This window comes from Mesorhizobium sp. L-8-10 (assembly GCF_016756635.1).
Classification (GTDB): Bacteria; Pseudomonadota; Alphaproteobacteria; order Rhizobiales; family Rhizobiaceae.
In genome coordinates this window covers 8298667-8353735 of sequence record NZ_AP023263.1, presented here as the reverse complement: position 1 = coordinate 8353735, position 55069 = coordinate 8298667, and the positions used below count along the sequence as shown (strand labels likewise).

Sequence of the window (55069 nt, the reverse complement as noted above, 5' to 3'; positions counted from 1 at the left end):
CCCGGCGCCAGGATCATCGACATACGCATTCCCGACGCGCCCGGGGCCGTGGACGAGGACGCGCCGCCACCGCCCGAGCAGGACCTCGACGACGACGACGAACTGCTCTAAGCATGTCTCCCGAAAGTGTACCGCGGTTTCGGGACAAAGACATGCGCAAAATCAAGTGCCTACAGCATGTCGCGTCCTTTTCACGCGACATGCTGTAGGCCGTATAGGATGCTGCGATGCGGCGCGGCCGGCGTCGCCTGAACGCGAGATGGAGACGGACATGAAGGATCTTCTCGGCCTGATGGGCAAGGCCAAGGAAATGCAAGCCAAGTTCCAGGCCCTGCAGGAAGAGATCGCCACTATGGAGGCCACGGGCCAGTCGGGCGGTGGTCTCGTCAAGGTCACGCTTACGGGCAAGTTCGAGATGAAGAAGCTCGAAGTCGACCGCTCGCTGCTGAAGGAAGACGAGGCCGAAATCCTCGAAGACCTAATCCTCGCCGCCCACAACGATGCCAAGGTCAAGGTCGAGACGGCCATGCAGGAGAAGACCAGGGAACTGACGGCCGGACTGCCGATCCCGCCCGGCATGAAGCTGCCGTTTTAGGGGTGAATGGTAAAATGGTGAATGGTGAATGGTGAATGGTAGAACGGGTGGTTGACCGACCGAGGCACGCTGCGTCAGTTCTTCACCATTCACCATTCACCATTCACCATTCACCATTCACCATTCACCATTCACCATTCACCAATTGGTCATCATTTTGCCGGAAACAAACTCATTCTGGCCGTCATCAGGGGCGTGGCGGCGGTTAGACTGAGGGGACACAATTGTTCGCCGTCCGATGGACGACGGCTGCGATCTTCAGCGCCGTCACCGCTCCTTTCCTGCTGGCCGGTTGCAGCCAGACTTCCCAACTCGCCGAAGGCGTGAAGCCGAAGACCGCGAGCACGCGCGCCTATGGCTACACCGCCAAGGACCGCGAATGTCTCGCGCGGGCCATGTTCTTCGAGTCCAGGCGTTCCAGCCGTGAAGGCCTGGTTGCGGTTGGAAGCGTGGTCATGAACCGGCTCGATTCGGGAAAGCACGGCGACACCGTCTGCGACGTCGTCGGGGAAAAGGGGCAATTCGCCCGCGGCGTGCTGAGCCGCCCGATGAACTCGAAGGCGTTGCCCGACGTCCAGGAGGCGGCCGATGCCGTTCTGAAGGGCGAGCGCCATCCGAAGGTGAAGAACGCCATGTTCTTCCACACGGCCGGCCTGAAGTTCCCCTACAAGAACATGCACTACGTGCTGGTGGCAGGCGGCAATGCCTTCTACGAGAAGCGCAGCCGCCGGAAGGCACCCGCGCCGGCCGAGCCGGAGACGGCGATCGCTTCGGCCGCGCCTGAGGTCGAGACAATCAAGACCGCCTCGATCCCGGCCACGGACGCCCGGCCGGTGCCCGTCACGACCGTTGCCCGGGCCGAACCCGAGGCCGATCAGCCTGTCATGTCGTTCAATGTGAGCCCGTCGGAAGCCGACGCGATCGGCATGCTGATCGCAAGCCAGGACCGGCCGTAGGGCCTGCGCGCCGGCGCCGGAATCGACTGGTTTCGTCGGCCGCGGCGACGCCCGTTTGGCAGCATGCCCCCGTGCCAGGCGGGTCACATGTTCCAAAGCGGCGGGAAAAACCCTAAATCAGCCGCATGTCGAAACGAATCGCCGGCCCCGAGATCGAACGCCTGATCCAGCTCCTCGCCAAGGTGCCGGGCCTGGGACCAAGATCGGCGCGTCGCGCCGCCCTTCACCTCATCAAGAAGAAGGAGCAACTCCTCGCTCCGCTCGCCGCAGCCATGGGTGAGGCGGTGGAGAAGGTGCGGATCTGCTCCCGTTGCGGCAATGTCGACACGATCGATCCCTGCACCTTATGTTCCGATCCGCGCCGCGATCCCGCCACCATCATCGTGGTGGAGGATGTCGCCGACCTCTGGGCGCTGGAGCGGGCAGGGGCGATGAATGTGCGATATCACGTCCTTGGCGGAACCTTGTCGCCCCTGGACGGCGTCGGGCCCGACGACCTGAACATCAAGGGGCTCGTGGCGCGTCTCGCCGAGGGCGAGGTGCGCGAGGTGATCCTGGCCGTCAACGCCACGGTCGAAGGGCAGACGACGGCGCACTATCTCACCGACCAGCTTTCCGCCTTCGACATCAAGGTGACGCGCTTGGCGCATGGCGTGCCGGTGGGCGGCGAGCTCGATTATCTCGACGAGGGCACGCTTGCCGCGGCACTCAAATCGCGGACCGCATTTTGACGCATTCGACAGGCACGGGGGGATGATGGTTATTGCAAAGAAACCTCTTCCTGCCGGCATGTCGAATTGGCCGGTCTTCCTGCGTCGGCATTCGGCCTGGCTTGCCCGCCTGCGCCTGATCGTCGTGTCGTTGAGCGTCGCCATCCTTTGCCCGCTCCCCGCATCGGCGGCCGACGTGAACGCCCTGTTCCGGGCCTGGCTGGCAAATGACCTCTGGCCGGAGGCGAAGTCGCGCGGCATCTCCAAGACCACTTTCGACGCCGCCTTCGCCGGCGTGAGGCCCAATCTCGATCTGCCCGATCTGGTGATGCCGGGCGAGAAGCCGAAGACGCCGAAGAAGCAGCACCAGGCCGAATTCGGCTCGCCCGGCAACTATTTCGCCGAGAAGACCGTGGGTGCCGTGACGTCGGGCGGCCGCGCGCGGGCGGGCAAATATGCGCAGACCCTTGCCGCGGTCGAGAAGCGCTACGGCGTCCCGCGCGGCGTGGTGCTGGCGATCTGGGGGCGCGAATCCGGGTTCGGCACGGCCAGGATTCCCTACGACGCCTTCCAGGTCCTCGGCACCAAGGCGTTCCTGGCGACCCGCAAGGACATGTTCCGCAAGGAGGTGCTGGCGGCGCTCGAGATCGTCGAACGCGGACTGGCGAGCAAGGACATGATGAAGTCCTCCTGGGCGGGCGCGCTCGGCCAGCCGCAGTTCCTGCCGACGTCATTCCTCGAGCATGCCGTCGATTTCGATCGCGACGGCGTACGCGACATCTGGAACTCGGTGCCGGACACGCTGGCTTCGATCGCCAATTACCTCGTGCACTACGGCTGGGTGAAAGGACGAGACTGGGGCTTCGAGGTCACCGTTCCCGATAATGTCTCCTGCGCGCTCGAAGGGCCCGACAAAGGCAAGAAAATCTCGCAATGGGCGGCCGTGGGCATCACCCGCGTGAACGGCAAGCAGTTCCCGTCAAACGAGGCGCGCGCGGAAGGCTATCTTTTGATGCCGGCAGGGCGAAACGGCCCGGCCTTCATCGTCACGCCCAACTTCTACGTGCTCAAGGAATACAATGAGAGCGATCTCTATGCGCTCTTCATCGGCCACGGCGCCGACCGCATCGCACACGGCGACAAGAGTTTCGCGGGGCGCTGGGGCAAGGTCGGCGGCCTCTATCGCTCCGACATAGCCGGGCTGCAGCAGGCGTTGGAGGCCAAGGGCTATGACGTCGGCGGCGCCGACGGTCTGCCCGGCTTCAAGACCCGCCGCTCGATCGGCGACTGGCAGGCCAGCAACGGCCGTGCGCCCACCTGTTTTCCCGACAAGGAGATCGTCGGCGCGCTGCGATGATCATTTCGGCGCGCCGGCGACCGAGGTCGCGTGAATGCGTCGGCATCCACGCGCATCAAGCTGCGTTTGACAGGTCCTTGTGGACCTGCATGAGGATCTCGAAGGAGCGCTTGCGCGCCTCATGGTCGAAGATCTGCGCGGTGACCATCAACTCGTCGGCGCCGGTGCGTTGCACGAAATCCTGAATTCCGCGCGCGACCGTCCCGGGCGCACCGACCACCGCGCATGAGAGCGCCTGGCCGAGCATGGCGCGTGCCATCGGATCGAGCCCGCTCTCATAGTCCTCGACCGGGGGCGGCAGCTTGCCGGGCCGGCCGGTGCGCAGATTGACGAAGGCCTGCTGAAGCGAGGAGAACAGCAGCCGCGCCTCGGTGTCGGTGTCGGCGGCGAAGACGTTGAGCCCGAGCATGACATAGGGCTTGGACAATTGCTCGGACGGCTGGAACCGTGAGCGATAGATGTCCAGTGCGTTGTGAAGCTCGGCCGGCGCGAAATGCGAGGCGAAGGCGTAGGGCAGCCCGAGGATCGCGGCGAGCTGCGCGCCGTAGGTGCTGGAGCCGAGGATCCAGATCGGCACGTCCTGACCTTCGCCGGGCACGGCGCGGATGCGCTGGTCGGGGCCGGCAGGCGCGAACCAGGCCATCAGTTCGGTCACGTCCTGCGGAAAGCTGTCGACGCCGGCATCCAGATTGCGCCTGAGCGCGCGGGCGGTCGCCATGTCCGTGCCCGGCGCCCGTCCCAGGCCGAGATCGATGCGGCCGGGATGGAGCGCGGCCAGCGTGCCGAATTGCTCGGCGATGACGAGCGGGGCGTGGTTGGGCAGCATGATGCCGCCCGCTCCGACGCGGATGGAGGAGGTGCCGGCCGCGACGTGTCCGATCACCACGGCGGTCGCGGCGCTGGCGATCCCGGGCATGTTGTGGTGTTCGGCAAGCCAGTAGCGCTTGTAGCCCAGCCGCTCCACATGGCGGGCGAGATCCAGCGTGTTCCCCAGCGACCGCGAAACGTCGCTGCCTTCGGCGACGGGCGCAAGATCGAGCACTGACAGTTCGGCCATGCCTTGGGCTCCAGGATTTGTTGTCGTGGACGCCGCCTCTCGGGCAAGCCGGTGCCGGCATCCTGTTCCTCGGAGCCATATAGGAGGCGGATCATCCGGCCGCAAACGCTGGACCTATGAAGCGGTGCCGCTTGGCTGGCCGCTCCTCGTCGTGCGCGGCAGATCGGCCGCGGTGGTGAAAACGGCTTGTTGGCCGGATGTCCGCTCTCAGGCGGTTTGCTTCCTGGTCGCCGCCTTGCGCACCAGCGGAGCGACCTTCGTGCCGTAGAGCTCGATGCCCTTCATGATCTTGTCGTGCGGCATGGTGCCGATCGCCATTTGCAGCAGGAACCGGTCGTTCTTGAAGATCTCGTGATGGGCGACGATCTTTTCCGCAACCGTCTCCGGATCGCCCACGAACAGGGCCCCGCGAGGCCCCCGGGACTGGTCGAAATGCTCCCGGCTCGTCGGTCCCCAGCCCCTCTCGCGTCCGATCCGGTTCATCACCTCGGCCTGCGGCCCATAGAAGCCGTCGGCCGCCTGTTCGGTCGTCTCGGCGATGAAGCCATGGACATTGATGCTGGTGGCGAGCTTCGCGGGATCGTTGCCGGCGCGGCGCGCGGCTTCCCGATAGAGCTCGAAGAAGGGCGCGAAGCGGACGGGCTCGCCGCCGATGATGGCGAGCGCCAGCGGCAGGGAGAGCTGCGCGGCGCGCACCACCGATTGCGGCGTGCCGCCCACGGCGACCCAGATCGGCAGCTTCTCCTGACAAGGACGCGGATAGACGCCTCGCCCGTTGATCGGCGCGCGCAGCGTGCCCGACCAGGTCACTTTCTCCGCGTCGCGGATTTTCAGCAGCAGGTCGAGCTTCTCTGCGAACAGCGTGTCGTAGTCGTTGAGATCATAGCCGAAGAGCGGGAAGGACTCGATGAAGGAGCCGCGTCCGGCCATGATCTCGGCGCGGCCGCCGGACAACAGGTCGAGGGTCGCGAACTGCTGGAACACGCGGACCGGATCGTCGGAGGAAAGGACCGAGACCGCGCTGGTGAGCCTGATGTTCCTGGTGTGCTCGGCCGCCGCCGCCAGGGCCACCGCCGGCGCCGAGGCGACATAGTCGGGACGGTGATGCTCGCCGAGACCGAAGACGTCGAGGCCGACCTCGTCGGCAAGCCTGATCTCCTCCACGAGGTTGCGCAGCCGCTGATGCGGACTCACGCCCTGTCCCGGAACCGGGCTGACATCCGCGAATGTGTAGAGACCGAGTTGCATGATGCCGTCCCGAATTTCTGTCGTGTGCGGTACAGTTAGCCGCACCGCCGGAGCGCTTCCAGAGGCTGTCGAGTGAACAGTGCATATCGGTTTGCTTGCCGATCCGGCCCGGGGCTGCGCGTTTCCGTCGCGCCACAGCCGCATTTTTCATGACAGATTTGCCGTTTTGGCGCTTGAACTCCGTGGCTCCGTAAGTATGTAAACGGCGCAGAACGACCACAGGGCATAAAATTGGCAGTGTACAGGGAAAAGGACTTTCACGAGCGCCGCAACGCGGCAAACGACGCCAAGAAGGCGCTTCTCGATAAATTCAAGGCCAGGCCGGCGGCGGACGATCCGCAGGTGCTGGCAAGGCAGGCGGAACGCAAGGCGATTCTGGAAGCTCGAGCCCTCCGCGAAGCCGAGAAGGAACGGCTGAAGCAGGAAAGGCTGGCGCGCGAGGCCAAGGAGCGTGCGGAGCGCGAGGCCATAGAGGCCGAGGCGCGCCGCATCGCCGAGGAGGCTGCGCGCGACGAAGCGAGGCTGCGCGAGGCCGAAGAGAACGAGCGTATCGCGCGCGTTCTCGCCGACGAGGCCGAGCGGAAGGCCAAGCGCGACGCGCGCTATGCCGCGCGCAAGGCGCGGGTCGGCCGACAGCCGCCGAAGCCCTTCGTCTGACATTCCGGTCCATGATGGCCGGCAGGGGCGTGGCTCGAGCCGCGCCCCTGCCGTTCTGCGTGCCGGCTTCGGGACAGCGACTGATTGGACCGTGCCGTGAGGCACGATCATGGCCCATGCGGCCGCAATCAGCGGGATGCTGCCGCTACGCGACGAGTTTCAGGCCGACGATCCCCGCAACGATCAGCGCGATGCAGGCCAGCCTTACCGCCGTCGCGGGCTCGCCGAGCAGGAAGATGCCGAGCAGGGCCGTGCCGACCGTGCCGATGCCGGTCCAGATGGCATAGGCGGTTCCGACCGGCAGGGTCTTCAGGGCCAGGCCGAGCAAGCCGAGGCTGATGATCATGGAAACCACGGTCAGAACCGTCGGCATCGGCCTCGTGAAACCATCGGTGTATTTGAGGCCGATCGCCCAGCCGATCTCGAAAAGTCCCGCAAAGAAAAGGTAGGTCCACGCCATGGAACGCTCCGTTGGTGGCGGGTCGTCCCTGCCGGTTATTTGGGGGAATGCAAGGTCGTCCTTGCGAGGTCTTACTTAGACTGTCAGTCGGGAAAGTCAATCTTCCGCATCGGCCCGAAATCCTGCGCGATCGTCGAGAAGTTACACAACGCATATGTCCGGCCGCGGACGGCCGGACGAGCCGCGGCTCGGACGATCTCGAAGGGCGCTGCTACTTTTCCTTGATCCTCATCGCCTTCACGGGCGCCGCCTTGATGGCGGGGGCCGCGGGCTTCTTTGCGTCCTTCTTGGGCTTGCGTGCTTCCTTGGGCGCCTTCATCTGACCTTTTGCCATGGTTCGCTCCTCCGGATGGTGGCCATGAAATGAAACGCGAAGTCCCGGGATGTTCAAGAGGCGGTTTGCATCGGCATCGCCGGTCCATGCCGAAAACTGCTTGAGGACCTACGGCGGCCGCCGCAGTCGCGGCGAAGAGGTCAAGATGGCGGCGCATTCCGGTTCGACAAAGGTCATCTGCATGGCGCTGGCGGCTGCATCGCCGCACGAGAACTGATCCTTTTCAGGCCTCGTCGCCGTCCACGACGCGCAGCCGCAACTGCCCGGTTCGCGACTCCGCGGCTCGTGCCGTCACGCCGTTCTCGCCGTCAGCCGCAGCATCTGCCGGATCGGCGCGATCGCCGCCCAGTTCGAGCGCCTCGATCTTCCGGCTCCGTCTGGTGACCTTGCCTGTCGAAACGAGGATATCGTCGATGTCCTTGCCCGCCTGGCCGAAATGGACCTGCAGCTTGCGCACCCTTTCGTCGAGCCGGGCGACGTCCTCCATCAGGCGGGCCACTTCGCCCTGGATCAGATGCGCCTGCTCGCGCATGCGCGCGTCTTTCAGGATCGTCTGGATGACCTGGATCGACAGCATCAACAGCGACGGCGAGACGATGACGATCCGCGACCGGTGGGCGCGCTGGACGATCGCCTCGAAGTTCTCGTGGATCTCGGCGAACACGGATTCGGAAGGCACGAACATGAAGGCCGTGTCCTGCGTTTCGCCCGGGATCAGATATTTGTCGGCGATATCGCGGATATGGACCTCGATGTCCCGCCGGAACGCCTGGCCGGCCACCCGCCGTGCGTCGGCGCTCTCGGCCGCGCGGATCGCATTCCACGCTTCGAGCGGGAACTTCGCATCGATCGCCAGCGACGGCGTTTCGTTGGGCATTCTGATGAGGCAGTCGGGCCGGCTGCCGTTGGACAGGGTCGGCTGGAACTCATAGGCGCCATGCGCCAGCCCGTCGGCAACGATGGCCTCCATGCGCGCCTGGCCGAAGGCACCGCGCGCCTGTTTGTTGGACAGGATAGCCTGGAGTTGCACGACCTGTCCGGCGAGCGACTGGATGTTGCCCTGGGCCGTGTCGATCACCGCCAGCCGCTCCTGCAGCTTCGCGAGACTCTCGTGGGTCGAGCGCGTCTGGTCGGCCATGGTCTGGCCGATGCGGCCGGTCATCGCATCGAGCCGCTGGCCGATCGCCTGGGTGAGCTCGGCCTGACGTGCGCCGAACACATCCGCGATCGCGCCCATGCGTCCCTGCATTTCCGACTGGGCCTGCAGGATGGCGGTCATGCGGGCTTCAGTGTCGCGCGCATGCTCGGCCGCCTCCTCCGCCACGGCTGCGCGGCCGCGGGACGACCGCCATAACGCGATGATCAGGACGAGGAAGAACAGAATGAAGAGTCCGGCTCCAAGCCCCAACGCCTGGCCAAGCGTGACCGTCGTCGCGCCGAGGCGGGCGACGGGTTCGGCCAGGAGGCTCGTCAGTTCGTTCATGTCGTGAACATAACCGATTCGGCCTGCTGAAACAGATCAGAACATGAACATGCGGCGGCACGGCCGGTTGACGCCTCCAGTGCGACATCATAGGTGAGGCGCATGACGATCAAGCCTCTTATTCTTCTGCCCGATCCGTTGCTCCGCCAGGTTTCCAGGCCGGTGGAGCGCGTCGACGATACGCTGCGCAAATTCGCCGGCGACATGCTGGAGACCATGTATGATGCGCCGGGCATAGGGCTTGCAGCGATACAGGTGGGCGAGCCGATCCGGATGCTGGTCATCGACCTTGCCAAGGAGGGCGAGGAGAAGGCTCCGCATATCTTCGTCAATCCTGAGATCGTCGAGCGCTCCGACGAGCGCTCGGTCTATGAAGAGGGATGCCTGTCCATTCCGGATTACTATGCCGAAGTCGAGCGGCCTGCCGTGGTCAAGGTCAGATATGTCGACGGCGACGGCAAGGAGCAGGAGATCACGGCTGACGGACTGATGGCGACCTGCCTGCAGCATGAGATCGACCATCTGAACGGCGTGCTGTTCATAGACCATATCTCGAAGCTGAAGCGCGACATGGTCGTCAAGAAATTCAAGAAGCTCGCCAGGGACAAGGCGCCGAAGCGGATGGTTGGATAGGCCATCGGCCTGCCGCCGGAACCTGCAACACGACAAGATCGACCTTTGGAGCACGCGACCGCGAGGCCCGTGCCCGTCGGCGCGAAAGCCAGGCGGCCCGGAGGGGCAGCGCCGGCAGTCGAGGGTCCCGTGGATGCCGCAGCATCCACGACGGGTGGATGCTTCGGCGCCCACTGGAAACCGACATCCACTGCCTTTTGATGTCAGGCTGCGCGGTCCCGGACGGGCCAGCCGAGCCCGTCGGCCATTCCGAGATGCACGCCGATCATGGGATCGATGATGTGCGGATCGGTCAGCGGCGCCATGTGGCCCGCCTCCGAAATCATCATCAGGCGCGCTCCATTGATCGTTTCCGCTACCATCTCGGTGACGCGAAGGCTGGCGACGGGGCTTTCCAGTCCCATGACGACAAGCGTCGGACAGCGGATGTCGCTCCAGTGCGCGGCCGACCGGTTCAATGCAAGCGATCCCAGGAGATCCCGCGCGACATGCTCTGCCTGTCGCGCAAGGACTTTCCTGAGGCCGGCGCCGGTTCTGCTCCAGGCGCCGTCGCCATACCAGAAATCGACATAGGCCTGCATCCCCGCCTCGGGACATCCCGCAGCGGTCAAGGCAGCCATCCGCCCGGCAAGGTCGGAAAGCTCGCTGAACAGTTCCAGATCGGAACCGTCGCCGTCCCGCAGGAGATGGAAGGCCATCGGTTCGATCAATGTCAGGCTGCGCACGAGACCCGGTCGCACCGCCGCGATTTCCAGGGCGACGGCCGCGCCGAGCCCATGCCCGACCACATGCATCGACACGCTGGTTCCCAGCATCGCTCCGACCACGCGGTCGGCGATATCAGCGAGGTTGCGCGACCCATGCAGGCACGCCATGCCATAGCCCGGCAGATCCGGCGCGATCACCCGGTAGCGACCGCGAAGGTAGTCGGCGAGCCCCTTCCATTGCGCACCCGAACTCGCCGACGCGTGCAATGCCAGGACAGGCGGATGCGGGTCGGCGACGACCGGATGGAGGGCGATCGGTTCAAAAGCAGATGCTGTCATGGCTGCGCCTCCGCTGACCCGGCGACCCGTAGGCGATCGAAACGATCTCGGATCGGGTTATGCCGATGTCCTTCAATTCATGGTCATTGAGTTCCGAGAGCTTCAACATGGTGAGGCGGCGTGCCCTGTACGAGCGAAACGCGCGCCAGGCGGCGACCACTGATGCGGCCAGAATTTTGCCGATGCCGCCGTTGATCGGTTCGGATGCCAAAGTAGACATGTCAGTGCTCCGTTGGTTGATGTCGCCCAATCGACGACACTGTGAGGTTTAGCTCACGCATGTTTCGTGAGTTTTTCTGTTCTGGTGCGTTATTGCTTCGTTTGTTTCAGTCCTGGTATCAATGACAGCTGAACCTTCGTGGCGGTCGACTGGGTCTTGGGCCAGGCATTCGGCGGCAGGAGGGTCGGTATTGTGCAGGGATGCCGGAACCGGCGGCGGGGCGAGCGAGCCGCTGAGGCTGTCCTGTCAGTCTCATCGTCTCGACGGATGGTGAAACGGCTGAAACAAAACAGCGAGTGCCCGAAACGCTCTCGATACAAGCGAGACCTAATTTAGCGGTTGCAACTATATCGCGGTGGCCACCATGCACACGGGATATGCTCTTTTCGACAGCGACGGCCTGTTGGTCGACGCCGATCCGGAGACAGCCGGCACGATCAGAAAGTCTGGTCGCGGCAAGTCACCGAGAAACGTCGCGTCGGTCGTCGGTGGGCTCCTTGCCCGCTTCAAGAGTTTCGACGGGCTCGCTGTCGAGCCGACCGAGGACTTCATCGAGCGAGCGGCGGCGCGCTGGCGGCTGGACCAGCCGCCCATCGAGGCGGAGACCCTCGACGGGCACTGGAAACTACTGACGAGACACCCACGGCCGCATGGTGGGTCGGCCCTGGTGACCGTCGACATCACCGAAATGAAGCGCGCCCAGATTGCTCATGCGGAAAATGCCGAGATCTTCCGCTGCATAACGGATAGCCACCCTCTGCCTGTGTGGGTCGTCGATGAAGAAAGCAGCGAAATCCTCTATGAAAGCCTGGACGCTTCGAACCTGCTTGGCCGCGCCTGGCGGCCGCGTGAACGCCAGTATCTGACCGACTACTGCATCGATCAGGGCGAGTTCGACGCCGTTCGGTCGCGGGCGGGCGACAAGGACATCGTCCGCGACCAGGAAATCCAGTTCCGCCGCACCAACGGCTCGACCGCGTGGTGTTCAGCCAATTGCAGGCGCGGCATCTACCGTGCGCGCCCGGCGCTGATCATCGGGGTTCTGGACATCACGGAACGCAAGCGGCGCGAGGATCTGTTCGGTTTCCTGATCAAGAACCATCCGTTGCCGGTCTGGATGATCGATGCCGTCACGGGTGAAGTCATCTATCAAAGCAACATGGCCGAGCGGCTGTTGGGGCGCGAAGGCAAGGCCGGCGACAAGCCGCACCGTTTCGCCGATTATTTTGTCGATCGTGGCCAATATGTCGAGATTGCCCGCGAACTGCTGCGGGAGGGCGCGGTCGAGAATTGCGAAGCGCTGCTGAGGCCGCCGGACGGAGAAGAGTTCTGGGCAGTCGGCAACCTGAAGATCGTCGAAGTCCAGGGCCGGCACGTGGTTCTGGCCGGCATTGCCGACGTGACGCGGCAGAAGAAGCGCGCCGGTGAGGTCGCGCTCGCCCGCGAAATGCTTGCCGATGCCATCGCGTCGCTTTCCGAAGGATTTGCGCTCTATGACGACGACGATCGTCTGGTCATCTGCAACAGCCTCTATCGTCAGATGAACCATCCGCTGGAAGCCATGCTCGAGCCGGGCATGAAATGGACCGACCTTCTCCGGGAGACAGCGCGCCGCGGCCTCTATCCTGACGCGATGGGCCGTGAGGACGAATGGCTCGAAGAACGCATGCGCAACCGCAGGGAACTCCCGGGCCGCTTCGAGGTGGATCTCGGCAACGGCCGGTGGCATGCGATCTCCATCCATCACACCGATCTCGGCGGCTTCGTGGTGACGCGGGCCGACATCAGCGAAAGCAAGAGAGCCGAGGCTGCCGAGCGCGAGGCGACCGCGCTTATGCAGAAAGTGCTCGATGCCTGTCCGTCGCCGACGCGGATGTCGACGGTCGAAGGGGAGACCCTCTACCGCAATCCGGCCAGCAGGGAGCTCTACGGCGATCGTCCGCAGCTCAGCGACTATTATGTCGACCCGGACGACCGCAAGACACTGATCCGCGTGCTGCTCGACAAGGGCAGAATCGACGACTTCCGGGCGCGGCAATACGATGCCGACGACAATATCTTCTGGGGGTCGATCTCGGCGCGGCTGATCGATTTCCAGGGCCGGCGGGTGATCGTCTCCAACACGACCGACATCGACGACATGATCGGCGCGAGGGAGCAGACCCGGCAGGCGAATGAGCGTTTGACCGATGCGATCGAGTCGCTGGCCGAGGGCTTTGCGCTTTACGACAAGGACGATCGCCTCGTCCTTGCGAACAGTCAGTACCGGAAGATGCACGCCATGAGTGCCGACGTTCTCGTCCCTGGCGTGAACTGGTTTGATTTCCTGCGGGTCACGGCGGAGCGCAACCAGTTCCCGGTTCCATCAGACAAGATCGACGAATGGCTGGCCGAAAGGGCGAAGGACCGTCGTGAATTCCGCCAGCAGGAATTCCAGCATACCGACGGCGGCTGGTTCTTCGTTTCGAACTGTCCGACGCGTGACGGCGGCTTCGTCGTGACGCGGGTCGACATCACCCAACGCAAGAAGGCGGAACTGGCAGCCAAGGAGGCCGACGAACTGGTCCGCAAGGTGCTGGAGGCTTGCCCGGTCAACATCCAGATGACGCGCGCCCATGACGGAAAGCTGCTCTATCGCAGCCCCGCGGCCGAGGAACTGCACGGCGATGCAGCCAGCGCGCTTGAATATTACGTCGATCCGCTCGCCCGGCAGCACTATGTGGAGCGGCTGCTGAAGGAAGGGGCCGTCGACGAATTCGAAACCCAGTTGCGGCGCAGGAATGGTGAGGCGTGCTGGTGCTCGATTTCGTCCCGCCTCATCGACTTCAAGGGCGAGAAGGTCATCGTCTCGCATACCTACGACCTGACCGACCGTATCGAGATGCAGCAGGAACTGGAACGCCAGCGCGAGACGCTTCACCAGAACGAGAAGATGTCGGCGCTGGGGGGGCTGCTGGCGGGAGTGGCGCACGAGCTCAACAACCCGTTGTCGATCGTGCTCGGCATGTCGCTGATGCTGAAGGAGACTGCGACGGACGCGAAGACGGCCGAGAGGGCCGACAAGATCTGCAGGGCCGCGGAGCGTTGCGCCCGCATCGTCAGGACCTTTCTGGCGATGGCCAGGCAGCAGCCCGCCCAGACCTCGAATGTGGCGATCGCCGATGTCGTCGCCGCAGCCATCGAGGTGGCGGGATATGCGATCAGGTCTTCCGACATCGAGCTGTCGGTCCGCCACCAGCCGGGACTTCCGCCGATCTGGGCCGATCCCGACCAGTTGAGCCAGGTCCTGATCAATCTGCTCGTCAATGCCGAACAGGCCCTGCACGACTGGGAGGGCCGCAGGAGGATATCGGTCTCGACGAAGCTTCGGCCAAGGAGCGGTTGCGTCGTCGTCAAGATCGCCGACACGGGGCCTGGGATCCCGAAGGACATACTGCCGCGCATCTTCGAGCCCTTCTTCACGACGAAGGATGTCGGGGCGGGCACGGGGATCGGGCTGTCGTTCTGTCACCGTATCGTCCAGTCCCACGGGGGAACCATAAAGGTGGAGACGTCAGAAGGCGGCGGATCGGCCTTCGTTGTTTCGTTGCCCGCCTCGGATAGGGGCGAGGCGGCAAGCGAGGTCGCGCGAACGGAGCTGGCGGCTCCCACCGGTCTCGCCTGCCTGGTGGTGGATGACGAGAAGGAGGTCGGCGACCTCATTGCCGAGGTCCTGTCGAATGACGGCTTCCGTGTGACGGTAGCCCGTTCAGGCGAGGAGGCCCTGGCGCAATTGGGTCGACGATCGTTTGCCCTGATACTGAGCGACCTGAAGATGCCGAACATGGATGGCCGTCGCCTGTTCCGGCACATTTCCGATTACCATCCCGCCGAACTCGACAGGCTCGCCTTCCTGACCGGCGACACGATCAGCCCGGACGCGCAGGGTTTCCTGCGCGCAACCAGATGTCCCTATTTGGAGAAGCCCGTGAAACCCGCAGAACTCCGTCTCTTCGTTTCCAAAATCGTCAATATGCATGTCGCAGGAGAGGAGTGTTGACTCATCGCCCCGCTTCACGGAAGCTCGCTGCCAGCCTGAGACAAGAGTTTGGCCTCAATCCGCCGGGCGGTCCTCGGAGCGCGCCGGCAGGCGCCAGCGCCGGGGAAAGTCCCTCGTCCAGGCTTCGTGCAAGCCGGTACAGGCTTCAGGATCGCTCGTTGGACAGAGCTTTGACCGCCAAGGCCCACATCGTCGTCTGCGATGACGAGCCGGATCTTCGCGCCACCGTGGCGGAGTATCTGGAGCGCAACGGCTATGCCGTCACGCCGGCGGACGGCGGTCCGGCCCTGCGCGCGATCGTCGGCGCCCAACAGGTCGATGTGGTGGTCCTGGATATCCGGATGCCCGGAGAGGATGGCCTCTCCCTCGCTCGCTACCTGCGCGAGCATTCCGACCTGGCCATCATCATGCTGACCGGTTCCGCAGGGGTGATCGACCGGGTGGTCGGTCTGGAGATCGGCGCCGACGACTACATCGCCAAGCCGGTGGACCTGCGCGAACTGCTGGCCCGCATCAAGGCAGTGCTGCGGCGGACCTCGGGGCGGGAACGAGCCGCTCAGGTGACGGAAAGCCAGCCGCGCCATCAGGCCCAGTTCGGCACATGCCGTTTCGATCCCGAGGCGCATAAGCTCTTCGACGCCGAGGGACGCGAGATCGCGATTACGCCGATGGAGTTTCAGCTTCTCAAGGTGTTCGCCGAGCATCGCGGACGGATACTGAACCGCGATCAGCTTCTCGAACTCGCGCATGATCGCGGCTGGGACCCCTTCGACCGCAGCATAGACATACGGATTTCCCGCCTGCGCAAGAAGATCGAGGCGGATCCGTCCAAGCCGGAAGTGATCAGGACGATCCGCGGCGTGGGGTATCTCTACAGTTGAAGGCTCGAACCGGCGGACCGGAGTGGGGTTCCCTGAATCTCGCCCAAGACCAGCATGGCTGGACGGGGTTGACCTGGGGCGCGTAAAGCCGTTTGAAGCGCGCAGCGCGTGCCGATGGTGCGGCCGGCGCCAAGCAGGACCTGAGGCCGGACCCGACGATGCCCCTTCGTGTTATCTTCATGGGAACCCCCGATTTCTCGGTTGCGACGCTGCGTGCCGTGGCCGAAGCGGGCCATGAGGTCGTGGCCGTCTACACGCAGCCGCCGCGACCGGCTGGACGGCGAGGGCTCGAACTGACTTCGTCGCCGGTGCAGCGCGAGGCGGAGCGGCTGGGTATCGTGGTGCGCGTTCCGGTCTCGCTGAAGGGCGAGGTCGAGCAATCTGCCTTCCGCGCGCTCGATGCCGACGTGGCGGTGGTCGTTGCCTATGGGCTGCTTCTGCCGCTGCCCATCCTCGAGGGAACGCGGCTCGGCGCCTATAACGGCCATGCCTCGCTGCTGCCGCGCTGGCGCGGCGCGGCACCTATCCAGCGGGCGATCATGGCGGGCGATCGCGAGACCGGCATGATGGTGATGAAGATGGAAGCCGGCCTCGACACCGGGCCGGTGGCGATGACCGAGAAGGTGACGATCGGCGCAGACATGACATCAGGCGAACTGCACGACGTGTTGAGGGACGTGGGCGCGAAGCTCATGGTGAGGGCGCTGGCGGATCTGGAGGCGGGCACGCTCCCGCTGGTGCCGCAATCCGGCGAGGGCGTGACCTATGCCCGCAAGATCGACAAGGCCGAGACACGGATAGACTGGAACTTGCCGGCCGAACTGGTGCATGATCGCATCCGCGGCCTCGCCCCCGCGCCGGGGGCGTGGTGCGAAGTGGAGATCGGCGGACGGACGGAGCGGCTGAAACTGCTCGGCTCGACGCGAGCGGAAGGAAAGGGCGCCCCCGGCGAGATCCTCGACGAGCGCCTGACCATCGGCTGTGCGACCGGCGCCGTGCGGCTGACGTCGGTGCAGCGGGCCGGAGGCAAGGCGATCGGCGCGGAGGAGTTCCTGCGTGGAGCCAAGCTCGGCAAAGGAGCGAGGTTGACATGAAGGGTCTGACGATACGCTTGGCGGAAGAACGGGATCGCGACGTGATCCGTGACGTGGAAGCGAGTGCTTTCGGCGGGATGGGCGAGGCCATCCTCGTAGACAGCCTCGTCGCGGCCAACGACGCGGTGCTGGAACTGGTCGCCGAGCGCGAAGGTGAGATCATCGGCCATATCTTGTTCTCGCGCGTCTTCGTCGAAGCCGGCAAAGATCGTTTTCCGGGGGTTGCCCTTGCGCCGGCGGCCGTCGTGCCCGACTGGCAGGGCAAGGGCGTCGGCCGCGCGCTGATCGACCATGCGCACAAGCGGCTTCGGGCGTCTGGCGAAAAGCTCTCGATCGTGCTCGGCGATCCCGCCTATTATGGTCGCTTCGGATACGAGCATGGGCGTGCGGCCGGCTTCGCCAGCACCTATCAATGCGAGGCGCTGCAGGCGATCGCCTGGGGCGAAGCGCCTGAAACCGGTAAGCTCGTCTACGCCACGCCCTTTGGCGCGCTCTGAAACCACTCAAGCACAGCCTTTTCCCGCCGATGCCGCGTTACCGCCTCGACATCGAATATGACGGCACTGCCTATGCCGGCTGGCAGAGGCAGGCCGGACAGCACTCCGTGCAGGCCGCGATCGAGCAGGCGATCCGGGGTTTCTCGCGGGACGAGGTGTCGCTGCGCGGCGCCGGCCGCACCGATGCCGGGGTCCATGCAACTGGGCAGGTGGCCCATGTCGACCTCTTGAAGGAGTGGCCGGCCGAGACGGTCCGCGATGCGTTGAACGCGCATCTGGGCATGGCCGGCGAGCGCGTGGCGATCCTCGCCGCGGCGCGCGTCGGCGACGACTTCGATGCGCGTTTCTCGGCCGTGGGGCGGCATTACCTCTACCGCATTGCCAACCGGCGCGCCCCGCTGGCGCTCGATAGGAACAAGGCGTGGTGGGTGCCCAAGCCGCTCGATGCCGAGGCAATGCACCAGGCGGCGCAGGTCCTCGTCGGCCGTCACGACTTCACAACTTTCCGCTCGGCGCATTGCCAGGCCAAGAGCCCGGTGAGGACCCTCGACCGCCTCGACGTGACGCGTTCGGGCGTGATGATCGAGATCCGCGCCTCGGCCAGGTCCTTCCTCCACAACCAGGTGCGCTCGATGGTCGGGACGCTGAAGCGGGCCGGCGAGGGCGCCTGGACGGTGGCGGACGTCCAGGCGGCGCTCGAGGCATGCGACCGGGCCGCCTGTGCCGGCCTTGCGCCGCCGGAGGGCCTCTATCTCGTCCAGGTGGACTATACCGGCGCCTCGAGTGGCGGCGTGACACCGAGCGCCGTCTGGAGCGCGTAGAGGACGACCAGCGACGCCATGAGCATGCCGGCGAAGACAGCGGTTGCCGGGCCGGGACCTCTGTTCAGCGTTGCGTTGGTCAGCCGCCAGGTGAAGACCAGGGAGAGCAGCAGCAGCGCCACCGAGATCAGCGAGGCTGCATCGCCGGCGGCGGGAAAGATCAGCCGCAGCATGGCGGGCGGCATCATCATCCAGGCGACGATGGCCGAAGCCCAGTTGCTGGCCACGACGTAGTGGACGAAGCGGGGCCGAATCCCGATGGGCTTCGCGGCGATGGCGAGGCCGACCAGCGGCAGCACCCAGGCGCAGAAATCGATGACGGCGATGCGCGGGATCAAGGCGATGCGCTCGCCATAGAGATCCGCTCCGGGATAGAGGTCGGCCGCGAAACTCGTCCAACTCACCAGCAGCGCCGGCAGGGCGACGATCATGGCGAAAAATGAGTTCCAGAAGCCGTCGGCCGAAAGGTCGAGCAGGCGCAGCCCGTCCGCCTTGCCCATCATCAGCCGCCAGGCTCCGGAAAGACTGCTCTGGATTTCGTTCGCCGCAAGCATGGTGGGATTCTAGCCGAACCAATCCTGAAGGAAACGCTGATAGATCTGCGTCAGCATTTCGAGATCGCAGAGCGCGACGCGCTCGTCGACCATATGCATGGTCTTGCCGACGAGGCCGAATTCCACGACCGGGCAGAAATCCTTGATGAAGCGCGCATCCGAGGTGCCGCCCGAGGTCGAGAGCGACGGCGTGCGGCCGGTCACCGCCGCGACCGAGGCGGAGAGCGCGTCGATCAGCCTGTCGTCGCGGGTGAGGAAGACATGGCTCGGCCTGTCGCGCCAGACGAGTTCGTAGTCGATCCGATCCTTGCGTCCGGGCCGCAGCTTTCGGTGGCCGGCGGCCCGGTCGAGCCGGTTGTGGATTTCCGCCTGGATCGTCTCTGCCGTCCAGCTGTCGTTGAAGCGGATATTGAAGGCGGCCGTGGCCTTGGCCGGGATGACGTTCGTCGCCGGGTTGCCGACGTCGATCGTGGTGACTTCCAGGTTGGTCGGCTGGAAGTCGCGGGTTCCCTCGTCGAAGGCAGGCGCCAGCAAGGCGTCGACCAGTGTGACCAGACCGCGCACCGGATTGTCGGCGAGATGCGGATAGGCGGCGTGGCCCTGGCGGCCATTGACGGTGACGATCCCTGACACCGAACCGCGTCGGCCGATCTTGATCATGTCGCCGAGTGCTTCGGGGTTGGTCGGCTCGCCGACGATCGCGGCATCCCAGCTTTCGCCTTTTTCCGCCGCCCAGCCGAGTAGCTTCGACGTCCCGTTGATGGCCGGGCCTTCCTCGTCGCCGGTGATGAGGAAGGAGACCGAGCCCCTGGGCTTGCCGTGTTCGGCGACATGGCGCGCCACTGCGGCGAGGAAGCAGGCGATGCCGCCTTTCATGTCGACCGCGCCGCGTCCGTACATTTCGCCATTGGCGATTTCGGCCGCGAAAGGCGGGTGCGTCCATGACGCCTCGTCGCCGACCGGCACGACGTCGGTATGCCCGGCGAACATCAGATGCGGGCCGTTGCCCGAAAGGCGTGCGTAGAGGTTCTCGATGTCGGGCGTGCCGTCCTCGGAAAAGACCGGGCGTTCCACCGCGAAGCCGAGCGGCCGCAACAGCCCTTCAAGCGCGGCAAGCGCGCCGCCTTCGGCCGGCGTCACCGACGGGCAGCGGATCAGGGTAGCGAGGTTGGCGGCGGGATCGACGGGCAGGCTCATGGCGGCGATGGATAGTCGAATCGGCAGGACCTGTCACGTGGCCAGCAACGGGCCGACGATTGGCATTCAGCCGATGGTTGACGCGATTGTGATGCCATGCGGTGATGGAGGGCGAGGGCGACGACATGTTCGAGACCAGGATGCCGGTGACGATCGCGGGTGCGGGCAGCATCGGTTGCTACGCGGGAGGCTGCCTGGCGCTCACGGGCCGTAACGTGACCTTGCTCGCTCGCCCTCGCCTGGTGACGGCGATCCAAAGGGAAGGCTTGCTTGTTGTCGATCTCGACGGTCGTCGCCGAAAGGTCGCGTCCGGGACGGTGAGCGTGACCGACGACCCTGCCTTGGCGCTGCGCGATGCAGGAATCGTGCTGGTCACGGTCAAGAGCGGAGCGACGGAAGAGATGGCGGGGCTGATCGCCGCCCATGCGCGGCCCGACGCGATCGTGCTCAGCCTGCAGAACGGCGTCCGCAACGGCGAGGTCCTGCGGTCGCGGCTCGGCGCCGGTCGCGTTGTTCTTGCAGGCATGGTGCCGTTCAACGTGGTCCAGTCGATCGACGGGGCCGGTGCGCCATCGTTCCATAGAACCACGAGCGGACGCTGCCTGATCGAGGCGGGCGTTCCCGATCTTGCCGGCTTCCTCGATGTCGAGGGTTTCCCCGTCGGAGAAAGCGACGACATGACAGCCGTGCTCTGGGGCAAGCTGCTGCTCAATCTGAACAATGCGTTGAACGCCTTGTCCGGCCTGCCTCTTGCCACCCAGCTTGCCGATCGGCGCTGGCGGCTACTGCTGGCGGACCAGATCGCCGAGGCGCTGGCGGTGATGCGCAAGGCGGGCATCAAGCCGGCGCGGGCCGGAGGGCCGACGCCCGCGCTGCTGCCGGTCGTGCTGCGCCTGCCCGACATCCTGTTCGGCCTGCTCGCGCGGCGCATGCTGGCCGTCGATCCCAGGGCGCGGTCGTCCATGTGGGACGATCTCGAACGCGGACAGCCGACCGAGATCGACGAGTTCCAGGGCGCGATCGTGCATCTGGCGATGGCCTCGGGCGCCGACGCTCCGCTGTCGCGCAGCATCGCGGCGCTGGTGCGCGCCGCAGAGGCGAAAGGCGAGGGGCCGCCCGGGCTGGCGCCCGAGGACGTCCGCGCGGCCGGGGACGCTATTTACCTCGGTCGGGTTTAGGCAGAATATCCCCTTGCGGGAAGAAGCATTCGGTCCCCCTGAACAAATGCGCCCGAACGGCTTCCGACCCGTTGGTTGCAAGGGAGGAAAATCATGCGACGTATTTTCCCGCTCGCGGCGAGCGCCGCGGCGTTGTTGCTCGGCGTTCCGTGCGCCTTCGCGCAGTCCGGCAGCGTCGAGAAGGCCGTCGGCGGCTACAATTTTGAAGAAGCAGCAAAGGAGGACGCCGGCACCAAGGACTTCCATTCGGCAGATGGCCATCTCACTTTCGCCATCGTGACGCATACTGCCGGCAATGGCTTCTTCGATCCGGTCTATGTCGGCGCGAGAGTCGCCGGCGACCTGATCGGCGCCAAGATCCTGCTGCTCGGCTCGGAATCGCCGACCGACGACCCGGCCCGCGAGATCGAGATCCTGAACCAGATCGTGCAGGACCCGACGATCGACGGGCTGATCATGACGACGCCCCAGGTCGGCGCCTACAACGACATCGTCAAGACCGCCGAGGCGAAAGGCATCCCTGTCGCCACGACCAATTCCTTCGACGGCACCATCCTCAATCGCAGCGGCATCGGCCATACCGGCCAGGACGCGTCCGCTGCCGCGATCGCGGGCGAGGCGCTCGTCAAGTGCCTGGCGGAGAAGGGCATCGAGAAGGGTTCGATCGTGTTTCCCTCGTCGACGGCCATGGGCAACATCGAAGTCAACAACCGCGTGATGTCGGCATTCAACGCGGTCGTCAAGGGCCTGAAGGATGCCGGCAAGCTCGAGAATTTCAAGGTCGATGCGGGTCCGGAGAACACGGGGATCGACACCAATCCGAACGATCCGGTGAGCGGCATCGTGACGCTGTTCGAATCGCGCGGTGACGTCGTCGGCGCTTTCGCGGGCAACAACGTGTTCACGCCGGCGCTCGTCAAGGCGGTCGCCCAGACCGGAATGACCGGCAAGATCTGCGCTTACGGCTTCGACCTCGGCCCGGCCCAGCAGGACGCGTTGAAGAGCGGCGACCTGACCGGTGCGCTTGGGCAGCAGCCCTTCCTGCAGGGGTTCTGGCCGGTCATGCAGCTCTATCTGCAGATCGACCGTGGAATCTCGGCGGCCAATCTCGACACGCGCGCACAACTGGTGACGAAGGAGACCGTCGGCAACGTCGGCAAGCGCTTCGAGAACTGATCTTTCTCGGACGTTTCGGATCGACGCGGGAGGGTGAGCCCTCCCGCAGTGCCACCTGGAGCGAGAGAAATGCGGGCTGACGCGACCACACGGCCAGGCCGCGCACCGTCCCAGCTCGTCGGCGGCTGGGAGGCGGGGCTTCTCGCGCTGCTTTTGCTGCTCTATCTCGGCGGCGCCTTCGTCAATCCGGCTTTCTTCGGGTCGACGGAGGCCTTTCATGCGCTGCTCCGCGACACCTCGCGGGTTGCCATCATCGCGGTTGGAATGACCTTCGTCATCGTCAACAAGGATCTCGACCTCTCGGTCGGCTCCACCTATGGCCTGGTCGCGGTCGTTTTCGCCAGGCTGTTCGCGCCGAACTTTCTCGATCTCGACGTGGTCACTTCGGTGATTCTCTGCGTGCTTCTGGGTACGGTGATCGGCTTCGCCAACGGCGTGCTCGTCACCATCCTGAAAGTGCCGGCGTTCATCGCCACGCTGACGATGCTTTTCATCGGCCGCGGCTTCGTGCTCGCGCTCACCCACGGCCAGGCCATCTACTATCCCGCCAAGGCGAAGGACCATCCGTTCTTCTTTCACCTCGGCGAGGCGAATGTCTTCGGCTTCAACAACCAGATTCTGATCTTCGCCACCGTTGCCGTGATTGGCGCTTATGTGCTCGCCAAGACCCGCTGGGGCTACGAGACCTTCGCGACGGGCGGCAACGAGCAGGCGGCGGTCTATGCCGGCATTTCGACGCGGTGGGTGCGTATCCGCGCTTATCTGATCTCCTCGCTCTGCGCCACCCTCGCCGGCCTCCTGTCGGCGACCCAGGACAAGGGCGTGACCCCCCTCTACGGTGTCAGCGGCGAGCTGACCGTCATTGCCGCGGTGATCATCGGCGGCACCTCGATCCTCGGCGGCCGCGGTCGCATTGCCGGGTCCTGTCTCGGCGCCCTGCTCGTCGTGCTCCTCGACAAGGTGCTTCGCGAGGGTTGGCCGATCACGCGCATGATCAGGATCGGCGACGAGGAGGTGGCGGTCAACGCGATCTACTCCCTACCGGTGGGTGCGGTGCCGGTCTTCCTCGGGCTGCTCCTCGTGGTCGCCGTGCTCATCGAGCCCCATCTCATTCGCCGCCAGATCGTGACGCGGTTCTGGGCCTGGCTCCGCGGCATGCCGCCGCCACCCGTCTATGAGATCGGCGGCGTTGCCCTCGAGGGCGTCCAGACCAAGGGGGCGATGGCGATGGACATGGCGCTGTCGGCGACCGGGCCCGGGAAGTTCCTTGCCCGGCGGGATTCACTGGCCATCATCCTGACTGTCTTGCTGTGGTTGGCAGGCCTCGCCCTCAGGCCCGATTATTGGTGGAACCTGTCCAACACCTTCGCGATCCTGCTCAACTACACCGAACTGGCGCTGATCACGATCGGGCTCACCTACGTCATCGCAGCCGGCGACATCGACCTGTCGGTCGGGGCCGTTCTGGCATTGGCCGGGAGCACGGCGGCCTATTTCCTGAAGGTTCTGGGCGCCGATCCGCTCACCGCGGTCACCATGGGATTGCTCGCCGGAATGGCCGCCGGTTTCGTCAATGCCGTCGTCACGGTCGGCTTCAAACTGCCGGCCTTTATCGCCACGCTTGGCATGTACTACGTCGCTCGCGGCCTCGCCGCGTGGTTTGTGGCCGGCCAGCAGCTTACCGGCTGGCCGGAAGGCTACAACCTGCTCGGCCGCAAGGTGAACGACATCCTGCTTCACTTCCGCATGTCGCTTCCCGACGGGATTGTCCGCACGATAGCCGAAGTCGTCAGCGTCCAGACGATCTGGATGCTTCTCGTCGCCCTGATCGCCGGGGTCGTGCTGGCCTATGCGCCGTTCGGACAGAAGGTCTATGCAACGGGCGGCAACATCCGCGCCGCCGCCTATGCCGGGATCAACACCAACCGGGTACGCTTCGTCTCGCTCATGCTGGCAGCACTCTGCGCGACCATGGCGGGGATCATCAATGTCGCCTATTTTCGCAGCTTCAATCCGGTCGCCGGCCAGTTCCGCGAACTCGACGCCATCGCCTCGGTCATCATCGGCGGCGGGTCGATCTTCGGCGGCTATGGCACGGTGATCGGCGCGCTCGCGGGCGCGGCGGTGATCACGCTCGTGCGCGCACTCCTGCAGCTCAATGTGCAGGGCTTCAGCATGCCGCAGCACTGGATCAACGTCTTCATCGGCGTCATCCTCATCGTGGCGGTGCTGATCGACATTTGGGTGCGCCAGGCTAACATCTTCGCACGCCTGCGAACGCGCCTCGCAAGAGCACGGACACCGGAAGCTGCCGATGCGTGAGACACAACCCGAGCCGATCGTGGAAATGCGGGGTATCGAAAAAGCCTTTGGGGCCGTGCAGGCGCTCTGCAAGGTCGACCTCCGGCTCTATCCGGGCGAGATTCTCGGCCTGGTCGGCGACAACTCGGCCGGCAAGTCGACGCTCATGAAGATCCTCACCGGCGCCTATCAACGCGATGCCGGCGAGATCTTCGTCGCCGGGCAACCGGTGCAGTTCAAGAGCCCGCATGAGAGCCGCGACGCCGGCATCGAGATGATCTACCAGGATTTCGCTCTTTGCGGGAACATGGACGTTGGCCAGAACATCTTTCTCGGCCGCTGGCCTCTCAAAGGTCTCTTCGTCGACCGGCGCAAGATGTATGCACAAGCGGACAGCGTGCTGAAACGGCTCAAGGTCGACGTGAATTCCGTCTATCAGAAGGTGGAGAGCCTGTCGGGCGGGCGCCAGCAATCCGTGGCGATCGCCCGCGCGATCTCGTTCGGCCCGCGCGTCGTGATCCTCGACGAACCGACCGCCAATCTCTCGGTAATGGCGACCGAGCGGCTGCTCGAGACCATGCTGGAACTCAAGAAGCAGGGCGTGGCTCAGATCATCATCTCACACCGGCTCGTCGACATTTTCGCCGTGGGCGACCGGGTCATGGTGCTGAAGCGAGGCGAGAATGTCGGCGACCGCTATGTCAGGGACACCGACGAGCACGAGGTCCTCGAGATCATCGTCTCCGGTACGCGAGAACGTGCACTTACAGCCGATCAGGCAAGAGGGACATGATCAGGCGGCAGCGTTCGGACGTGTCCCGTAGCGATTGGCGCCGGGGTCGCCGGGGATGAAGCTGAGGATGAGGACCAGCACGATCCCCGCGACGAGCGAAATGAGACCCCAAAAGCCCGACTTGCCGAAGTCGTGGAACCGCTTTGCGGCAAGCGCGATATTGGCCCACAGAGACATCAGCGCCGCGATGAAGAAGGCGAGCGCCCAAAGCTGCGCCTCGGAGCTTTCCGGCGGCACCAGTGTGAAGCGATGGAGCAGGAATGCCTGGATGAGCACGACCAGCAGGCTCGCAAGGAAATAGGCCGCGCGGCTGACGCGGCCCGGGAAGCGGAAGAACAGCCAGACGAGTTGTGACGGGTCGGGCACGCGGATCGCATCCGTTGGTTCGCGGGACGTCAGTCCCTGAGGAGTTCGTTGATCGACGTCTTCGAGCGGGTCTTCTCGTCGACGCGCTTGACGATCACGGCGCAATAGAGGCTGGGGCCGGGTTCGCCATTGGGCAGCGGCTTGCCGGGCAGGGCGCCGGCGACCACGACCGAATGCGGCGGTACTTCGCCGTAGAAGATCTCGCCCGTCGTCCGGTCGACGATCTTGGTCGACTTGCCGATGAAGACGCCCATGCCGAGCACGGAGCCTTCACGCACGATGCAGCCCTCGACCACCTCGGATCGGGCGCCGATGAAGCAATTGTCCTCGATGATCGTCGGACCGGCCTGCATAGGCTCCAGCACGCCGCCGATGCCGACGCCGCCGGACAGATGCACATTCTTGCCGATCTGGGCGCAGGAACCCACCGTCACCCAGGTATCGACCATCGTGCCGGTGTCGACATAGGCGCCGAGATTGACGAAGGACGGCATCAGGATCGCGCCCGGAGCGACATAGGCCGAACGGCGCACGACGCAGTTCGGCACGGCGCGAAAACCGGCCTTCTCGAAGTCGACCGCGCCCCAGCCGTCGAACTTCGACGGCACCTTGTCCCACCAGACGGACTGGCCGGGACCGCCGGCGATGACCTCCATCGGGTTGAGCCGGAAGGAAAGCAGCACCGCCTTCTTCAGCCACTGATTGACTTGCCACTGGCCGTCGGCGCGCCGCTCGGCGACGCGCGCCTCGCCGCGGTCGAGCAGGCCGAGCGCGGTCTCGACCGCGTCGCGCACTTCGCCGCGCGTGGCAGTGGACACGGCCTCGCGGTCCTCGAAAGCCTTGTCGATCGTCCTCTTGAGGCTGGCAAGGTCGGGCTTCGGCATCAGGGGCCTCCATTTGACGTCGTGTTAAGGGGTGGGGCATAGGGTTCTTGCGAACACATGGCCTCAAATCGGCGCGGACCCTATGTCAAGGCTGGTTGAGGGTCAATCAGGGCCGTGCCGGGGACGGTGCGGCGATACGATGGGATCGGGAGTATCATGAATCCGATGGAAAAGGCGGGATGGACCCCGCTGCCGCACTCGGACGAGGATCTTGAGCGGGCAAGGAAAACCCCGTCCACGCCTCAGACGCAATCTCCTACCTATCGGCTCGCCTGGAACGACGAAGAGTTCATGACGCAGCGCGAGTTGCGTGCGGTGCGTCTGCAACTCGAACTGCTGAAGCCCGAGATGATACTCGCCGAACGCGGCATTCGTTCGACCGTGGTCATGTTCGGCGGCGCCCGCCTGCCGGAGCCGGGCGGCGAGGCCTGGGCGGCCAAGACCGAGACCCAGCGGCGAAACCTGCTCGTGAACAGCAAATATTACGACGAGGCGCGCCAATTCGCGCGGCTATGCTCACAGCACTCGGCCGCTTCCTATTATCGGGAATTTGTGGTGGTGACCGGCGGCGGACCAGGCGTGATGGAGGCTGGAAACAGGGGCGCGGCCGATGTCGGCGCGCCGTCGATCGGCCTCAACATCGTATTGCCGCACGAGCAGGCGCCGAACCCCTATGTGACGCCGGAACTCTGCTTCAACTTCCACTATTTTGCGATCCGCAAGATGCATTTCGTGATGCGGGCCAAGGCGGTGGCGGTGTTCCCCGGCGGTTTCGGCACGCTCGACGAGTTCTTCGAGACGCTGACCCTGATCCAGACCGGCCGGATGGAGCGGGTGCCGGTGATCCTGTTCGGCAAGGCGTTCTGGGAACGCGCCCTGGACCTCGATTTCCTGATGGAGCAAGGCACGATTTCGCCCGGCGACCAGGACATCATCGACTATGCCGAGACGGCCGACGAGGCCTGGGACATCATCAGCCGGTTCTACAAGCTCTGATTGCGGCCGCCTCGCGCGGCGTTCGATCACTGTGCTCGGATGACGCATGGTGCTCGCCTGGAAAGTGCCGCAAGCTGTCCATAGCTGTTGCCGCGAGGACGACGCTTCTGGTGCGAGGATAGATGAGCAACCGACTTTCCCTGCAGTTCGCCGCCGCGGTGGCGCTGACCATCATCGCCGTATTGACCGCCTATTCCGGCAGGGCCCGCGCCGACGAGGCGAAGTCCGCAGCGGTCGGCGATATCGAGATATCGGCGGGCTGGGCCCGGGCGATGCTGCCCGGCCAGCCGTCAGGCGGCGGCTATCTGACGATCACCAACAAGGGGAGCGAGGACGACCGGCTCCTCGCCGCCGCGTCGCCAACGGCGGCGAAGGTCGAGGTCCATAAGATGGAGGTCGTCAACGACGTCATGGTCATGCGTCCGGTCGAAGGCGGCCTGGAAATCCCGGCCGGCGCGGCGGTGGAGCTGAAGCCTGGCGGGTTGCACCTGATGTTCCTTCGGGTCTCGACACCATTCAAGGATGGGAGCAGCGTGCCGCTCTCGTTGGAGTTCGAGAAGGCCGGCAAGATCGACATCTCGCTGCCCGTGCGCAAGCCCGGCGACGACCATTCAAATCACGACACGTCGAACTGAACGCCGGCGCCCCCGATCCGCCAGCGGGCCCGATCAGTCGGCGCGCGACGCGATAAGGGCGTCCAGGAAGGTGGTGATGTCGTCGGTGACGAAGTCGACGTCGTCGTCGAAGGCAGGGTCCCGTTCCCATATCTCCGAGAAGGTCGGCTCGAAATTGCGGGGAACGACCAGAACGGTCGTCATGCCGAGCGCCTTCGGCACGGTCAGGTTGCGAGCGAGATCCTCGAACATCACCGCATTCGGCCCCATGACGTGGTGCAGGGCGATGAACTTGTCATAGGTCGAGCGCGCCGGCTTCGGGGTCAGGCCCGCGGCGACGATGTCGAAGATGTCGTCGAAATGGTCGAGGATGCCGAGCTGACGGGCCGTGCGTTCGGCATGGCCGCGATCGCCATTGGTGAAGATGAATTTGCGGCCCGGCAGTGACCTGATAGCTTGCCCGAGCGCCGGATTCGGCACCAGCCACGAATAGTCGATGTCGTGGACTTTCTCCAGGAAGTCGTCCGGGTCTATGGCGTGGCGCTCCATCAGGCCGTTCAGCGTCGTGCCGTACTCCAGATAGAGCTGCTTCTGCAGCTTGCGGGCGTCTTCTCGCGAGAGCTTGAGCAGCTCGGCGACATAGGCCGTCATCTTCACGTCGATCTGCGAGAACAGGTTCGAGTGATGCGGGTAGAGCGTGTTGTCGAGGTCGAACACCCAGTCGGTGACGTGGGAGAAGCGGGCGGGATCGGGAAGTTCGGTCATGGGTCTCTTATGCCACGAAACGGGCGGGAAGGAAGCCTTCAGTCGGTTGCTGTACCCGATCGACAGAATCGGGCCCCGACCGCGAGGGAGGCTCCCCGCGCGGGACTGAAATTCGGCCGACGGTTCAAATTTTACGGGTCGGGGAAAGACCGCCTTCAACGCCCGGATGCAATGGTCGCGCCGGCAATGGAGGGCGGCGGGATGAACGGCATCGCTTTGAGATCGGGTTGCGTTGCTCTTTGCTCCGCGCTGGCGTCCTTCGCCATCGTGTGGGTCGTGCTGTCGGTGCGCGGCGGCACGATGGACGGCAATGCGCTGCTTATGGGCCTGCTCTGTCCGATCCTCATCGCTTGGCCCGCCAGCGCCTATACCTTGTCGCAGCAGCAGAGGCTGAAGGTCGCGCATCGCGAGCTTGCGCGCGCCCATGCCCAGCTCGCGGCGGCGCACAGGCGCCTCGCGGAAAAGGCGAACCGCGACGAGATGACGGGGATGCTGAAGCGCGAGGCTTTCTTCGGGACCATCGACGCCTCGCGACGGCGCATCGATCGGGGCGCATTGCTGATCATCGACGCCGACCATTTCAAGAAGATCAACGATACCCACGGCCACCTCGCAGGCGACGAGGCCCTGCTGGCCATCTGCGGCGCGATCCGCCAGGGCGTGCGGGAAAGCGACGTGCTTGGCCGGATCGGCGGCGAGGAGTTCGGAGCCCTGCTTGTCGGCGCCACCGCCGTCGATGCCCGCCGTGTCGCCGAGCGCATCCGCAAGGAGGTCGAAGCGCTGCGCTTCAGCCCGACCGACGGCGAACCGATCCCGCTGACGGTGAGCATCGGCGGCATATTATGCGGCCGCGACGCGAGTGTCTCCGAACTCATGAGGGCAGCCGACCGACGCCTCTACGAAGCAAAGAACTGCGGGCGCAACCGCGCGGTGACCGAGCCCATGCCAGCGGCCGCCTGAGACCGGCAGTCAATGCACGCCGGCGACGACCATCACGGCGCTGGCCGTCAGGCTGGGCGACCATCTCGCACGGGTCGTCGGCAGTTGAACCTCACCGCGGCTTCACGAGCGGGTCGAGGTCGGCCCGGTAGAGCGTCACGTCCCGCTGCCGGCGGGCCATGACCGGAATGACCAAGGGCAGGATCAGGTCGCGCAGGAAGAGTGCCAGCCGCCCCTGCACCCGTTTTTGCGATCCTCGGCGGCGGCTCATCCTGACGATGCGCTCGACGCGGTCACGACGGAGCCCTTGATAGGCGGCGAAAGCCTCGGCCGGAGCGGGGTGCGCGCCCAGACAGGCGGCGAGTACAACCGCGTCCTCGATCGCCATCGAGGCGCCTTGCCCGGCATGCGGCGAGACCGCATGGGCGGCGTCCCCCAGGAGCACGACGCGGTCGTCGTACCAGCACGGCAGATGCGCCATGTCGAAGACCGGATAAGCGCGCGGCAGCTGGCTGATGCCGGCGGCTATGTCGCACACGGGTGCCGGATCGGTCGCGTGAAGTTCGCGCGGGAGGGCGGCGAGCATCGTCGGGTCGGGCCGGGCGACCGCCGTCTCCTCGTCCAGCGCGAAGGAATCAAACCAGAAGACGGGGCCGTCCCCCTCCTTGATGTAGCCGAAGAACGCATGCTCGCCGAAGACCATGCGCATGAAGCCGTTAGTCGGCGCAACTGACGGAAGGTCCAGGAAACCGCCGGTCCCGGTAAGGCCGGTATAGACGGGGTCCGGGGCGCCCGGGAAAGCAAGGCGGCGGGTGCGCGACCATACCCCGTCGCAGCCGGCGATCCACTCTGTCGCCCTCGTTGCGCCATTGGCGAAGCGCAGCGTCACGCCGTCGCCGTCGCGCTCGAGCCCGGACAACACATGGCCGAACCGGATGCGGGCACCTGCTCGCTTGGCCTCGCCAAGCAGCACGTCCAGCAGATCGCAACGCTTGAGCGTAACGCTGGCCGCTCCCGCCCGTCGCTGGTCCTCGCGCTCGTCGAGCCGTGCGATGCGTTTGCCGGCGGCGTTGAGGATCTCGAAGCCGATCGTGGGGATGCCGCGACTGAAGATACGCTCGGCCAGGCCGAGCGCCCGCAACGCGTTGATGCCGTTCGGAGCCAGGGTGAGGAAGGCGCCGTCGCCGATCGCCTCTTCGCCGCGGGCCTCGAAAATCTCCACGGTCCAGCCGGTCTGCAGCAGGCGTATTGCCAGTGCCAGACCGGATACGCCGGCGCCGATGATTGCAACCTGACGTCCGGCCTCAGCCGTGCCGGCGCCGGTCATGGATGGGCTCCCAATATCGCGATGTGCAGGAGAAGCGCCACGATGCCGAGGATACACAGCGCCGCGCGGCCGCAGGGCGAGGTCCTCCCAACCCGAGATGTATTGCTCCTGCCTCGCGAGGGTCGCGCGGCTGTGTGGTTGCATCATCCTTCTCCCGGACTTGCGCACGCCGACGCCAACGTTCATATTGATGCGGCGGATGAAAATTACGTTAGATTGATATTTAGATGGTCGAACTAAATTCGTCAAGCCCGGATCGGGACGATCTCGTCGCGGCCATCGGCGAGGCGGTCATGCGCTGGCAGGACGCCACGCAAGCCTATGACGACGCGGTAGGGGAAAGTCTGCAGCTCAACGCGGCCGAGCGCCGCTGCCTGTCGTTCCTCTACGGCGGTGCGCAACCGGCGGGCGCGATCGCCGGGGCGACCGGGCTGACGCCGGCCGCCGTCACCGCCCTCATCGACCGGCTTGAGGCGCGGGGCCTGCTCCGGCGGACCCGCAGCGCGAAAGACAGGCGCAAGGTCATGGTGGAAACCACCGGCGCCATGGAGGAGATCGCCGCGCGCTACTACCGGCCGATTGGCGACGCCGGTGCGCGTTTCCTGCAGGGATTCACGAGCGAGGAACTGGCCACGATACTGCGTTTCCTGCAGGGCGCGACCGAACTGCAGCAGAAATACAGGGCGTTGACTACAACCGACGAGCGACCGGCCACGTAGCCGACAGTGCTCCCCGAGCAGTCACGCGCGCGGCGTCGGCTCGAACAGTTCGATCGGATTTCCGGATGGATCGTCGACCAGTATCTGCTTGCCGCCGCGGCCGAGCACGATCTCGCCGCGAAAGCTGCAGCCTGCATGCTTGAGCCTCTTCGCCGTCGCGGCGAGATCGTCGACTTCGATCTGGATGCGGTTCCAGCCGCCGGGCGCGGGCTCGCCGCCGGCTATCGCCTGACCGGCTCCGCCTGAACCCGGCTCGTTGAGGAGCAGGCGAATGCCGTCCCTGGAGAGTGCGGCAAAACCGGGCGCCGGCTGCATCTCCACCTGGAAACCGAGCATCTCTTCATAGAATGTGACCGCTTTCTGCACGTCGGTCACGATGTAGCGTATATTGATCCGACCCATGGCACTTCGCTCCCGAGCAGACCCGCCGCGTCATGACCTGCAGCAAAGCAGGTCCGCACCGCGCGTTCAACCCTCACTTTGTCCGGTCGGGCGACATGTCGAGGCTTTCGCGCGCGTCCGACTGGACGCTCGGCGCTCCAGGGTCCTGAAGACCGGATCCATCGTCAGGGGACGATCAGCGTGCCGGCGCCGTGCTCGGTGAAAAGCTCGAGCAGGACCGAATGAGGCGTCTTGCCGTTGAGGATGACGACGCCTTCGACCCCGCGGTCGATCGCCTCGATGCAGGTCTCGACCTTGGGGATCATGCCGCCCGAAATGGTGCCGTCCCTGATGAGGGTCTTGGCCTCGGCGACGGTCAGTTCGTCGATCAGCTTCTTGTCCTTGTCGAGCACGCCGGGCACGTCGGTCAGGAAGAGCAGGCGCGAGGCGCCGAGCGCCCCGGCAATCGCGCCGGCAAAGGTGTCGGCGTTGATGTTGTAGGTGTGACCGTCGCGGCCGGGAGCGACAGGCGCGATCACCGGGATCATCTCCGAGCGCGCAAGCAGGTCGAGCAGCGTGCGATCGACCTCGACCGGTTCGCCGACGAAGCCCAGGTCGAGCACGCGCTCGATATTGCTGTCGGGATCGATCATTGTCTTCTTGGCCTTCTCGGCGAAGACCATGTTGCCGTCCTTGCCGCAGAGCCCGATCGCCCATTCGCCTTCGGCGTTGATGAGGGCCACGATCTCCTTGTTGATCGAGCCGGCCAGCACCATTTCGACGATCTCGACCGTCTTCCGGTCGGTGACGCGCAGGCCGCCTTCGAACTTCGATTCGATGCCCATCTTGGTGAGCATGGCGCCGATCTGCGGTCCGCCGCCATGCACCACGATCGGGTTGACGCCCGATTGCTTCAGGAGGGCGATGTCGCGGGCGAAGGCCTTGCCGAGCGCGATGTCGCCCATGGCGTGGCCGCCATATTTCACCACGACGGTCTTGTTCTCATAGCGCTGCATATAGGGCAGCGCGGCGGAAAGCAGGCGCGCCTGCGCCGCGGCGGTCTCGGCAGTGTCCGTCGTCATGAAGGGCCTCACGGGGAAATCGGGTCGCTGGCGTCTTAGCGGGAAACGCGATGGCGGGCAACGCTACGGAGGGCTGAGCCGCGTCTCACTCCGGCTTCATCAGCGGCGCCCGTCGCTTCGTCCAGCCCGACAGCTTCTCCATCTGCGCGGCGAGGGACAAAAGTGTCTCCTCGTCGCCTGGCCGGCCGGCCGCCTGGATGCCGAGCGGCAGGCCGGCGGCGGTGACATGGACCGGCATGGCGATCGAGGGCTGGCCGGAGACGTTCTGGATCGAGGGCCAATGCGTGAACCACAGGCTCTGGTCCAGCAACTGGCCGAAAAAGGTGCGTAACTTGAGCATCCGGGTGAGGCGGAGCCTGTCGAGCATGTTCTCGGTGAACGCGTCGGAACCCTTGGCGTCCATCGCTCCGCAAGGCAGCGGCGGATGTGCGATGATCGGCATCAGCACGGCGTCATAGGAAGCGGTTTCGATGATCAGCTTGCGGGACGCGGCATGCAGCCGCTCCAGCGTCTCATAGACCTCGCCGGCGGACATGAGCTCGCCGAAGCGGGCGAGCACCCGCGTCGCGCGCTCGACCTCGCCGAGGACCGGGCGGCCGACGCGAAGCGCCTCCATGCGCATGGTGCCGGCCACGGCCGAGCAGACCGACATGGCGAAGTCGGCCATGAAGTCGCGGCCGATCATCGGCAGGTCGATCTCCTCGACGTCGTGGCCGCCCTCGCGGGCGAGCGCCACCGCCGTGTCGAGCGCGGCCAGCGTTTCGGCGGAAATCTCCAGTCCGAGCGGGGAGCGCCGATAGACCGCGAGCCTCAGGCGTCCGGGCTCGCGCGCCGCGGCGTCGCTGAAAGTGCCTTTCGGGGGACGTGCCGCATAGGGCGCCAGCGGATCCGGCCCGTGGGTGAGATCGAGCAGGGCGGCGCTGTCGCGGACCGACCGGGTGACGGCGTGGTCGACGACGAAGCCGTACCAGGATTCGGAGACCAGCGGCGACAGCGGCACGCGCCCGCGCGACGTCTTGAGCCCGACCAGCCCGGAACAGGCCGACGGCACGCGGATCGAGCCGCCGCCGTCGGAGGCATGGGCGACCGGCACGACGCCGGCTGCCACAAGCGCGGCCGCGCCGCCCGACGAGCCTCCGGTCGTGTGGCCGGTGTTCCACGGGTTGCGGGTGATGCCGAAAGCCGCTGATTCCGTCATCAGGCGCAGGCCGTGCTCCGGCGTGGTGCTGGTGGCGATCGGGATCAGCCCTGCGGCGAGGTACCGCTCGGTGAGCACGGAATCGAAATCCGGCACGAAGGCCGGAATGCAACTGCCGCCATGGGTCGGCACGCCCTTCTGGGCGATGCCCAGATCCTTGATGGCGAAGGGCACGCCGGCAAGCGGTGCGCCGCGGTCGACCGTCTTCGCCCTTTCCCGCGCTCGCTCAAAGGTCTCTTCCGCGATGGCGTTTATCTCGGGATTGACACGCTCGGCCCTGGCGATGGCTGCATCGACAAGCTCGATCGGCGAAACTTCGCCCCTACGGACGAGATCGGCCAGCGTCGTCGCATCCTCTTCCCACAGCAGCCTTTCGATCGACATGGTCCGATACCCCCCGCCACACGGGAAAGGCTATCGGGCGGCGGCGGCTTTGGCAACGAGACCTGCGCGCCGGCATCAGCCCTTGACGCCGCCGGCAACCAGCCCCGAAACGATCCTGCGCTGGAAGACGAGCACGAGCGCGATCAGCGGCGCGGTGACGATGACCGAAGCGGCCATGATGTTGCCCCACGGGATCTCGAATGCCGTGGCCCCGGACAGGAACGCGATCGCCACGGGGACGGTGCGGCGCGCATCCGTCGAGATGAAGCTCAATGCGAATAGAAATTCGTTCCAGGCCGCGATGAAGGCAAGCAGGCCCGTCGCTGCCATCGCGGGCCGCATTAGAGGCAGGAAGATGCGCAGCACGATGGTGAGCGGCGAAGCGCCGTCCATGATCGCCGCCTCTTCGATCTCGACGGGTAGCTCGCGCATGAAGGCCGTCAGGACCCAGACCGTGAACGGAAGCGTGAAGATCATATAGGCGAGCACCAGCGACCACAGCGAATTATAGAGGCCGAGCGCGCGCACAGCCTCGAACAGCCCCGCCAGCACTGCGATCTGCGGAAACATCGATACGGACAGGATCGTCATGAGCAGGAGAGTGCGGCCCCGGAAACGGATGCGCGCCAGCGCATAGGCGGCCGTGACGGCAACGGCCAGCGACAAGATGACGACCATGCCGGAGACCAGGATCGAATTCAGCACGTTGCGGGCGAATGGCCCCTGCGTCATTACCGAGAGGTAGTTGCCGAGGGAGAATGTCACCGGCCAGTAGTCGACGTCGAAGATCGCGGCGCCTGATTTGAACGACGTGATCACTGCATAATAGAACGGAAATACGGCCTGCAGCACGATGACGCCGACAAGGAGATAGAAGCCGGCCGTCCTGGCGATCCCGCTCATGCCCATCGCTCCTCGCCGAGCCGCAGCCGGCTCGCCGTGATGGTGACGGCCGTGACGAGCGCGATCACGAGGAAAAGCAACGTCGAGGCGGCCGAGCCATAGGCGAATTTGTCGAATGCGAAGAGATTTTCCTGCGCAAACACCGACATGGATTTGGTGCTTTCGTTGTTAGGCGTGAGCACGTAGATCACGTCGAACACCCGCAGCGCATCGAGGGTTCGAAAAATGATCGCCACCACGAGCGCGGGACGGATGAGAGGCAGGGTGATCCTAAAGAACACGGTGGTGGGACGCGCCCCGTCGAGGCGGGCCGCGTCATAGATGTCCGCCGGCAGCATCTGCAACGCGGCGAGGATGAGAAGCGCCATGAAGGGCGTGGATTTCCAGATGTCGACGACGAGCACGGCCATCAGTGCGGTGTCCGGCGAGGCGGTCCAGGCGACCGGCCGGTCGATAAGCGAAAGCCGAAGCAGGAGATCGTTGATCATACCGAACTGGTCGTTCATCATCCAGGCCCATATCCGGGCCGAGACGATCGTCGGTATGGCCCATGGGATGAGGACGGCCGCGCGCACAAGGCCGCGCCCCCTGAATTCGGCGTTCAGCACGAGTGCGATGATCGTTCCGAAGACGGTCTCGAAGAAAACCGAGATCGCGGCGAAGCGGATGGTGTTCCACACTGCCGTCCACCAGACGGGGTCGGCCAGCAGGCCGGAACGGAAGGCTCTTCCGCTGGACAGCGTGACGACGTCGTAATAGTTGCGAAAGCCGATCCATGCCGCCTGGTCGAGGCTGCCGAGCGAAGCATCGGTGAAGCTGAAATAGATGGTTCGGCCAAGCGGCCAGGCGGCCACGGCGGCGAGCACCAACAGCATCGGTGCCACGAAAAGCCATGCGGTGGCGATCCGCCTGCGCTCGCGGCGCGATGTCAGGAGAGCAGTCCGCACGCCGCCCTACCAGGAACTGCCGCCTTGCAGCCGGGTGAGTTGAACCTCCAGCAGTTCAAGATTGTCCGCGGCGGTTCCCTTGCCGGCGAGCGTATTGTGGACGGCGGTCCAGACCTGCGAGGAAAATTCGTTGTATTTGGCCTTGACCACAGCCGAGGGGCGCGGCACCGCATTCTCCAGAACCGCCTTCCACTGCGGGATGATCGGCTGGCGGCTTGCGATATCAGGGTCGTCGTAGAGCGCCGGCCGCGTCGGCAGCCGCGAACTCAGCAGCGCCCGCTGCTTCTGTGCCTGTTCCGAGGTGAGGAATTCGACCAGTTCGATGGCGGCGTCCTGATGCTGCGAATAACGCGACACGCCGAGGTTCCAGCCGCCCAGGGTGGCGGCCGAACGGCCTCCCTCTCCGGCCGGCAGTGTCGTCACCGCGAACTTGCCCTTCACGGTGGAATCGTCGCGGTTGCTCAAGGCGTAGGCATAGGGCCAATTGCGCATGAACACCGCATTGCCCGTCTGCCAGACGCCGCGGGACTCCTCCTCCTGATAGGACAGGACCCCCTCCGGCGCGATCGTTCCGATCCACGAGTGCGCAGTCTCCAGGGCCTTGATCGCGTGCTCGTTAAAGACGGAAATGCTTCCGTCCTCCTCGACGAACTCACCTCCGCCATGCGAGGCGATCCATTCGAGCGCATTGCATGTGAGGCCCTCATAGGCTGCGCCCTGGAACACAAATCCCCACAGCCGGCGGTCTCCCGCCGCGCGTTCCGCCTCGACGATCCTTGAGGCAACGGCTCCCAGTTCCTCCCATGTGGCGGGTACCTTTTCGCCATGCTTCTCGAGGAGATCCCGGCGGTAATAGAGCGCCGGCGCATCCGCGAACATCGGCAGCGCGATGAGCTTGCCGTCCACTGTCTGGGATCGGATGATCGCGTCGAAATGCTGGCTGGCGGCATCCGGCACGTGAGGCGACAGATCGACGAAGTGCTGGGCGAGTTGCGGTGCCCAGACGACGTCGATCTGATAGACGTCGATATCCGGGCTTCCGGCGGCCATCCAAAGGCGGAACTGCGTGAACTGTTCGCTGGATGACGGCGGCGTGGTCACCACCCTCACTATATGGCCGCTTTTTTGCTCGAATCCCTTGAGTTGTGCCTGCAATTGGCCGAGGTCGTCGCCGACCGATCCGGTGACGATCGAGATCTCGGCGGCATCGGCCGGGCCGAAGCAGATCGCGGCGACCGAAACAAGGCCGATCAACTGGTTGCGCAAGGACATCCTCTCTCCCTTTCCTGCAATTTCCGCTGTAGCCGCCACACGGCACTAGGCCATCTAGTGCAGCCGGAGCGGATGGCCACACGGTGTTTACCCGGCGAGGGTTATGTTCTCGATTGAAAATATACGGCAAAGCCGTAATTTGGTGTCGATGGCCCCACAAGACGTCACAAAGCTGATCGTCAGGATCTCGATGAAGGATCGGGCCGCCTTCGACGCGCTTTACCGACAGACCAGTGCGAAACTCTTTGGCGTGTGCCTGCGTGTCTTGAACGACCGTGCCGAGGCGGAGGAGGCGCTGCAGGAAGTCTATGTCAAGATCTGGATGAAGGCGGACCGCTTCGCCGTTTCGGATTTGAGTCCGATCTCCTGGCTGGTTGCGGTGGCACGCAACCATGCAATCGATCGTATCCGGGCCAGAAAGCAGCCGGCGAGCGTTATCGATGCGGCCCTCGATGTCGCCGACCCGGCTCCCGGACCGGAGGCGAAGACGATCGCGGGTGACGAGAGCAGGCGCATCCATGACTGCCTCGACGAACTCGAGCAGGATCGGGCCGCGGCCGTGCGCGGTGCCTATCTGAAGGGAGAGAGTTATGCCGAGCTCGCCGAACGCCACGGCGTGCCGCTGAACACGATGCGAACCTGGCTGCGGCGCAGCCTGATGAAACTGAGGGAATGCCTCGAGCGATGACGCTTGTGGAGGAAAACGGACCGGAGCGCGGAGGCGACGAGATCCTCGCCGCCGAGTATGTTCTGGGCGTCCTGCCCGAGGACGAGCGACAGATCGTGTCGGCACGCATCGACAACGAGCCCGACTTCGCGCGCCTCGTCGACGGCTGGGAGGTCCAGTTCGCTCCGCTCGCGGCCGCCTATCCGGAGACGGAGCCGCCTGCCGCCCTCAAGGCGGCCATCGACCGGCGATTGTTCCAGGACGCGGTTCCGGCACGCGCCGAAGAACCGGAGGCCGCCGCAGAAGAGGCACCGGACCGGCCGGGTGGCCTGTGGTCGAGCCTCGCCTTCTGGCGCGTACTTGCGGCGGCGGCCGTCGCAGCGCTCGCGATCTACCTCGCGGTCCCCTATGTTCGCCCGCCGGCCGAGGCGCCGTCGTCGCTTCTGGCCGCCACGCTCTCCGCCGATGGCAGCGACGTGCGGTATCTCGCCGTCTACGATGCCGGGCGTGGCGACATCGGCCTGTCGCAGCTCTCGGGCGAGCGTGCGCCAGGCAAGGACTTCGAGCTGTGGATGATCGAAGGCAGCAACGCGCCGGTGTCGATCGGGGTCATCCCCGCCGCGGCGACAGCGCGCCTGGCCGTCGCCGAACCGGCTCGCGCCAGGCTGGCCGCAGGCGCAATCCTGGCCGTCAGCGCCGAGCCGGCCGGCGGTTCGCCGACCGGGCAGCCGACCGGCCCGGTTGTCGCAGCGGGAGACCTTAGGCAGATGTGACGATTTGTCGGCTCTCTGCTGGCAAGATTTGGTAGATTTCAGAGAAGTATCTGATGCCTCTTTGTGGGGTATTTTTTGATTTTCTTAGAATTGGTATTCAATATAGACAATTGAGTATTATTATGAAACTTGCTGTCCGTGCGATCCGTATCTCCTGACGTGTACCCCGATGGGTGCTTCCATGAAGGAGAACATGACAATGAACCGCCTTATTGCCTCCGTCCTCTTCGGTGCCGCTATCTTCTCGGCTGGGGCCTCGGTCGCCTATGCGGCGAATCCGCAGGTCGGCGGCGCGCCGATGTATGCCAGCAAGAACATCGTCGAGAACGCCGTCAACTCGAAGGACCACACGACCCTTGTCGCCGCGGTGAAGGCCGCGGGACTAGTCGAGACGCTGCAGGGCGCCGGCCCCTTCACGGTTCTTGCCCCGACCGACGCGGCATTCGACGCTTTGCCCAAGGGCACAGTGGAAGCCTTGCTGAAACCCGAGAACAAGGATCAGCTGGTGAAGATCCTGACCTGCCACGTGGTGCCGGCCAAGGCCTTCGCCAAGGATATCGTCAGCATGGTCGATGCCGACAAGGGCGCCCATCCGGTCAAGACGGTCGGCGGCTGCGTCTGGACCGCGAAACACGACGGCGGCGGCAGGATCATGATCACGGACGAGAACGGCAACATGGCCGACATCACGATCGCCGACGTCGAGCAGTCGAACGGCGTCATCCATGTGATCGACAGGGTGTTGCTGCCGAAGATGTAAGCCGGGTCTGGGGCGGCGACTGCGAACCGATCACACGGCAAGACTCCGCCCCGCAGCTTCGGCGGCCGGGGCGGAGTTCGGGTTCTCGCGATGAACCTCGAACGTGGGCCGGTCTTCGGGCACGTGGCGAAATCAGGACGTTCGCAGAATCTGCCTCTGGATCGTTCCGCGGCAGTATCCTATTTCCTTGCATTGAAGGAGACGCACTGATGAAGCGTCGCGATCTCGTAGCGGGGGGTGCCACGGCTACCATCTGCCTCATGGGCGCCGCTGCTCTTTGGCGTGCGGGCCGAACGAACGTCGCGCTTGCCGAGGTTTTCGAGGTAACCAGGACCGACGCCGAATGGCGAAAGATGCTCTCGGAGGCGCAATACGACGTGCTGCGCCGGGAAGGCACCGAGCGTCCCGGCAGCAGTGCGCTGCTTGAGGAAAAACGCAAGGGCCTGTTCCACTGCGCCGGCTGCGACCTTGCGGTCTATTCCTCCGAGACCAAATATGAATCGGGCACCGGCTGGCCGAGCTTCTGGGACTGCGTGCCCGGTGCCATCGGCACACGGGAAGACAATTCGCTGTTCATGGCTCGAACGGAATGCCACTGCCGGCGGTGCGGGGGCCATTTGGGCCACATATTCGACGACGGCCCGGCGCCGACGGGGATGCGGCATTGCATCAACGGCGTGGCGCTGACCTTCAGGCCCGCCGCCTGATCAAAAATGGCGTGCCGCGCCTCAGCCGCCATTCGCGGCGAGCAGGATCGCGGTCCGCAGCTCTTCCAGCCCGGCGCCTTTCTCCGACGATGTCGTCAGCACGGCCGGAAAGGCGGCCGGGCGCTTGCGGATCTTCGCCAGCGTTTCGTCGATCAGTCGCGGCACGCCCGCAGCCTTGATCTTGTCGGTCTTGGTGAGCACGATCTGGTAGGAGACCGCCGCCTTGTCGAGCAGGCTGAACACCTCCTCGTCGTTCTTCTTGACGCCGTGCCGGGCGTCGATCAGCACATAGACCCGCTTCAGCGTGGCGCGGCCGCGCAAATAGTCGAAGACGAGCTTCGTCCATTTCTCGACCTGCTCCTTGGGCGCCTGGGCATAGCCGTAGCCGGGCATGTCGACCAGCGCCATCGGCGGAATGTCGCCGGTCTCGCCGGAGAACCCGTCCGGCACGAAGTAGTTGAGTTCCTGCGTGCGGCCCGGCGTATTGGAGGTCCGGGCGAGCCCCTTCTGGCCGGTCAGCGAATTGATCAGCGAGGATTTGCCGACATTGGAACGGCCGGCGAAGGCGACCTCCGGCGGGCCTTCCGGCGGCAGGAACTTCATCGCCGGAACGCCGCGGATGAAGACCCACGACCGCGTGAACAGATCCTCGCTGATGTCGATCCCGCTCATCGCGCCGCCTCCAGTTGCCCGATATTGGCGCCGCGAATGGCGTCGAGATTGCGGCTGATCTTCTCCATCGGCCAGTCCCACCACGCGACCGCCAGCAGGCGGTTGATCGTGGCGTCGTCGAAGCGCCGCCTGACCGTGACGGCCGGATTGCCCGCCACGATCGCATAGGGTGGCACGTTGCGGCCGACGACCGCCCTGGCCGCGACGATGGCGCCGTGGCCGATCGACACGCCGGGCATGACCGTCGCTTTCATGCCGATCCAGACGTCATGGCCGACGACCGTGTCGCCCCTGTTCTCCGCTTCCCAACTCGTCTGGTCGAAACCCTGCTCCCAGCCATGGCCGAAGATGTTGAAGGGATAGGTGGAGAAGCCCGACATGGTGTGATTGGCGCCGTTCATGATGAACTTGACGCCCTCCGCCAGCGCGCAGAACCTGCCGATGACCAGCCGGTCGCCGACGAACGGGTAGTGGTAGAGGACGCATTTGTCGAGGAAATGCTCCGGCCCGGCGGGATCGTCGTAATAGGTGAACTCGCCGATCTCGACATTCTCCCGGTCGGCCGCGAGCGGCCTGAGGAAACCGACCCGTGGATGCATCGGGATCGGGTGCTTTACCGCAGGGTTCGGGCCGGTCATGGCGCTCCTTCCGGGGCCGCCGGCCCCCGTCGCATCGAGAATGCCGCAGCGTATCACGCCGGCGGCATGGACGCGCGACGCTCCGACAAGCGAAGCCCCGGGCGGGCCGGGGCTTCAAGCTTACAGATTATTCGGCCGGACTTGGTTTCTTTCGGAACATACCCACCAGATTGTCCCACAATTCGATCTTGGCGCCCTGGCGCTTCATGATGACGCCCTGCTGCAGGATCGAGAGGGAGTTGTTCCACGCCCAGTAGATGACCAGGCCGGCCGGGAAGCTCGCCAGCATGAAGGTGAAGATGACGGGCATCCAGTTGAAGATCATCGCCTGGGTGGGGTCCGGCGGCGTCGGGTTCATGCGCATCTGCAGGAACATGGTGACGCCCATGATCAGCGGCCAGACGCCGATATGCAGATATTCCGGCATGGCGAAGGGCAGCAGCCCGAACAGGTTGAAGAGCGAGGTCGGATCCGGTGCGGCCAGATCCTGGATCCAGCCGAAGAACGGCGCATGCCGCATCTCGATGGTGATGTAGAGCACCTTGTAGAGCGCGAAGAAGACAGGGATCTGGATCAGCACGGGCCAGCAGCCGGCGACCGGATTGATCTTCTCCTTCTTGTAGAGCTCCATCATCGCCTGCTGCTGCTTCATCTTGTCGTCCGCGTATTTCTCGCGGATCTCGAGCATGGCAGGCTGCACCTTTTTCATGTTCGCCATGGACTTGTAGGACTTGTTGGCGAGCGGGAAGAAGACGGCCTTGACGAGCACGGTGGTGGCGAGGATCGCCAGGCCGAAATTGCCGAGCATCTTGTAGAGGGTGTCGATCAGCCAGAACATCGGCTTGGTGATGAAATAGAACCAGCCCCAGTCGATCAGCAGCTCGAATTGGCGGATACCGCGCTCCTTCTCATAGGCGTCGATCGTGGCGACTTCCTTGGCGCCGGCGAAGACCAGCGTCTCGATCGTGGCCGACTGGCCGGCGGCGACGGTGATCGGATCGGTCAGGTAGTCGGCCTGGTAGCGCGGCCTGCCGTTGTCGCCGAAATAGGAGAAGCGCGGCTGGAACGGCTGCTTGGTCGACGGCACCAGCGTGGCTGCCCAGTATTTGTCGGTGATGCCGAGCCAGCCATCGTTGGACTTGCCGGGGATGACCTGCTGGTCATCCTCGATCGTGGAGTAGCTGAGTTCCTGCAGCCCTTCCTCGCCGGTGACGCCGATCAATCCCTCGTGCAGCACATAGACGCTGGCATGGGTCGGCTTGTCGAAACGCGTCACGCGGCCGTAGTTCGATAGCGATACGGGTGCGGCGCCCGCATTGGTCACCGTGTCCGACACCGTGAACATGTAGTTTGAATCGACTGATATGGTGCGCTTGAAAGTCAGGCCCTTGTCGTTGGTGTAGGTGAGCGCGACCGGGGTCGACGGCGTCAGCATCGGCTTGCCTTCCACCGTCCAGACCGTGTCGGCGCCGGGCACCGCGCCCGTGGCGTCGTTGCCGGCGAAGCCGATCTCGGCGAACTGTCCGTTCGGCAGCACGGAGGGGTTGAGCAGTTCGATGGTCGGCGACGTCTTGTCGATCGTCAGGTGGTAGTCCTTGAGGCGGATGTCGTCGATGCGTCCGCCGGTGAGATTGATCGAGCCGGATAGACGCGGCGTGTCGATCTCCACGCGCTGGCTCGTGGCGAGGGCGGCCTCGCGCGTCGTCGCGGTCGCGCCGTCCGTGCCGGGTATGCCGACGGGGGCCGAGCCCGGAACGGTCGCCTGCGGATGGGTTTCGGCGCCCGTGGTCGCGGGCGCATCCTTCTTCTGCTGCTCGGCCTCGATACGCGCGGCTTCGCGCTGCGTTTCGACGCGCGGGCTCACGTAGAACACCTGCCAGAGCGTCAGGATCAGCACGGAAAGTGCGATCGTGATGAAGAAGTTACGGTTGTTTTCCATCGGTGGACCTGGGACCTTGCCGCTTGTCGCGGATACGCCGTCTCAATTCGGCAGCAAGCTGGCCGAAGGGGGCGGAGAGGATCTCGCTACGCCCGACGATCACATAATCATTGCCCGGCGCCATGTCACCTGCGGCATGGAGACGGACCGCTTCCTTGAGCCTGCGCCTGATGCGGTTGCGCTGGACGGCGTTGCCGGCCTTTTTCGTCACAGTGAAGCCGACGCGCGCTGCGCCGGCCTCGCCACGATCCAGCACTTCCAGCAGAAACAGCCGCCCGCGACGCGTTTCACCGCGCCGGACGGCCAGGAACTCCGCGCGTTTGCGAAGTCGTTGCGGCGGCTTGCCGGTCACCGGCAAGGTGCCGCTTCTCAGGCGGAGAGCCGCTTGCGACCGCGATTGCGGCGTGCGGCGATCACCCCGCGGCCACCCTTGGTGGCCATGCGGGCACGGAAGCCGTGCCGGCGCTTGCGGACGAGTTTGGACGGTTGATAGGTGCGCTTCATTTATTTGATACCGCGGTGTGCGGCCCTTCTTCATTCTGACTCTGATGAGCAGGAGCGTCGCCGGCCCGGTCTGTGCGCAATCGAAACTGCGCCGGACCATCGGCCCGAGCGTGTGCGGCTTATAAGTAGAAGGTTCTGAGGAGTCAATTCCCGTATGTCGGGAGGAAATATGACGTCATTGCCGGTAACGAAAGGGTGAAGGAGGCTTGTTTCCGGTCAAAACCCGGTGAGGGCAGCGTCGAGGCGCTTGCCTGCGGTGTCCGGATCGACCATCTGGGATGGCGAAACAAAGGCACGAGACGAGGCTGCAGATCGGCAGCGAAGGGCGGCAGGAACTGGGCACCGGGATCCAAACGCATATGAACGAGGTGACGGCGCATGTCGGGGCCGGTGTTGCGGCCGGCTCAGGCGACAGATGGCGGTTGCGGCGCTTCCTGCCGATCGGCGTCATCGCCGCCGTGATTGCGGTCGCCTATGCCAGGGGATGGTATAGTCAGATGTCGCTCGCCTCTGTGGCGGAGAGCCGCGACGCCCTTCAGACCTATGTCGACCGCAACTACCTTTTGTCGCTTGCAGGCTTTGTCGCCTTCTACGTGATCGTCACCGCCGCGTCCGTCCCGATCGCCACCATGCTGACGATCCTGGGCGGCGGCCTGTTCGGGTGGCTCGTCGGCGGTCTCTCCGCTGCCGTCGGCGCGACGGTCGGAGCCGCCCTCATCTTCCTCGCCGCGCGTTCGGCCTGCGGAACAGGCTTGCGCGGCCGGGTGGCGGGCTTCGCCGACCGGCTGGCCTGTGGCTTCGAGAGCAACGCCTTCGGCTATCTCCTGGTCCTCAGGCTTGCCCCATTCATCCCCTTCTGCGTCGTCAATGTGGCCCCGGCCCTGTTCAAGGTACGGCCGCGCACCTTTGTTGCTGCGACTGCCATCGGCATCCTGCCGGGCGCCTTCGCCTATGCCTCGCTGGGCAACGGTCTCGACAGCGTGGTGGAGGCGGCGCAGCGTGCGGGGCGCGACGCAGCGCTTTCCGATCTGGTCACGCCCGAGATCGTGGCGGCGCTCGCCTGCCTGACCCTTATCGCTCTCGTCGCTGTCGTGATAAGGGTAGCCGCGGCGCGGCGAGCGGCGTAATAGCGTCGGGGCCTTTCGCGTCCGAGCCGCCGAGAGACCCTTCCTCATGACGAAACCTTCGACGTGACCACCGTCCTCACTCCCGATATCTGCGTGATCGGAGCCGGCTCCGGCGGCCTCACGGTCGCGGCTATCGCCTCGGCCTTCGGGGCGCCGGTCGTGCTGATCGAGAAGGGGCCGATGGGCGGCGATTGCCTGAACTACGGCTGCGTGCCATCCAAGGCGATGATCGCGGCGGCGCGTCATATGCACGAACTCGGCCGAGGCGCCGCATTCGGCATACGGTCCGGCAAGGCCAGCGTCGACTTCGCCAAGGTCAACAGGCACATCCGCGAGGTCATCGAGGCGATTGCGCCGAACGATTCCGCCGAGCGCTTCACCGCGCTCGGCATCAAGGTGATCAAGGCCGAGGCGCGCTTCGAGGATCGCCGCACGGTCGTCGCCGGCGACGTCGAGGTGCGTGCCCGCCGCTTCGTCGTCGCGACCGGATCGTCGCCGTTGATCCCGCCGATCCCCGGTCTCGATAGGGTGCCCTATCTGACCAACGAAACCCTGTTCGATCTGACCGAGCGACCGGAGCATCTGATCGTCATCGGCGCCGGCGCGATGGGCATCGAGATGGCGCAGGCCTATCGCCGCCTGGGTTCGGCCGTCACCATCATCGAGGTGGCCGAGCCCCTCGGCGACGAGGATCCGGAACTGGTCGGCATCGTGCTGGAGGCGATGCGCGCCGAGGGCGTGGTTCTGCGGGCTGGCACCAGCGTCGTTGCCGTCGAGCCGGGCGAGGGCGGCGGCATTCGCGTCATCGTGGAAGGCGCAGCCGGCAGGGAAACCATCGAAGGCTCGCATTTGCTGCTGGCGACCGGCCGAAAGGCCAATGTCGACGGCCTCGACCTAGGCAAGGCCGGCATCGCCGTCAATGAAAGCGGCATAAAGGTCTCGCACAGGCTGCGCACCACCAACCGGCGCGTCTATGCCGTCGGCGACGTGACCGGCGCGCGCTTCACCCATGTCGCTGGGCATCAGGCCAAGCTGGTCGCCAAGCAGGTGCTGTTCAGAAGTCTCGGCCGTGTCGCCATGGGCGCCGTCCCCCGGGTCACCTTCTGCGATCCGGAACTGGCCGTCGTCGGCATGACCGAGGCCGAGGCGCGGAAGGCGCACGGCGCCGTGACGGTCCTGCGCTGGCCCTATGCCGAGAACGACCGCGCCCAGGCCGAGCGCAGGACCAGGGGGCATATCAAGCTGATGATCGGTCGGAAGGGCAAACTCCTCGGCGTCGGCATCGTCGGCGCCAATGCAGCCGAGATGATCGGCTTCTGGACGCTCGCTCTCTCCAAAGGTATGAGCCTTCGCGACGTCGCGGCACATATCCCGCCCTATCCGACGATGAGCGAAATTGGCAAACGGGCTGCGATTACCTATTTTCTTGCTGCAACGCGAAACCCGATGGTGCGCCGTCTCGTGCGTTTCCTCAGGGTTTTCGGCTGACGGAAGTTGCCGCGTCTGGCAAGCAGGCGTCGCGAAACGAGTTCGGAGGGCGCGTCTGATGACGGACCAGTCGCAAGGGGCGGCGCTGATCGCCAGGCGGGTCCCGCTCGTTCGTCGCCTGTCGACGAAGCTCCTGTTGCTCACCGTGCTGTTCGTGATGATCGCCGAGGTGCTGATCTTCATCCCGTCGATAGCCAATTTCCGCCTGCGCTGGCTCGAGGAACGTCTGGGCACGGCTGCGGCCGTCAGCGTCGTCCTGATGCAGGGCGAGCCGGTCGAACTGCCCCGATCTGTCCAGGACGGCCTGTTGAAGGCGGTGGGCGCCAAGGCGATCGCCGTGCGCGACGCCGGTGTCTCGCGGCTGCTGGCCGTGACCGAGATGCCTCCCGCCGTCGACGAGCATGTCGACATCGCGGGCATCGGCGCGGGCAGGGCGATGGTCGAGGCGCTCGACACCATGCTCTTCGGCGGCAAGCGCATGGTGCGCGTGTTCGGCAGGGTCGGCGACAGCGACAAGGAGTTCGAGCTGATCATCGCCGACTACAAGCTGCGCAAGGCCATGCTCATCTATGCGCGCAACATCGCCATCCTGTCGCTGCTCATCTCGTTCATCACCGCCACCCTTGTCTTCACGGCAATAAACCGGCTGATGATCGGGCCGATCCGGAGCCTGCGCCACTCGATGCTGTGGTTCGCCGAGGCTCCCAGCGACCCGTCCCGGATCATCCGGCCGAGCGACCGGCGTGACGAGTTGGGCGTCGCGGAGAAGGAACTGGCGGGGCTGCAGATGCAGCTCCAGAGGACGTTCTCGGAGCAGAAGCACCTCGCCGATCTTGGTCTTGCCGTGTCGAAGATCAATCACGACATGCGCAACATCCTGGCTTCGGCCCAGTTGCTGTCCGATCGCCTGGCGCTGGTGAAGGATCCGACCGTGCAGGCGGTGGCGCCCAAGCTCGTGCGCGCCATCGACCGCGCGGTCGCCTATTCGCAGGGCGTTCTCGCCTATGGCCGCACGCAGGAACCTCCGCCGATGCGCCGCCGGCTGCGCCTGCGGCTGCTGGTGGACGACGTCTATGGGTTGCTCGGCATCGATCCGGCCGCGGGCATCGAGTTCGACAACGCCGTCGACGCCGAATTCGAGGTCGACGCCGATTCGGAGCATCTGTTCCGCGTGCTGACGAATCTGTGCCGCAACGCCGTCGAGGCCATGAGCGCCAACCGCGAGAGCGCGGTGGTGCGGCGGCTCACCGTTTCGGCCGAGCGTTCGGGCATCGTGAGCCGCATCCTCGTCGACGACACAGGGCCGGGCCTGCCGCAGAAGGCGCGGGAGAACCTCTTCGCCGCGTTCCGCGGCTCGGCACGCAGCGGCGGCACCGGCCTCGGCCTGGCGATCGCCAACGAGCTGGTGCGCGCCCATGGCGGTACTATCGAGCTTGTGGAAAGCGTCGGCGGCCGCACGGTCTTCGCCGTGGTGATCCCCGACCAGCCAGTCAGCCTCGACGAGGCGCGTTCGGCCATGCGCCGTCCGGCGTGAACCCTGCCGAAGCCGTTGAGGGCTCGCCCTTGCCCGTTCGATCGGTAGCGCGCCGCGACGCCGTGATTTGCCGACGAACGGCCCATGCCCTTCCCGCGCCATCCCCGGAAGGCTTGGAGTGGCTGTGATCTCAAAGCGCGCGGGCCGTGCCCTGCTGGGCGCTCTTCGGCGGCTCGTCCGCCGCCGGGCCCGGGATTCTGGAGCTTTCCGCAGCGTCGAAAGTTTTCGTCCGCGACGGCTTGCATTTCGCGCGGCCAGTCGCTAGGTAGCACCTCACATTCGGGGCCGGTTCTTCGGATCGGCTTCGCGGGCAGTTCTCGGACCGCCCACTGCGCGCCCGTAGCTCAGCTGGATAGAGCACCAGACTACGAATCTGGGGGTCAGGAGTTCGAATCTCTTCGGGCGCGCCACTTAACTAACGGAAATCACTTAATTTTCTGCCCTCGCCGCAATGGCTCCCCAGCATAGAAATCCACTTTAGTCTGGGGTTTCACCCTACGGGCGCGAAGGGCATCAGCACCGACAGCGCATGAATCTGAATTCTTTGTCGCGGGTGGCGGCGGTTGGAGGATGATTTATAGGGGAATGCCTTCCCCCTGGCCGGCGCCGCGGTCGCCGGCACACCCCTTTCTGCGGGGAGCGCCCCGCAACGCTCCCTGTAGAGTGAGAGGTCGGCCCGATTTCCCGTGACGGGTTGGGGTCGGAAGAAAGGCTTCCGGCGCCCGTCGCGGAGACATTCCCCGATGGCCAGACATGACCGCAGTGCTCGCGCCGGCTCAGACCGCACGAGCCTTTACGACGACATCACCAACAAGATCATCGCCGAACTGGAGGAAGGTCGCCCAGGCGCTTGCCGCCGCCCACAAGGCCGGCGGGCGCGTCTCGCGCTCGGGCAAGATCACCTCCGGGCGCGGGCCGCATTTCGCGCGTGGCCGCACGGCGAGCATTCGCGCCAATCGCCTCATCACCAGCCGCACGCGCCTCTGCACCGTCAAGGCGCTCGTCATGCGCAACAGGGGCGAGCGCGGTCCGCTCGCCCGGCACCTCAACTATCTCCGCCGCGACGGCGTCACCCGTGACGGCGAGCGCGCAAAGATGTTTGGCCCGGAGACCGACGACGCCGACGCCAAGGAATTCACGGAGCGCTGCAAGGACGACCGGCATCATTTCCGCTTCATCGTCTCGCCGGAAGATGCCACCGACATGGAGGACCTGAAGCGCTTCACCCGCGAGCTGATGGCACAAGCCGAGAAGGATCTCGGCACCAAACTCGACTGGGTCGCTGTCGATCACTGGAACACCGACAACCCGCATGTCCATGTCATCGTGCGCGGCCGCACCGACGACGGCCAGGACCTCGTCATTGATCGCGACTACATCAAGAGCGGTATGCGCGACCGCGCGCAGGATCTCGTCACGCTGGAGCTCGGACCGCGCACCGATCTCGATATCAGCCGCGCGCTCAATCGCCAGATCGAGGTCGAGCGCTGGACACACCTCGACCGCCAGCTTGCCCGCGACGCCAACGAGCACCGCGTCATCGACGTCGCGCCGTCACCCGACCGCCAGCCCGACGATTACCTTACCCAGAAGGTCGGGCGGCTGCGCCATCTCGAACGGCTCGGCCTTTCGGAGGCCATCGGTCCTGGCCAATGGATCATCACCGACGAGGCCGAAGCAACGCTGCGCGAGCTCGGCCAGCATGATGACATCATCAAGCGCATGCACCGGGCCTTGTCGGAACAGGGCATCGGGCGTGGCGTGGCTGATTATGTCCTCGCCGGCGAGACGCATGGCCTGCCCGTCATCGGCCGGCTGGTCGAGCGCGGTCTCGACGACGAGTTGCGCGGCACGGCTTACGCCGTCGTCGACGGCATCGACGGCCGCACGCATCACATCAAGCTGTCCGACATCGAGGCGGCCGGCGACGGTGCACCTGGCTCCATCGTCGAGCTGCGCAGCTTCGAGGATGCCAAGGGCGAGCGGCGTGTCGCGCTCGCCGTCCGCTCCGACCTCTCGATCGCGGCGCAGACCACGGCCGACGGCGCCACCTGGCTCGACCGTCAGCTCATCGCCAGAGATCCGGGAGATCTTGGCGGCGGCTTCGGCCTCGAGGTGAAACAGGCGATGGAAGCGCGCACCGAGCATCTGATCGAGGAAGGGCTGGCGCGGCGCGAAGGCCAGCGCATCGTCTTTGCCCGCAACCTGCTCGCCACGCTCCGTCAGCGCGAGCTCGACGCGCTCGGCCAAAAACTCACCGCCGAGATGAACATGCCGTTCCAGCAAGCCGCCGCCGGCGAGTATGTCGCCGGCACCTATCGCCAGCGCTTCGCGTTCTCCTCCGGCCGCTTCGCCATGATCGAGGCTCCTGGACCAGATGGGGGCCTCGGCTTCAAGCTCGTGCCCTGGACGCCGTCGATCGAAAGGCACATCGGCCAGCATATATCCGGTATTACCCGCGGTGATGGCGGCGTGAACTGGTCCTTCGGGTGCAAGCGTGGTCTTGGGCTGTGACCATGTGCGGCTGAGGACCGGCCTATTCCTCGTTACGATCCGCGGGCAGATGCCGCGCGAGGTCCCTGCTGTCGTGGAGGATGCGGACGATCTCGATGCGTGCATTGTCGAAGGTGGTGAACAGGATTATGTGACGACCACGCCGGCCGCGCCGCGCAACATGCAGGGAGCGCAGATTGCGGCCGAGTTCGGCGCGGACCCGCGTTCCCGTCGCGTCTGGGCCGTCATCGAGATCGCGCAAAGCCGCGAAGATCGTTGCCCTGTAGCGGCGTGCCTGCTCAGCGCCGAAATGCTCGGCCGTCCAAAGCACGATGCCCAGGACATCCCGCTCGGCGGCCGCGGTGAGGCGGACTCTCCATCGCTGTCGGGGCATGCGGCTCAGCGCGCCCCGGACGCCAGCGCATCCTCGGTGGCACGGGTCAGGTGCTCCTCGAGTTCGTCGACCGAGGCGAAGTCCAGATACCGGCCTTCATCGAGATCGGCGAAGCCCACATGGGCGGCCTCGCGCAGCGCCTTGAGCTTGGCGGCCTCCCTCTCTTCCCGCTGCTCGATCATACGCAGCCCCTCGCGCATGACCTCGCTCGCGTTCTGATAGCGGCCGGATTTCACCAGCCGGTCGATGACCTCTTCATGATGATCGGTCAGGACGACGTTGCGCGTTGGCATGACAGGAGCCTTACTCTCGATTCCAATGCCGACCTTAGCACGTATGGCATATTATGCCAATCGTCGGCGGCGGCCGGTCGGCGGTTCCTGCGTCGCAAAGTGCAAGTAATTTCCGCGACGCCTTCGCTGCGCTACGACAGGCCGGCCAAATCCGGTTGAATCCCGCGCTTTCCTTGCCCTTCCTCGACATTTTCAGTCGGCGCAGCGAGGTCAGCGAAGTCGTGTCGGCCACCCGAGTCCTCTGGGGTCAGATCATCGTCGTGTTTACTATCGTGCTCGTCGCGGTCTGGGCGGCGACGCAATGGACGGCGTGGCGGCTCGGCTTCCAGGGGCAGCTCGGTTCGCCCTGGTTCGAGGTCGCCGGGCTGCCTCTCTATCCGCCGCCGGCCTTCTTCTGGTGGTGGTATTTCTTTGACGCCTATGCGCCGCATGTCTTCATGGAGGGCGGTGCCATCGCAGCCTCGGGCAGCTTCATCGCCATCGCCGTCGCTGACCGAGCTTTGCTTGTTCGTCCGTGAATTCCGCCGCCTTCTTGTCCATCGCTACGTCATCCTCGGCGGTGGTGACGACGATGAACTCCTTTAGGGCGGGCTTGATTTCCAGCGCCTTCGTCGCCTCCTTGCTGACCGTTCCCTTCTTCAGTCTTTCAGCCTTTATGGTCAGCTTGCACTGAACGCCGACCCAATGGTCAGGTGCCTCCGACCGCCGCACGCCGAGCAGATCGATACCGTCCTGAGCCTGTCCGGTCGTTCCGTACTCCTTGACGTTCGGATCGTTTAGAACGTGCTCGAATAAGACTTTCGACTTGCGTTGAAAGCTGCCGAAGTCACCTGGTTTGGGGATTTGAACTGAAGTTCTAAGATTCATGGGTCAAAGATATAGAAACGGGTCTATTCACTCCAAAAGTATCGGTTCCCTTATTCACCTGATCCACAGCCTGCGATGCGGCACCCTCCCCGACATTTCCTGCGAGCCGTGTTCTTGAGCCCTACCCGATGCCTTCCTTGACGAGCGGCACGATCGCCACGTTGCGATCGATCGCGTCGATGACATCCGGCGCAAGCCAGAGGTTCTTCTTCTCGGCTTGCCATGTCTCGAGGAAGCGCGTGACCGTATCGTGCGCTGTGTCGAGTACCAGTTTCTCGGGCAGGCGCGCCTTGGCCGCCAGATAACGCAGTTCGTCTTCGTTGAACTCGCTCACCTTGTTGGTGCGGGCGAATTTCAGCGCCGCCGTTTCGTCCGGAATGTAGGGGATGGTCGATACGAGATCGTGGGCCGGTGAGAGGGCGGGCGACCTGCGATCGTAATAGATCAGCGACCAGTTCTTGAGGTGCATGTCGGCATTGCCGATCAGCGTGCAGAAGACCAGCCGCCGGATGAATTCGGCGATGCTGTCCTCATTCGTTTCGATCCCAAGAACCGTGGCGATGTTGCGATAGCTCGCGGTTTCGTACTTCTCGTCGGGGTAGCGGCGAAAGACCTGCGCGAAATCCTCGATATGCACGAGAGCTTCGCCGTTCCGATCGAAACGGCGAATGGCGAAAGCCTTGTCGCCGCGCAATCGCCCCAGCCCTTCAGGAAGCCCCTCCAGGGAGTCGACGTCGACCAAGTCGATTTCAGGAACATTGATGCCGATGCGAGAGGCGATCGTCATCATCGAGAATTCATTCTCCGGTACGCCATCGAAGCGCTCCGCCGGCAGCTTGACGATCCACGAGCCGCCGACGCCCTTAGCCGGAATAACGAGACCGCTGTTTTTGCCCTTGTTTCGGACAGCGGAAAATTTGAGCTGGACGCCGGCGAGCGAAAATCGCAGCGCCTTTTCCTTTTGTTCGCGTTCACTTCCGCCGGCGGCGTCGCTGGTGGGTGGCCACGCGTCTCCGTTGGTCGGCGTGATGGTCACGGCGCCGGGAAGATCGCGGCCCAGCACCCACAGCAAGAAGAACTCGCGCACTTCCTTCACACCTGCGCGCTCGGCGAGATATTTGCGTAAGGGGCCTTCTGGCAACAGGTTTGAGAAGAACGGCAACACCCGCGTCTGAGTCGCCGGCAGCTCGGTGATGAGCGCGCCGTGATCATCCTTGAAGGAGAGGCTCAAGGTCGGTCGTCCGTCGTCGTCGATGTAGTCTTGGGTGAATGCAAAAATCGAGCGATCACCCTGCAGGAGCGTGAGCGTGCCAATCTTGCTCCCATATAAGGCGACGTCGAGGACAGATACGTCAGGCATGGTCGTCATCTAAATCGTAAGCAGGTTTCGGGCCGGCTATCGTTGCACTGGGAGCGTGAACGAGACGGTTGCGCAACTCTTGCAGGGATGTCGTTGCATGGCGGAGCCTGTCGAACGTCTCAGGAGTCGTCATGATCCTGCCTATCGCCTCCTCTAACACCTTGCTTTGTGCCAAGGACCGCTGCAACTCGTCGAACGGCTTGAGCGCCTTGTTGAGCGCTTGGAAGTCGGGCAGTTGCAATTGAAGGGGGAAGCTGCGGAGCTCCCTCAGAACCGTCGACGCGCGATGCAGTTCCGAGTCATCGGGTAGCGCTTTGCGCAGCGTCTCCGTGACGGTCTCAGCCTGACGCAGTTTGTTCAGAGTGCTCGCGGTTTCCTTGCTGGGCGTCTGCGATGCGGTTGAGCGCACCACGCTTTCCACGGCGGGGATTGCTTTCTTAGGCACCAGCTTCACTTCGAGGTCGAGCAATCTCGCCAACTGAATCAGGCTGGAGAGTTGTAGGTCGACCTTGCCGCCTTCGATCTTGGAGATATGGCTTTGCGGTACTCCGGCGCGCGCGCTGAGGTCGCGCTGGCTTAAGGCTTTCGCTTCGCGCGCTGATTTGAGCGCCGCAACGATATCTTCGATCTCATAGTTCATGTCGATATACTTCTACATATCATCTACCTTGTAGGATATGTGAAAACATATCAAATTTCAAGGACCGACTCGTGGTCTGATATGTAAAAGCAGATCAATGATTGCAATCGATATGCAATAACATATCAAAATGCGAAACTGGCGAGGGG

57 protein-coding genes, 1 tRNA gene and 1 pseudogene (1 of these 59 cut by a window edge) are annotated in these 55069 nt (G+C 64.8%); 30 read left to right on the top strand and 29 right to left on the bottom strand.

Annotated features, from left to right (window positions below; all coding sequences use genetic code 11):
* The 5 genes from JN280_RS38635 to JN280_RS38615 form a co-directional block, all read left to right on the top strand.
* Positions 1–111, top strand: partial view of a DNA polymerase III subunit gamma/tau gene (locus JN280_RS38635; RefSeq protein WP_202309420.1) — the 3' end only. It extends 1704 nt beyond the left edge of the window; the window shows 111 of its 1815 coding nt (coding positions 1705–1815); its start codon lies beyond the left edge, outside the window; it ends in the stop codon at positions 109–111.
* Between the two features lie 160 nt (positions 112–271).
* Complete coding sequence (locus JN280_RS38630) at positions 272–595, top strand: YbaB/EbfC family nucleoid-associated protein (RefSeq protein WP_202309419.1); 324 nt, start codon at positions 272–274, stop codon at positions 593–595.
* 224 nt (positions 596–819) lie between these two features.
* Positions 820–1551 carry a cell wall hydrolase gene (locus JN280_RS38625; protein ID WP_202309418.1) on the top strand — a complete coding sequence of 244 codons (732 nt, stop codon included), beginning with the start codon at positions 820–822 and terminating at the stop codon, positions 1549–1551.
* A 125-nt stretch (positions 1552–1676) separates the two neighbouring features.
* Entirely contained in the window at positions 1677–2282 is a 606-nt protein-coding gene (gene recR / locus JN280_RS38620) for a recombination mediator RecR (RefSeq protein WP_202309417.1), read from the top strand.
* A 58-nt stretch (positions 2283–2340) separates the two neighbouring features.
* Positions 2341–3618, top strand: coding sequence for a lytic murein transglycosylase (locus tag JN280_RS38615; protein WP_202315322.1), 1278 nt, complete (start codon positions 2341–2343; stop codon positions 3616–3618).
* A 55-nt stretch (positions 3619–3673) separates the two neighbouring features.
* Here JN280_RS38615 and JN280_RS38610 read toward each other — a convergent pair whose 3' ends face one another.
* Positions 3674–4675, bottom strand: a complete 1002-nt coding sequence (locus tag JN280_RS38610; protein WP_202309416.1) for an LLM class flavin-dependent oxidoreductase — start codon at positions 4673–4675, stop codon at positions 3674–3676.
* A gap of 207 nt (positions 4676–4882) precedes the next feature.
* Positions 4883–5923: an LLM class flavin-dependent oxidoreductase gene (locus tag JN280_RS38605; protein WP_202309415.1), complete on the bottom strand. Its 1041-nt coding sequence runs from the start codon at positions 5921–5923 to the stop codon at positions 4883–4885.
* Positions 5924–6154: 231 nt separating this feature from the next.
* Here JN280_RS38605 and JN280_RS38600 point away from each other — a divergent pair, with 231 nt between their 5' ends.
* Positions 6155–6580 carry a DUF6481 family protein gene (locus JN280_RS38600; protein WP_202309414.1) on the top strand — a complete coding sequence of 142 codons (426 nt, stop codon included), beginning with the start codon at positions 6155–6157 and terminating at the stop codon, positions 6578–6580.
* Between the two features lie 145 nt (positions 6581–6725).
* On the opposite strand, the gene sugE is transcribed toward JN280_RS38600, so the two are convergent.
* The 3 genes from sugE to JN280_RS38590 form a co-directional block, all read right to left on the bottom strand.
* On the bottom strand, positions 6726–7040 hold the full coding sequence (gene sugE, locus JN280_RS38595) for a quaternary ammonium compound efflux SMR transporter SugE (RefSeq protein ID WP_202309413.1): 315 nt from the start codon (positions 7038–7040) through the stop codon (positions 6726–6728).
* Positions 7041–7251: 211 nt separating this feature from the next.
* Complete coding sequence (locus JN280_RS40080; protein WP_274609055.1) at positions 7252–7374, bottom strand: hypothetical protein; 123 nt, start codon at positions 7372–7374, stop codon at positions 7252–7254.
* Positions 7375–7597: 223 nt separating this feature from the next.
* On the bottom strand, positions 7598–8857 hold the full coding sequence (locus tag JN280_RS38590) for a DNA recombination protein RmuC (RefSeq protein WP_202309412.1): 1260 nt from the start codon (positions 8855–8857) through the stop codon (positions 7598–7600).
* A gap of 102 nt (positions 8858–8959) precedes the next feature.
* Here JN280_RS38590 and def point away from each other — a divergent pair, with 102 nt between their 5' ends.
* The gene (def, locus tag JN280_RS38585) at positions 8960–9490 is read left to right on the top strand and encodes a peptide deformylase (RefSeq protein ID WP_202309411.1); all 531 of its coding nucleotides are present in this window, start codon (positions 8960–8962) and stop codon (positions 9488–9490) included.
* Positions 9491–9693: 203 nt separating this feature from the next.
* On the opposite strand, the gene JN280_RS38580 is transcribed toward def, so the two are convergent.
* Positions 9694–10536, bottom strand: a complete 843-nt coding sequence (locus JN280_RS38580) for an alpha/beta fold hydrolase (RefSeq protein WP_202309410.1) — start codon at positions 10534–10536, stop codon at positions 9694–9696.
* Positions 10517–10756, bottom strand: a complete 240-nt coding sequence (locus JN280_RS38575) for a DUF1127 domain-containing protein (protein WP_202309409.1) — start codon at positions 10754–10756, stop codon at positions 10517–10519. Before JN280_RS38575 ends, JN280_RS38580 begins: the two co-directional genes overlap by 20 nt.
* A gap of 364 nt (positions 10757–11120) precedes the next feature.
* On the opposite strand from JN280_RS38575, the gene JN280_RS38570 reads away from it, so the two are divergent.
* The 5 genes from JN280_RS38570 (at position 11121) to truA (ending at position 18088) form a co-directional block, all read left to right on the top strand.
* Positions 11121–14795 (top strand): PAS-domain containing protein, encoded by a 3675-nt coding sequence (locus JN280_RS38570; protein WP_202309408.1) that lies wholly within the window; start codon positions 11121–11123, stop codon positions 14793–14795.
* A 158-nt stretch (positions 14796–14953) separates the two neighbouring features.
* Positions 14954–15676: a response regulator gene (locus JN280_RS38565; protein WP_244742718.1), complete on the top strand. Its 723-nt coding sequence runs from the start codon at positions 14954–14956 to the stop codon at positions 15674–15676.
* A gap of 158 nt (positions 15677–15834) precedes the next feature.
* Positions 15835–16770, top strand: coding sequence for a methionyl-tRNA formyltransferase (gene fmt, locus JN280_RS38560; RefSeq protein ID WP_202309407.1), 936 nt, complete (start codon positions 15835–15837; stop codon positions 16768–16770).
* On the top strand, positions 16767–17267 hold the full coding sequence (locus tag JN280_RS38555; RefSeq protein ID WP_202309406.1) for a GNAT family N-acetyltransferase: 501 nt from the start codon (positions 16767–16769) through the stop codon (positions 17265–17267). The genes fmt and JN280_RS38555 overlap by 4 nt, the downstream gene beginning before the upstream one ends.
* 29 nt (positions 17268–17296) lie before the next feature.
* Positions 17297–18088: a tRNA pseudouridine(38-40) synthase TruA gene (gene truA / locus JN280_RS38550; protein WP_202309405.1), complete on the top strand. Its 792-nt coding sequence runs from the start codon at positions 17297–17299 to the stop codon at positions 18086–18088.
* On the opposite strand, the gene JN280_RS38545 is transcribed toward truA, so the two are convergent.
* Together JN280_RS38545 and dapE are read right to left on the bottom strand one after the other, a co-directional pair.
* Positions 18034–18642: a transporter gene (locus tag JN280_RS38545; protein ID WP_202309404.1), complete on the bottom strand. Its 609-nt coding sequence runs from the start codon at positions 18640–18642 to the stop codon at positions 18034–18036. The genes truA and JN280_RS38545 overlap by 55 nt on opposite strands.
* Positions 18643–18651: 9 nt before the next feature.
* Positions 18652–19839, bottom strand: a complete 1188-nt coding sequence (dapE, locus tag JN280_RS38540) for a succinyl-diaminopimelate desuccinylase (protein WP_202309403.1) — start codon at positions 19837–19839, stop codon at positions 18652–18654.
* A 125-nt stretch (positions 19840–19964) separates the two neighbouring features.
* Between dapE and JN280_RS38535 the strand changes: the two genes are divergently transcribed.
* The 4 genes from JN280_RS38535 (at position 19965) to JN280_RS38520 (ending at position 25287) form a co-directional block, all read left to right on the top strand.
* On the top strand, positions 19965–21017 hold the full coding sequence (locus JN280_RS38535; RefSeq protein ID WP_202309402.1) for a 2-dehydropantoate 2-reductase: 1053 nt from the start codon (positions 19965–19967) through the stop codon (positions 21015–21017).
* Positions 21018–21110: 93 nt separating this feature from the next.
* Positions 21111–22193, top strand: coding sequence for a substrate-binding domain-containing protein (locus JN280_RS38530; RefSeq protein WP_202309401.1), 1083 nt, complete (start codon positions 21111–21113; stop codon positions 22191–22193).
* A gap of 69 nt (positions 22194–22262) precedes the next feature.
* Positions 22263–24515 (top strand): ABC transporter permease, encoded by a 2253-nt coding sequence (locus JN280_RS38525; RefSeq protein WP_202309400.1) that lies wholly within the window; start codon positions 22263–22265, stop codon positions 24513–24515.
* A complete protein-coding gene (locus JN280_RS38520) occupies positions 24508–25287 on the top strand; it encodes an ATP-binding cassette domain-containing protein (RefSeq protein ID WP_202309399.1) in 780 nt (259 codons plus the stop codon). The genes JN280_RS38525 and JN280_RS38520 overlap by 8 nt, the downstream gene beginning before the upstream one ends.
* Here the strand turns inward: JN280_RS38520 and JN280_RS38515 are convergent, their stop codons facing one another.
* Together JN280_RS38515 and dapD are read right to left on the bottom strand one after the other, a co-directional pair.
* Complete coding sequence (locus JN280_RS38515; RefSeq protein ID WP_202309398.1) at positions 25288–25653, bottom strand: DUF805 domain-containing protein; 366 nt, start codon at positions 25651–25653, stop codon at positions 25288–25290.
* 29 nt (positions 25654–25682) lie between these two features.
* The gene (gene dapD, locus JN280_RS38510; RefSeq protein ID WP_202309397.1) at positions 25683–26537 is read right to left on the bottom strand and encodes a 2,3,4,5-tetrahydropyridine-2,6-dicarboxylate N-succinyltransferase; all 855 of its coding nucleotides are present in this window, start codon (positions 26535–26537) and stop codon (positions 25683–25685) included.
* Between the two features lie 156 nt (positions 26538–26693).
* Between dapD and JN280_RS38505 the strand changes: the two genes are divergently transcribed.
* On the top strand, positions 26694–27533 hold the full coding sequence (locus tag JN280_RS38505; RefSeq protein ID WP_202309396.1) for an LOG family protein: 840 nt from the start codon (positions 26694–26696) through the stop codon (positions 27531–27533).
* 122 nt (positions 27534–27655) lie between these two features.
* Positions 27656–28168, top strand: a complete 513-nt coding sequence (locus JN280_RS38500; RefSeq protein WP_202309395.1) for a copper chaperone PCu(A)C — start codon at positions 27656–27658, stop codon at positions 28166–28168.
* Between the two features lie 33 nt (positions 28169–28201).
* On the opposite strand, the gene JN280_RS38495 is transcribed toward JN280_RS38500, so the two are convergent.
* Positions 28202–28912 carry a pyrimidine 5'-nucleotidase gene (locus JN280_RS38495; RefSeq protein WP_202309394.1) on the bottom strand — a complete coding sequence of 237 codons (711 nt, stop codon included), beginning with the start codon at positions 28910–28912 and terminating at the stop codon, positions 28202–28204.
* Between the two features lie 201 nt (positions 28913–29113).
* On the opposite strand from JN280_RS38495, the gene JN280_RS38490 reads away from it, so the two are divergent.
* Positions 29114–29872: a GGDEF domain-containing protein gene (locus tag JN280_RS38490; RefSeq protein WP_202309393.1), complete on the top strand. Its 759-nt coding sequence runs from the start codon at positions 29114–29116 to the stop codon at positions 29870–29872.
* Positions 29873–29963: 91 nt separating this feature from the next.
* Here the strand turns inward: JN280_RS38490 and JN280_RS38485 are convergent, their stop codons facing one another.
* Complete coding sequence (locus tag JN280_RS38485) at positions 29964–31178, bottom strand: FAD-dependent oxidoreductase (RefSeq protein WP_202309392.1); 1215 nt, start codon at positions 31176–31178, stop codon at positions 29964–29966.
* Between the two features lie 227 nt (positions 31179–31405).
* On the opposite strand from JN280_RS38485, the gene JN280_RS38480 reads away from it, so the two are divergent.
* On the top strand, positions 31406–31897 hold the full coding sequence (locus tag JN280_RS38480) for a MarR family winged helix-turn-helix transcriptional regulator (RefSeq protein WP_202309391.1): 492 nt from the start codon (positions 31406–31408) through the stop codon (positions 31895–31897).
* A 21-nt stretch (positions 31898–31918) separates the two neighbouring features.
* Here the strand turns inward: JN280_RS38480 and JN280_RS38475 are convergent, their stop codons facing one another.
* The 6 genes from JN280_RS38475 to JN280_RS38450 form a co-directional block, all read right to left on the bottom strand.
* Positions 31919–32299 carry a VOC family protein gene (locus JN280_RS38475; RefSeq protein WP_202309390.1) on the bottom strand — a complete coding sequence of 127 codons (381 nt, stop codon included), beginning with the start codon at positions 32297–32299 and terminating at the stop codon, positions 31919–31921.
* A 164-nt stretch (positions 32300–32463) separates the two neighbouring features.
* The gene (gene argB / locus JN280_RS38470; RefSeq protein ID WP_202309389.1) at positions 32464–33360 is read right to left on the bottom strand and encodes an acetylglutamate kinase; all 897 of its coding nucleotides are present in this window, start codon (positions 33358–33360) and stop codon (positions 32464–32466) included.
* An 85-nt stretch (positions 33361–33445) separates the two neighbouring features.
* Positions 33446–34942, bottom strand: a complete 1497-nt coding sequence (locus JN280_RS38465; RefSeq protein ID WP_202309388.1) for an amidase — start codon at positions 34940–34942, stop codon at positions 33446–33448.
* 75 nt (positions 34943–35017) lie between these two features.
* Positions 35018–35845: a carbohydrate ABC transporter permease gene (locus tag JN280_RS38460; RefSeq protein WP_202309387.1), complete on the bottom strand. Its 828-nt coding sequence runs from the start codon at positions 35843–35845 to the stop codon at positions 35018–35020.
* On the bottom strand, positions 35842–36720 hold the full coding sequence (locus JN280_RS38455; protein WP_202315319.1) for a carbohydrate ABC transporter permease: 879 nt from the start codon (positions 36718–36720) through the stop codon (positions 35842–35844). The genes JN280_RS38460 and JN280_RS38455 overlap by 4 nt, the downstream gene beginning before the upstream one ends.
* Positions 36721–36798: 78 nt before the next feature.
* Positions 36799–38064, bottom strand: a complete 1266-nt coding sequence (locus tag JN280_RS38450; RefSeq protein ID WP_202309386.1) for an ABC transporter substrate-binding protein — start codon at positions 38062–38064, stop codon at positions 36799–36801.
* A 148-nt stretch (positions 38065–38212) separates the two neighbouring features.
* Between JN280_RS38450 and JN280_RS38445 the strand changes: the two genes are divergently transcribed.
* The 4 genes from JN280_RS38445 (at position 38213) to msrB (ending at position 40971) form a co-directional block, all read left to right on the top strand.
* Positions 38213–38752: a sigma-70 family RNA polymerase sigma factor gene (locus JN280_RS38445; protein ID WP_202309385.1), complete on the top strand. Its 540-nt coding sequence runs from the start codon at positions 38213–38215 to the stop codon at positions 38750–38752.
* Complete coding sequence (locus JN280_RS38440; RefSeq protein ID WP_202309384.1) at positions 38749–39504, top strand: anti-sigma factor; 756 nt, start codon at positions 38749–38751, stop codon at positions 39502–39504. The genes JN280_RS38445 and JN280_RS38440 overlap by 4 nt, the downstream gene beginning before the upstream one ends.
* 199 nt (positions 39505–39703) lie before the next feature.
* Positions 39704–40264, top strand: coding sequence for a fasciclin domain-containing protein (locus JN280_RS38435; RefSeq protein ID WP_202309383.1), 561 nt, complete (start codon positions 39704–39706; stop codon positions 40262–40264).
* A gap of 209 nt (positions 40265–40473) precedes the next feature.
* Positions 40474–40971 carry a peptide-methionine (R)-S-oxide reductase MsrB gene (msrB, locus tag JN280_RS38430; protein ID WP_202309382.1) on the top strand — a complete coding sequence of 166 codons (498 nt, stop codon included), beginning with the start codon at positions 40474–40476 and terminating at the stop codon, positions 40969–40971.
* Between the two features lie 21 nt (positions 40972–40992).
* Here msrB and yihA read toward each other — a convergent pair whose 3' ends face one another.
* From yihA to rpmH, 5 genes are all read right to left on the bottom strand, one after another.
* Positions 40993–41643, bottom strand: a complete 651-nt coding sequence (gene yihA, locus JN280_RS38425) for a ribosome biogenesis GTP-binding protein YihA/YsxC (protein ID WP_202309381.1) — start codon at positions 41641–41643, stop codon at positions 40993–40995.
* The gene (locus JN280_RS38420; RefSeq protein WP_202309380.1) at positions 41640–42281 is read right to left on the bottom strand and encodes a CatB-related O-acetyltransferase; all 642 of its coding nucleotides are present in this window, start codon (positions 42279–42281) and stop codon (positions 41640–41642) included. Before JN280_RS38420 ends, yihA begins: the two co-directional genes overlap by 4 nt.
* Before the next feature lie 127 nt (positions 42282–42408).
* Positions 42409–44220 carry a membrane protein insertase YidC gene (yidC, locus tag JN280_RS38415; RefSeq protein ID WP_202309379.1) on the bottom strand — a complete coding sequence of 604 codons (1812 nt, stop codon included), beginning with the start codon at positions 44218–44220 and terminating at the stop codon, positions 42409–42411.
* Positions 44204–44578, bottom strand: a complete 375-nt coding sequence (gene rnpA / locus JN280_RS38410) for a ribonuclease P protein component (protein WP_202309378.1) — start codon at positions 44576–44578, stop codon at positions 44204–44206. Before rnpA ends, yidC begins: the two co-directional genes overlap by 17 nt.
* Positions 44579–44589: 11 nt before the next feature.
* Positions 44590–44724: a 50S ribosomal protein L34 gene (gene rpmH, locus JN280_RS38405; RefSeq protein ID WP_011579721.1), complete on the bottom strand. Its 135-nt coding sequence runs from the start codon at positions 44722–44724 to the stop codon at positions 44590–44592.
* Positions 44725–45002: 278 nt separating this feature from the next.
* Here rpmH and JN280_RS38400 point away from each other — a divergent pair, with 278 nt between their 5' ends.
* The 5 genes from JN280_RS38400 (at position 45003) to JN280_RS38380 (ending at position 51387) form a co-directional block, all read left to right on the top strand.
* Positions 45003–45851 carry a TVP38/TMEM64 family protein gene (locus tag JN280_RS38400; RefSeq protein WP_244742715.1) on the top strand — a complete coding sequence of 283 codons (849 nt, stop codon included), beginning with the start codon at positions 45003–45005 and terminating at the stop codon, positions 45849–45851.
* A gap of 63 nt (positions 45852–45914) precedes the next feature.
* Complete coding sequence (locus JN280_RS38395; protein ID WP_202309377.1) at positions 45915–47339, top strand: dihydrolipoyl dehydrogenase family protein; 1425 nt, start codon at positions 45915–45917, stop codon at positions 47337–47339.
* Positions 47340–47397: 58 nt separating this feature from the next.
* A complete protein-coding gene (locus tag JN280_RS38390; RefSeq protein WP_202309376.1) occupies positions 47398–48873 on the top strand; it encodes a sensor histidine kinase in 1476 nt (491 codons plus the stop codon).
* A 333-nt stretch (positions 48874–49206) separates the two neighbouring features.
* A tRNA-Arg gene (locus JN280_RS38385) sits at positions 49207–49283 on the top strand.
* 343 nt (positions 49284–49626) lie between these two features.
* Positions 49627–51387 (top strand): relaxase/mobilization nuclease domain-containing protein, encoded by a 1761-nt coding sequence (locus JN280_RS38380; protein WP_202309375.1) that lies wholly within the window; start codon positions 49627–49629, stop codon positions 51385–51387.
* A gap of 22 nt (positions 51388–51409) precedes the next feature.
* Here JN280_RS38380 and JN280_RS38375 read toward each other — a convergent pair whose 3' ends face one another.
* Complete coding sequence (locus tag JN280_RS38375; protein ID WP_202309374.1) at positions 51410–51760, bottom strand: type II toxin-antitoxin system RelE/ParE family toxin; 351 nt, start codon at positions 51758–51760, stop codon at positions 51410–51412.
* Between the two features lie 5 nt (positions 51761–51765).
* A complete protein-coding gene (locus JN280_RS38370) occupies positions 51766–52053 on the bottom strand; it encodes a type II toxin-antitoxin system ParD family antitoxin (protein WP_202309373.1) in 288 nt (95 codons plus the stop codon).
* Between the two features lie 221 nt (positions 52054–52274).
* Between JN280_RS38370 and JN280_RS38365 the strand changes: the two are divergent.
* Positions 52275–52544: pseudogene (locus tag JN280_RS38365) on the top strand (conjugal transfer protein TraG); the annotation flags it as partial.
* Here JN280_RS38365 and JN280_RS38360 read toward each other — a convergent pair.
* The 3 genes from JN280_RS38360 to JN280_RS38350 form a co-directional block, all read right to left on the bottom strand.
* Complete coding sequence (locus JN280_RS38360) at positions 52525–52920, bottom strand: hypothetical protein (protein ID WP_202309372.1); 396 nt, start codon at positions 52918–52920, stop codon at positions 52525–52527. The pseudogene JN280_RS38365 and the gene JN280_RS38360 sit on opposite strands and share 20 nt — an antisense overlap.
* Positions 52921–53041: 121 nt before the next feature.
* The gene (locus JN280_RS38355; protein ID WP_202315317.1) at positions 53042–54280 is read right to left on the bottom strand and encodes a type II toxin-antitoxin system HipA family toxin; all 1239 of its coding nucleotides are present in this window, start codon (positions 54278–54280) and stop codon (positions 53042–53044) included.
* A complete protein-coding gene (locus JN280_RS38350; RefSeq protein WP_202309371.1) occupies positions 54273–54920 on the bottom strand; it encodes a helix-turn-helix domain-containing protein in 648 nt (215 codons plus the stop codon). Before JN280_RS38350 ends, JN280_RS38355 begins: the two co-directional genes overlap by 8 nt.
* Positions 54921–55069 lie beyond the last annotated feature (149 nt).

Coding starts and splice junctions, on each gene's coding strand:
- JN280_RS38630 (WP_202309419.1), top strand. CDS start 272: ATGAAGGATCTTCTCGGCCTGATGGGCAAGGCCAAGGAAATGCAAGCC.
- recR (WP_202309417.1), top strand. CDS start 1,677: ATGTCGAAACGAATCGCCGGCCCCGAGATCGAACGCCTGATCCAGCTC.
- JN280_RS38615 (WP_202315322.1), top strand. CDS start 2,341: ATGTCGAATTGGCCGGTCTTCCTGCGTCGGCATTCGGCCTGGCTTGCC.
- JN280_RS38610 (WP_202309416.1), bottom strand. CDS start 4,675: ATGGCCGAACTGTCAGTGCTCGATCTTGCGCCCGTCGCCGAAGGCAGC.
- JN280_RS38605 (WP_202309415.1), bottom strand. CDS start 5,923: ATGCAACTCGGTCTCTACACATTCGCGGATGTCAGCCCGGTTCCGGGA.
- sugE (WP_202309413.1), bottom strand. CDS start 7,040: ATGGCGTGGACCTACCTTTTCTTTGCGGGACTTTTCGAGATCGGCTGG.
- JN280_RS40080 (WP_274609055.1), bottom strand. CDS start 7,374: ATGGCAAAAGGTCAGATGAAGGCGCCCAAGGAAGCACGCAAGCCCAAG.
- JN280_RS38590 (WP_202309412.1), bottom strand. CDS start 8,857: ATGAACGAACTGACGAGCCTCCTGGCCGAACCCGTCGCCCGCCTCGGC.
- def (WP_202309411.1), top strand. CDS start 8,960: ATGACGATCAAGCCTCTTATTCTTCTGCCCGATCCGTTGCTCCGCCAG.
- JN280_RS38580 (WP_202309410.1), bottom strand. CDS start 10,536: ATGACAGCATCTGCTTTTGAACCGATCGCCCTCCATCCGGTCGTCGCC.
- JN280_RS38575 (WP_202309409.1), bottom strand. CDS start 10,756: ATGTCTACTTTGGCATCCGAACCGATCAACGGCGGCATCGGCAAAATT.
- JN280_RS38570 (WP_202309408.1), top strand. CDS start 11,121: ATGCACACGGGATATGCTCTTTTCGACAGCGACGGCCTGTTGGTCGAC.
- fmt (WP_202309407.1), top strand. CDS start 15,835: ATGCCCCTTCGTGTTATCTTCATGGGAACCCCCGATTTCTCGGTTGCG.
- JN280_RS38555 (WP_202309406.1), top strand. CDS start 16,767: ATGAAGGGTCTGACGATACGCTTGGCGGAAGAACGGGATCGCGACGTG.
- truA (WP_202309405.1), top strand. CDS start 17,297: ATGCCGCGTTACCGCCTCGACATCGAATATGACGGCACTGCCTATGCC.
- JN280_RS38545 (WP_202309404.1), bottom strand. CDS start 18,642: ATGCTTGCGGCGAACGAAATCCAGAGCAGTCTTTCCGGAGCCTGGCGG.
- dapE (WP_202309403.1), bottom strand. CDS start 19,839: ATGAGCCTGCCCGTCGATCCCGCCGCCAACCTCGCTACCCTGATCCGC.
- JN280_RS38535 (WP_202309402.1), top strand. CDS start 19,965: ATGTTCGAGACCAGGATGCCGGTGACGATCGCGGGTGCGGGCAGCATC.
- JN280_RS38530 (WP_202309401.1), top strand. CDS start 21,111: ATGCGACGTATTTTCCCGCTCGCGGCGAGCGCCGCGGCGTTGTTGCTC.
- JN280_RS38525 (WP_202309400.1), top strand. CDS start 22,263: ATGCGGGCTGACGCGACCACACGGCCAGGCCGCGCACCGTCCCAGCTC.
- JN280_RS38520 (WP_202309399.1), top strand. CDS start 24,508: ATGCGTGAGACACAACCCGAGCCGATCGTGGAAATGCGGGGTATCGAA.
- dapD (WP_202309397.1), bottom strand. CDS start 26,537: ATGCCGAAGCCCGACCTTGCCAGCCTCAAGAGGACGATCGACAAGGCT.
- JN280_RS38505 (WP_202309396.1), top strand. CDS start 26,694: ATGAATCCGATGGAAAAGGCGGGATGGACCCCGCTGCCGCACTCGGAC.
- JN280_RS38500 (WP_202309395.1), top strand. CDS start 27,656: ATGAGCAACCGACTTTCCCTGCAGTTCGCCGCCGCGGTGGCGCTGACC.
- JN280_RS38495 (WP_202309394.1), bottom strand. CDS start 28,912: ATGACCGAACTTCCCGATCCCGCCCGCTTCTCCCACGTCACCGACTGG.
- JN280_RS38490 (WP_202309393.1), top strand. CDS start 29,114: ATGAACGGCATCGCTTTGAGATCGGGTTGCGTTGCTCTTTGCTCCGCG.
- JN280_RS38485 (WP_202309392.1), bottom strand. CDS start 31,178: ATGACCGGCGCCGGCACGGCTGAGGCCGGACGTCAGGTTGCAATCATC.
- JN280_RS38480 (WP_202309391.1), top strand. CDS start 31,406: ATGGTCGAACTAAATTCGTCAAGCCCGGATCGGGACGATCTCGTCGCG.
- JN280_RS38475 (WP_202309390.1), bottom strand. CDS start 32,299: ATGGGTCGGATCAATATACGCTACATCGTGACCGACGTGCAGAAAGCG.
- argB (WP_202309389.1), bottom strand. CDS start 33,360: ATGACGACGGACACTGCCGAGACCGCCGCGGCGCAGGCGCGCCTGCTT.
- JN280_RS38465 (WP_202309388.1), bottom strand. CDS start 34,942: ATGTCGATCGAAAGGCTGCTGTGGGAAGAGGATGCGACGACGCTGGCC.
- JN280_RS38460 (WP_202309387.1), bottom strand. CDS start 35,845: ATGAGCGGGATCGCCAGGACGGCCGGCTTCTATCTCCTTGTCGGCGTC.
- JN280_RS38455 (WP_202315319.1), bottom strand. CDS start 36,720: ATGCTGTTGGTGCTCGCCGCCGTGGCCGCCTGGCCGCTTGGCCGAACC.
- JN280_RS38450 (WP_202309386.1), bottom strand. CDS start 38,064: ATGTCCTTGCGCAACCAGTTGATCGGCCTTGTTTCGGTCGCCGCGATC.
- JN280_RS38445 (WP_202309385.1), top strand. CDS start 38,213: ATGGCCCCACAAGACGTCACAAAGCTGATCGTCAGGATCTCGATGAAG.
- JN280_RS38440 (WP_202309384.1), top strand. CDS start 38,749: ATGACGCTTGTGGAGGAAAACGGACCGGAGCGCGGAGGCGACGAGATC.
- JN280_RS38435 (WP_202309383.1), top strand. CDS start 39,704: ATGAACCGCCTTATTGCCTCCGTCCTCTTCGGTGCCGCTATCTTCTCG.
- msrB (WP_202309382.1), top strand. CDS start 40,474: ATGAAGCGTCGCGATCTCGTAGCGGGGGGTGCCACGGCTACCATCTGC.
- yihA (WP_202309381.1), bottom strand. CDS start 41,643: ATGAGCGGGATCGACATCAGCGAGGATCTGTTCACGCGGTCGTGGGTC.
- JN280_RS38420 (WP_202309380.1), bottom strand. CDS start 42,281: ATGACCGGCCCGAACCCTGCGGTAAAGCACCCGATCCCGATGCATCCA.
- yidC (WP_202309379.1), bottom strand. CDS start 44,220: ATGGAAAACAACCGTAACTTCTTCATCACGATCGCACTTTCCGTGCTG.
- rpmH (WP_011579721.1), bottom strand. CDS start 44,724: ATGAAGCGCACCTATCAACCGTCCAAACTCGTCCGCAAGCGCCGGCAC.
- JN280_RS38400 (WP_244742715.1), top strand. CDS start 45,003: ATGGCGAAACAAAGGCACGAGACGAGGCTGCAGATCGGCAGCGAAGGG.
- JN280_RS38390 (WP_202309376.1), top strand. CDS start 47,398: ATGACGGACCAGTCGCAAGGGGCGGCGCTGATCGCCAGGCGGGTCCCG.
- JN280_RS38380 (WP_202309375.1), top strand. CDS start 49,627: ATGACCGCAGTGCTCGCGCCGGCTCAGACCGCACGAGCCTTTACGACG.
- JN280_RS38375 (WP_202309374.1), bottom strand. CDS start 51,760: ATGCCCCGACAGCGATGGAGAGTCCGCCTCACCGCGGCCGCCGAGCGG.
- JN280_RS38370 (WP_202309373.1), bottom strand. CDS start 52,053: ATGCCAACGCGCAACGTCGTCCTGACCGATCATCATGAAGAGGTCATC.
- JN280_RS38360 (WP_202309372.1), bottom strand. CDS start 52,920: ATGAATCTTAGAACTTCAGTTCAAATCCCCAAACCAGGTGACTTCGGC.
- JN280_RS38355 (WP_202315317.1), bottom strand. CDS start 54,280: ATGCCTGACGTATCTGTCCTCGACGTCGCCTTATATGGGAGCAAGATT.
- JN280_RS38350 (WP_202309371.1), bottom strand. CDS start 54,920: ATGAACTATGAGATCGAAGATATCGTTGCGGCGCTCAAATCAGCGCGC.